We start from the raw sequence: 57,671 nt of genomic DNA, 5'->3' as shown, positions 1-57,671 counted from the left end.
GTGAGGAATACGACCATCAATGATATGCGCTGCACGGACTCCTTGAGCAAGCGATCGCACACAACAACTCACTTTCGGAATCATCCCACCACTGACTATACCACTAGCAATCAACTCGCGGGCTTCACGGATATCTACTTTTGGAATCAAAGTAGATTGGTCTTTGTAATCTTTTAAAATTCCACTGGTATCGGTCAGTAAAATTAACTTTTCTGCACCTAATGCAGCAGCAATTTCTCCAGCTACAGTATCGGCATTAATGTTATAAGCTTGCCCTGTCTCGTCTGCGGCGACGCTGGACACCACCGGAATATAGCCATTGCTAGCAAGGGTGTCCAAAATCTTGATATTCACATTGCTGACTTCCCCCACAAAACCGATGCCTTCTTGACCTTGGGGACGGGCTGTAAATAGATTACCGTCTTTACCGCAAAGTCCGACAGCCAATCCACCAGCTTGGTTAATTAGCGCGACAATTTCTTTGTTAACTCGACCAACTAAAACCATTTCCACCACATCCATTGTGGCGGCATCAGTGACTCGCAGACCATTCTTAAATTGTGGTTCGATGCCCAGCTTATCTAACCAACTGTTAATTTCTGGGCCACCGCCGTGGACTACAATCGGACGCAAACCGACGCAGGATAAGAATACAATGTCGCGGATAACTTTATCTTTGAGTGCGCTATCTTTCATTGCTGCGCCGCCATATTTGACAACAACAGTGCGACCGGCGAATTGTTGAATATAAGGTAGTGCTTCGCTTAGTACACGTACACGAGTGGCTTCAGTTTGCCTGATGTATTCAGAATCGTTGTCCGTCATGAGGAGCCGCCGTTAAGAGTTAAAACCTATTTCAGTCAGTGTAGAAGACTTTGTAACCTGTAACAATGTCTCATCGCTGTCAAAAGCAGAATAAGCTTTTTCTATAAGTATCACTTACAAGAACTTATTTTTAAGGGACTTCCAAGAAATAAATTATTCAAGGAAACGTAGATGCGGAGCGGCTTGCCGCAGGCTACCACAGAGACAAGGTAACGCGGTCTTCTTCCAAAGGCAGAGGCTAGCGCCTTTCCTTCGGAACGCTCCGCGAACGCGGAGCGTCTCGTAGAGAAGGGGGTTTCCCCCATGAGCAACTGGCGCGCAAATTCCATTCGCTAGCGCAAACGTGTTTTTACAAAAGTGAATACTCCCTTCTCATTCCTATCTTCAGACAGGATATTATTAAATATTATAGATTCCCAAAAATCAAGTATTTATGTCAGACATAATATCAGAATTGTGGACTAATCTTTTTAGATCAGAATCATTTATTCCACACGGACACTGCTATCTATGGCAAACAAATTTAGTTTGGTTACACATATTATCTGACTCGCTTATTGCACTAGCTTATTACTCGATTCCAGCTACACTATTCTACTTTGTCCGTAAGCGAGAGGATTTGCCCTTCGATTGGATTTTTCTGCTATTTATTGCATTTATTGTAGCTTGTGGCACTACTCATTTAATAGAGATTTGGACACTTTGGCATCCCATCTATTGGGTGTCGGGGTTTGTCAAAGCAGTAACAGCCACAATATCTTTTATTACAGCAATAAATCTTGTGTATCTAGTTCCCCAAGCATTGGCATTTCCTAGCCCGGCTCAACTAGAACAAGCAAATCAAGAACTTCAAACCCAAATAGCCGAACGCTTACGGGTAGAGAAGGAACTACGAAAATACCAGAATCATCTAGAAGAAATGGTTGCTGTTCGCACAAATGAAATTACTAAAACTAACGAGCAATTACAACAAGAAATTCTTGAACGTCAACGCATTTTAGAAATTCTCCGACAAAGCGAAGAACGCTACCGTTACTTAGCTGAGGCAATTCCTCAACTTGTATGGACAACTAAACCTAACGGTGAATGTGATTTTTTTAATCAAAATTGGTGCGATTACACAGGACTAACATTAGAGCAGTCCTTAGGTTCTGGTTGGTTAGCGGCACTGCATCCAGATGATGTCCAAAAGGCTGATAAGGTGTGGTCTGATGCTGTAAAAAGTAGGACTATATATAACCATGAATATCGCTTTAAACGGGCTTTGGATGGTTCCTATCGTTGGCAATTAGCGCGAGGTTTACCGCTCAAAGATGAGCAAGGTTTTGTAGTCAAGTGGTTTGGAACATGTACAGATATCCACGAACAAAAACAAATACTTGAAGAACGGGCGCACCTGCTGGAATTAGAACAAATAGCACGAGCGAAAGCAGAAACAGCCAATCGAATTAAAGATGAATTTTTAGCCGTCCTCTCTCATGAATTACGCACTCCACTAAACGCAATTCTCGGCTGGTCAAAGTTATTGCAAAGCCATAGGTTAGACCAAACAAAAACGTCGGAAGCACTAGCCACAATTGAGCGAAATGCCAACTTACAGGTGCAACTAATTGAGGATTTACTGGATATTTCCAGGATTTTGCAGGGCAAACTGACGCTGAATATTACGAAGATTAACCTAGAATCTACAATATTGTCGGCATTAGAGACAATGCGTTTAGCAGCAGAAACAAAGTTGATTGAGGTGAATACAACATTTGAACCAGGTGTGGGAAAAATTATGGGCGACTCGACTCGTTTGCAACAAGTCGTCTGGAATCTCCTTTCTAATGCGATCAAATTTACACCCAAGGGAGGAAAAGTAGAAGTGCGATTAGAGGAAGCTGATGGCTATGCTGAAATAATTTTTAGCGATACAGGTAAAGGAATTAGCGCTGATTTTTTGCCTTATGTGTTTGATTACTTCCGCCAAGCAGATAGCACCTCTACAAGAAATTTTGGGGGATTGGGATTAGGATTGGCAATTGTGCGTAATATTATCGAAATGCATGGCGGCATCGTCAAAGCAGATAGTCACGGTGAGGGTAAAGGGGCAATATTTACTGTTAGTTTGCCACTTTTGTCAGATGTAATACCAAAGCTAACTGATGAACAAAATGACTCTATATTATTAGCTCCTAACTCTTTACCCCTCAGTGGTATCCGGGTTTTAGTTGTCGATGATGATACTGATTCACGAGATTTTGTTGCTTTTGTATTAGAGCAAGATGGAGCTTTTGTCATTGCAGTATCTTCGGCTGATGAAGCATTACAAACCTTAGCAGAGATCAAGCCAGATGTGTTAGTCAGCGATATTAGTATGCCCGATATGGATGGCTATATGTTAATAAATGAAGTGAGAACTTTGACCCCAGAACAAGGTGGGCAAATTCCAGCAATTGCCTTGACTGCCTTTGCAAGAAATGATGACCAGCAGAAAGCGCTAAACGCTGGGTTTCAGATGCATGTACCTAAGCCTCTTAATCCAGAAGAATTAATTGCAGCCATTATTAAACTTATGGGATTGAAGAAGAATAGACATCTCCAGAAATTAAATATGCGTTACCCAGAACCCTTGTAGAGACGTAGCAGTGCTACGTCTCTACGTTATTTTTCGGAGATGTCTAATTCAGAAGTCAGAATCAAGACGCTCGCGGACTCGCTAACGCTGCGCTATCCGCCAGTCGCACAAAATTCATTCTGTTAGCGGTAGCGGGGCGTTTAGCCCATTCTGGCTCCTGAATTCTGTCCGATAAATAATGAGTAATGAGTATTACTTATTACTCATTATTTATTACTCATTACTCATTTATTTATTCCCTGGCGGGCATGGAAGCCAACAGATCAGCTATTTAAGTTGACACTAATGGGCAGTGCCGTGCCCTTACGGGTGTACCTTACGCTTGTCGGGAAATGCTATAGGTATTTCGTAAAACCAAGGGTATTGAGTTCTAAGGCACCTCAATAGGAATCAAAGCATTTTCTGGCAAGTAATTGGAAAAACGCCCTTCATCTGCAAGTACCACAATCAGGCGCAGAGAATAATCTGGCGGAACTTGCAAGTCTGCCCACGGTACTGCCAACTCTAAACAACTATTTATTGCTACTTGAGCGCGACTAAAACGGGGCTGCCATTGATAATTGTCTCCAGCTTCCCGAAACTGAATCGATTGCGTCAGCAAGTTAATTTCTAAAAGGTGGTGGAAAAGATAATTTAGTGGGGCTGCATCTGGTACATCTGCTAAGGGGACTGGGCTATTGACCATTGTTTTTTCTGGATAGAACCACAGTAAATTCAACTCTGTTGGCAAATCCTGCCCTGTTGTAGCGCCACTTTTAAAGTCCAGCCGCAAATAGAAATTTAAGTGATCGGCCCCATACCAAAGTCGCTGGATGACGCTGCTATTGTGCATCGTTCCCCGCGCCCCGCCGATTTCTATACGTCCAGCTTTATCCCAATCTTGCTCATCACCTTTACCATCGATCACAGGATGAATAAACCCTTGTGGTGTGTGGTTTCCCTGTGCTTCGTGGCTTTCCACTGGTTGCTTGAGATAGGGCGGTACAGGTTCATTTAATGCTTTGTAAATGCCAAACAAATGTTCTCGAAACAACTGGTCAAAGATGGCATCTTGATTTGACGAGTGTCCTGCACCAAACCACCAAAACCAGTCTGAACCCTCGGCGGCATACAATGCTTCCCACGCTTCGGGGTTGTTTTCTTCCGTCGCTTCGGGATGACTTGCCAGCATTTTTCTTGCTTCTGTCAAATAATCCCAAGCACGATTTTTGGCAGGATCGCCGATCCAGGTGGTAAAGCTGCCATCCACCCAAGAACCACTATGTAGTTGTCCTCCGGGGATGGTGGCTGTGGCTGGAAATTCTTCGAGAAATTCGGAGACGGTAACGAGTTTGAGGTGGGGTTCATCACTCAAACTTTGATATAAAGCTTCTAGGAAGGGTTTGCCATCTTGGGGATAAAATTCCCAGCAATTCTCCCCATCCAAAGCAATGGTAACTAGCCAAGGTTGTTCGCTTTGACTATCTCTTTGCATTTTAGCGATCGCTTGCAAATGTCCCACTAAATCCGCTGCTGCCTTTTTTGCTGGCATTGTACTATAAGTAAAGCCAATCAAATCTGATAATCTGTGGTCACGAAACACAATTGATAAGTCACCCTCAGCAGTTTGTAGGCGATAGGGTCGGTACAACAATTCTGGTTGCTGCACATTCCCCGCCCCATCCCGATGAAAAAAGTGTTTCAGCGTCCACCCTAAGACGGCTTCATCTGAGCATATCCACTTAAAGCCTTGGTTAATAATATGCGGAAGTATTGCCGGACTTACTGACTGTTCCGAAGGCCACAAACCACGAGGAATCTGTCCAAAGCGGTCTTTATAAAAGTTCCAAGCTTTCTGCAAGTGGCGGGGGATATCTTCTGCCCACTCAAAGCGTTGCTTTGGTAATGTCATATTGGGCACAGCCACTCGCCCAGAGTTAGTATCAGCTAGTAAGGGTAAAATCGGGTGAGTATAAGGCGTGGTAGTAACTTCTAGCTGCCCCGCCTCCTGCATTTTCCGATGTTGGGGGATAATCCGGCTGAGAATTTCTCGCTGCTTGGAATAAATGCGCTGGCGATCGCTTAAAGTAAAATTCCGTCCCTGTTTTAACCAAGCAGCAATTTCTGGATCATCCCAAAATAGCGGATCGATCCAAGCCAAATTGTGCCAAGCTAGCAAATCGCCATAATCTGGCAATTCCCAATTTGCTAAACACCAAGCTTGCCCTTTTTCCTGCCTTTGGTAGTACAACTCGGCATAGCGGGGATGCGGATCAATTAAGGTATGGTGATTGGCATCGAAAAAGTGTTGGATGATGAATTCCCTCTGTTGCTGGGTGAGTTGTTCATCTGGTGTCAAACTGGCTGTAAGGTAAGGGTCAAAAGCAGTGCCAGCAATATAATCTTCTAGTTGCAATATTAGCGATGGAACTAAATTCACCGTTTGGTGTAACTTAGGATACTGTTCTAAGAGCAATACCAAATCTAAATAATCTTTAGTTCCATGTAAACGTACCCAAGGTAGACGGTAGTGCTGACTCGAGGATAGCGAAACGCCGCTGCCAGGAGATTTGTACAGCGGCTGATGTTGATGCCAGATAAAAGCAATGTAGAGAGGATGGGACATAGCGAGTAATTAGGAGTTAGGGATTGGGGATTACAAATTAGGGATTAGGTATTAATGATAAATTATGAATGAAAAAATCCATTCTTCCCTAGTCCCCAGTCCCCAGTCCCCAATCCCTAGACTACTTGCTCAATTTCTGCAATTTCGGGAATCATTTCCTTAAGACGGCGCTCAATACCCATTCTTAGGGTCATTGCAGAACTGGGACAAGAACCACAAGCACCTTGCAGCCGTAGTTTTACAACAGGCCCATCGAGTTCTACGAGTTCCACATTGCCGCCATCAGACATAAGATAAGGGCGCATTTCATCTAAAACTGTTTCAACGTTGTCAATTGTGAGTTCCATAGTTTAGACCTGGTAAGTTAATGATGGGCATTGGGCATTGGGAATGGGGCATGGGGCATGGGGCATTGGGGATTGAATAATAATGATCCCTGTGCCAGATGCGCCGTTACTCATTAACCATTATCCAAAATTTTATTTTCTAGCTTTCTTAAATCGATCCTAGACGCAATTGCAGCTAGTTTGTCAGTTGTTTAATTCACATTTGGCATTTGTCTTCACACGCGCAGCGCTTTTATTACACACTTATCTAGAAGCTTAATATTAGAGTAACTGAACTCAGTAGTGCTGCGATTCCCATCGTAATCACTTTGACTTCACTGTTATTCAGTTTAGTCCAATTTTCCTCAAGGGTAGACTTCACTGCTTGCTTGGGAGCAAGCTATGTTTTGGGTATTACTGGTTTATTTGCGATCGCATCGCAACCTTTAGGGGCGATCGCTAGAACGTAAAATAAAATGTATCGCAGATTTGAGAAATAAGTTCATGCGGCGAGACTCAATTTTTTACAAACTTTTCCAACAATCCCCCACTTTGCTATTTGAACTATTGACAAATTCCCCAATAAATGTACAAGGTTATCGATTTGATTCGGTAGCCGTTAAAGAACCTAAATTTGAAATAGATGGAGTATTTCTACCGCCAGAAAACGTAGGCGCTGGAATTGTATATTTCTGTGAGGTACAGTTTCAAAAGGATGAACAGCTTTACGAAAGGGTATTTGCTGAATCTTCTTTATATTTCTATCGCAACCGTGACAGATTTAGCGATTGGCAAGCGGTTATAATTTATCCGTCGCGCGGTATCGAACAAACCGATATTCACCCTCATCGAACCCTGCTTAACGGAAACCAAGTGCATCGCGTGTATCTGGATGAATTAGGGGATATTCGCCAATTACCTTTATGGATAGCACTGATGGTGTTAACTACTGTAGCAGAAGAACAAGCATTACAAGAAGCTAGATATTTACTTGAGCGTTCTTCTGTTGAACAGTCCGAAACTGCAAGTCGCGTCATAATAGAGATGATCACGACAATAATGGTGTACAAATTTGAACAATTAAGCCAAAGGGATATAGAACAAATGTTAGGTATAACACTACAGCAAACGCGAGTTTATCGAGAAATCAAGGAAGAAGGACGCTCCGAAGGACGCTCCGAAGGGCGCTCTGAAGGACGACAAGAAGAGGCAGCTAATCTTGTAATTCGTCAGTTGACTAAACGATTTAGGCAGGAATTCTCTGAGGAAATACGCTCCTCAGTTTCTAGTTTACCTTTGCCTGTTCTAGAAGATTTGAGCGAAGCACTGTTAGATTTTACCAGCGTGGCTGATTTACAGGCTTGGTTAGAAGTGCGATCATAACTCCCCTAGACCAAGCAAATTACAAATTACGAATTACGAATTATTTTAATTTGTCTGATTTCATTATCTGTAAAAGGATTTACGAAACCTGGTTATCAAAGAGCCTCTAACCTATACATTCTGAGTCGCTATCATTAGACGAAACCATAACTGGTTGTTGATATAGTGGCACGGTGAATGTGACTGTTGAGCCAAGTCCTTCACCCAAACTATAAAAATGTACCTCGCCGCCCATTGCCTCTACTAGCTTCTGGGATATTGCCAGTCCTAAACCTGTGCCGCCGTACTGGCGAGTGCGAGAGCCATCCACTTGAGAGAATAATTGAAATAGTTTATCTTGTTTGTCTAAAGAAACACCGATACCGGTGTCTGCTACGCGTACTCTCACCATACCAGGAAATTGCTGATCTTGAAAATTCGCCTTTTTGAGTACTAAATCGGCGCTGACGGTGACACCACCCTCATGGGTAAATTTGATCGCATTACCTACCAAATTGAGCATCACTTGTAGTAACCTTTGGTAGTTGCTTTGGACAATGATTTCATCGGAAGTAGCAGGCATTTGCATCCGAAAGCTGAGTTTTCTCATTTCTGCTTGAGGACGCATGAAACTTTCGACATCACTGAATAGCTCATCTAGTTTGACTGGAGCATAAGCTAGCTCCATTTTGCCGGCTTCGATTTTGGCAATGTCCAAAATGTCGTTGATGATATTCAGCAAATGTATCGATAAGTGATGAGCTTCTGCTAAAAACTGGTTTTGTTCTTCTGGGTCATCTGCCATCCCTTCCAAAATCAGCTTTAAGAAGCCAATCATGCCATTGAGGGGGGTACGAATTTCATGGGATACATTGGCCAGAAACTCACTTTTGAGGCGGGAAGCTTCTTCGGCTTTTTGACGTGCTATTTCTAATTCTTCATATAAAGTAGCATGTGCGATCGCAGTTCCCAATTGATCTGCTGCTTCTTTGGCTAGTTCTAATTCTGATTCTGTTAATGTATAGCATTCATCCTGCCAATTCAAGGCAATCAATCCATTAGCTTGGTCTTGATAGCAAGTGGCAACCACCAAAGTTTTCTGCCTCCCAGACCCCATATATCCAGCCACTTCCATCACAACTGGTTCTAGAGTTGCCAAGGCTTGAGCAAAGGCAGCCTCAGAAGCTATATCTATGTCTGAGCCAAGCATTGATTTGAGGTCTGGCTGGCGATACTCAGCCTTCACTTGCACTTTTGAGCTTGAGGGCTGATAAGGACAAATAATGCAGCGTTCTAGTCGCAGTGCTTTCCCCAAACTGTCAACTGTTTGCTGCCAAATAATATTTAAATCTAATGTCCGGCGAATATTTCTGGTAATGCGATTTACCAGTTTTTGGTGTTGCTGTGAACGTAAAGCCAACTCTATCTGTGTGGGTGTTTTTGATGCCACACGCGCTTGTTTTTTGTTGAGTGTCGCTTGCACTAAGCGTCCCATCACTAAAACTGTAGTGGCAGTGGTTCCCAAACTCGGCATAATTGGACTAATCACTAAGTCCAACTCAAATAATTCCTGGTGGTAGCTAAACCAGCACTGAAACCTTTCTGGGACTAAATTTGTCAAAATTCGGTGCAATCGTTCCAAATAACTAACCTTATCCACCGGGGCAAAGGTTTGAGTCTGGTTCAGAGCCTCAACTATTTTTTCAGTATTTAACCCCAGAAGTTCGCTGTACTGCCAACAAAAGGTCAGATAGCGCCCTGCCCCATCTTGCGTATAAACCAACTCGGCTCCTAGAGTTGGTAATAAGCCGTCAGTCTTACTGGTAATAGATTCCAGATTTTGGGAAAATACATTCGGCAATTGGGAATTGGCAGTAATAGTCATTAATTGAGTTGGATAGACAAAGGGTGTCCGACCGTAATTTTACTAAAGCCGCTCAAATTTATACATAAATTTTTACAGCTTTTTTGTGTTTGGTTGGGTATTTTTTGGCCTTCTGGAAACCAAATTGGCAAACTTTACTTTTTTGACTTGCATTGACAGTTGACTAATGGCGTCAATCGTTCCATTCACCGCGAGGAGGAACAGGAGTACGCACAGGTGTGCGCGTTAGTTCATCATCTCTGAGGATTTCACCGCGCAACCATTGGCGAATCGCCACTTCAATCACCTTACTTGGGTCATTCGTAAGATGCTGAATTTGCTCTAGTAACTCTGAGTCCAAGCGGACAGCAATTTCTACCTTATCGGTTTGTGTGTTTCCCGCTTCGGTAGTTTTTTCTTGCATATTCATAGGTTTATATACTCTGAATTCTCTGAATTGGTTTTGTCTAAAGCTTTGTAAAGTAGTTATACTCATCATTTGGGCTAATTTACTGAAAAATCTTTAAGGGCACAGTTAAATAGTTCCCTGAAATAGCACCAAAGTAACAGCTTAAAGTTTCAAATCGCATTTTTCATATAACTGACTAGACAATTGACAATAGATGTTTTGCTGATAAATCAGTGATTCTGAGCAATTACAGGTTGCAATTGCTCGCGATCGCTACATGATCCCTACATGTACTTATTTACATTTATTGTACGCTCCTAGCTGTTGAATACTAGCAACGACAAATAGACTTTCATAATATTCTTAAAAGTCCACCTATTGAGATCGAAAGTTAAAGATGGGGTGAAGAGGGCAAGAGGGGCAGGGGAGGCAGGGGAGGCAGGGGAAGAATAATAACTCTTAACTTTTAACTCCTAACTCAGCACTCAGCACTCGGAACTCAGCACTAAAAGCGAAGCGTCTTGGCTAAGAAAGCATTAAAATACATTAAGTAAATTGCCCTTTTAACTTTGGTTGCTGCTAAGGCAAAGATAGTATATGACTGACGTTCCCGCAGTTCGCATTCGCAATTTTTGTATTATTGCTCACATCGACCACGGGAAATCAACCCTCGCCGATCGCTTGCTACAAGCTACTGGCACTGTTGAAGACCGACAGATGAAGGAACAGTTTCTCGATAACATGGATCTGGAACGGGAGCGCGGCATTACGATTAAGCTGCAAGCTGCCCGGATGAATTACACAGCTAAGGATGGTCAGCAGTATGTACTGAATTTAATTGACACTCCGGGACATGTGGATTTCTCGTATGAAGTTTCTCGCTCTCTTGTTGCTTGTGAAGGAGCGCTATTGGTAGTAGATGCGTCCCAAGGTGTGGAAGCGCAAACTTTGGCGAATGTATATTTAGCGTTAGAGAGTAACCTGGAAATTATTCCGGTTTTGAATAAAATCGATTTGCCGGGGGCTGAACCAGAACGGGTAATTGGCGAAATTGAAGAAATTATCGGTCTAGATTGTAGTGGTGCAATTCTGGCTTCTGCTAAAGAAGGAATTGGGATTGATGAGATTTTAGAAGCAGTTGTTGAACGGATACCGCCACCGCCCAATACAATAAATGAACGCTTACGAGCGTTAATTTTTGATAGCTATTATGACAGTTATCGGGGAGTAATTGTCTATTTCCGGGTGATGGATGGCACAGTTAAAAAAGGCGATCGCATCCATTTAATGGCATCCGGTAAAGAATTTGAAATTGATGAGTTGGGTGTTCTTTCTCCCACTCAAAAGCAAGTTGATGAACTGCACGCCGGGGAAGTAGGCTATTTGGGAGCGGCAATTAAAGCTGTAGCTGATGCACGGGTAGGAGACACAATTACCCTCAGTAAGGCGAAAGCAGAGTCACCCTTACCAGGTTACGCAGAAGCGAACCCAATGGTTTTTTGCGGAATGTTCCCCATTGATGCCGATCAATTTGAAGATTTGCGGGAAGCCTTGGAAAAGCTGGAACTCAATGATGCAGCGCTGCACTACGAACCAGAAACTTCTAGTGCGATGGGTTTTGGCTTCCGTTGTGGGTTCTTGGGTTTGCTGCACATGGAAATCGTTCAGGAACGCTTAGAGCGAGAGTATAACCTAGATTTAATCATTACAGCCCCCTCGGTGGTTTATAAGGTGATTACCCTCAAAGGTGAGGAACTGTACATCGATAATCCTAGCCGCTTACCTTCTCCCAACGATCGCGAAAGAATTGAAGAACCCTACGTCCAAGTAGAGATGATTACGCCGGAAACTTATGTTGGCAGCTTGATGGAACTGTCACAAAATCGCCGTGGCATCTTCAAAGATATGAAATATCTCACCCAAGGACGAACCACACTTACTTATGAGTTACCTTTGGCGGAAGTTGTAACTGACTTTTTCGATCAGATGAAATCGCGATCGCGCGGTTATGCCAGTATGGAATATCACATCATCGGCTACCGTGAAAATCCTTTGGTGAAGCTGGATATCATGATTAACGGCGATCCCGTGGATTCCTTGGCGATGATTGTGCATCGAGATAAAGCTTACAACGTCGGGCGGGCAATGGCAGAAAAACTCAAGGAATTAATTCCCCGTCATCAATTCAAAGTGCCAATTCAGGCATCTATTGGTAGTAAAGTTATTGCCAGCGAACATATCCCGGCTTTGCGGAAAGATGTACTCGCCAAATGCTACGGTGGTGACATCAGTCGGAAGAAGAAACTTTTGCAGAAGCAAGCAAAAGGTAAAAAGCGGATGAAATCTGTAGGGACTGTAGATGTACCCCAGGAAGCCTTTATGGCAGTACTGCGGTTAGATCAAAACTAATAGGAGTCAGGAGTCAGAATTCAGAATGGGCTAAACGCCCCGCTACCGCTAACAGAATGAATTTGAGTCTGAGTGGCGGATATCGCTACCAAAGCGAGTCCGCGTACTCCTGCAAAGAAGCAAGCTAGTGGTCTATTGCATTAATTATGATAGATGAATCAAATTTCAATTTCTCTTCTTTCCTTCTTCCTTTGCGCTCTTTGCGTCCTTCTCTAACGAGACGCTGCGCGAATGCGGTTCGTTCTTTTATCCCTCAAATTTAATGCGATACACCACTAGTACCGCAAGGCGGAAGTCAAAAGAATTGTATTCCGAGCTTCTTACGCTATTTTAAATGGTCTGTTTATTTACGCCGTGCTGTACTAGCAAGAGCGTCTAAATCTACTATTTTCAGTCCCCCACCAAATTTTGTTATTCTGAATTCTGAATTCTGAATTCTGAATTCTGTATTCTTCTTCAACATTCATCAATTGGAGAAGCAATCCGCGACTTAGCCATTCCCCATGCTCAGTCTCGCGTGTGCGATCGCCTTACCGTTGATAACCTTTAATGAAATCACTGTTAAAAAATCTGAAAATTTTAGTAAAAGTACTCACTGCATTCACTAGACCTGTATTTTTAGGTAAATGTAGTTGTTTAGATATTAGATATTTGTAAAGCGTCGGGGAGTCTAGTAGATGAAGATACTGGTATTGAGTTGGGAGTTTCCACCAAGGATTATTGGGGGAATTGCGCGGCATGTAGCGGAATTGTACCCGGAGTTGGTAAAGCTAGGACATGAAATCCACCTGATTACAACAGAGTTTGGTCAGGCATCGATGTATGAGGTAGTTGAGGGAGTAAAAGTACATCGAGTGCCAGTAGCACATAGTAACGACTTTTTCCACTGGGTAGTCAATCTCAACCTGAGTATGGGAGATCATGGTGGTAAGTTAATTTTGGAGGAAGGGCCCTTTGACTTAATTCATGCCCATGATTGGTTAGTCGGAGACGCTGCGATCGCTCTGAAGCATAATTTTAAAATACCACTAATTGCCACAATTCATGCTACAGAATACGGACGCTATAACGGTATTCACACAGACATCCAAGGCTATATAAATGGCAAAGAAACCTTGTTGGCTTACAACGCTTGGCGAATTATTGTTTGTAGCAACTATATGCGCCAAGAAGTAGAACGAGCGCTACATAGTCCTTGGGACAAAATTGATGTCATTTATAACGGTATCCGAGCCGAAAAGAAACAGCATCACATAGATTTTCACGCTCTAGATTTTCGCCGCCAATTTGCCACAGACAATGAGAAAATCGTTTACTACCTCGGTCGCATGACCTACGAAAAAGGTGTGCCTATATTGCTCAATGCCGCACCTAAGATACTTTCAGAAATGGTAGGTAATGTTAAATTTGTGATCGTTGGTGGCGGCAATACTGACCATCTCAAACGTCAAGCCTGGGATTTAGGAATTTGGCATCATTGCTATTTTACCGGTTTTCTCTCCGATGAATACTTAGATAAATTTCAAACTGTCGCTGACTGCGCGGTTTTTCCAAGTCTTTACGAACCCTTTGGAATTGTGGCTTTAGAAAGCTTTGCTTCTCGTGTTCCTGTAGTAGTTTCTGATACTGGTGGTTTTCCAGAAGTAGTGCAACATACCAAAACAGGCATTGTAACTTGGGTGAACAATCCCGATTCTTTAGCTTGGGGAATTTTGGAAGTGTTGAAAAATCCAGGTTATCGCCAATGGCTGGTAGATAACGCTTATGAAGATTTAGAACGGCGCTTTAGCTGGCCAAAGTTAGCCAAGCAAACCGATCGAGTTTATCAGCAAGTTGTGCAAGAGCGATCGCAAATAGCTTGGTAATCAATCAAGTACAGCAGTTTTCTTTTGCATGGAGTACAAAAGCTACTGATTTTGAGACAGGAGATAGAAACTGTTTATATCTGAATCTGGAGTCCAGCATTTTGTACCTCATTTACTTGCAAACTACTGTAAGTGAAGAAATGTAAACTTTGTTAAAGCCTGCATAAATTCCTAATCAGCTTTTGATAATTCCACAAGAGGCACTGCTGTAATTTGTTCAGCAGTAGAAATTTCACCTGGTTTTGACGTTGCTCAATTGCAGTATGAATCCACATATAGAAATTTGATTTTTGAACAAGACTCACTACGTATGTACCCCTGTTCCCTGTCCACGCAAGTAAATTCTCCGAATCAAACCAGATTCCTATAATTCACTTCTATACAACTGTTTTGCGATCGCTTTGAGTTAGAAACTTCCAAGAAATAAATTATCCATCTTGTGGGATGGGTGTCCCCACCCGTCCCAGATTTAGGGCACTCATGTTGCCCACCCCACAAGAAAATTTGGGATGTTTTTTATTTGGAATTCCCTCAGCAACTTCATCACTATTGAGTCATCTTCTGGAGATAAATTTAATTATGACGCTTTCAACCGAAGTAAGTGTTACTTTAGGTACACCTGCGCTCAAAGCCTCTACCCGTACTGGAATGGGATCTATTCCCTACGAAGGAGGAACAGCCTTTCGAGTTTGGGCGCCATTTGCTTCAGCAGTTTATGTGGCTGGAGATTTTAATAATAAGTCTACAACCACAAATCCCCTCGCCTCTGAAAATAATGGATACTGGTCTGTAGATGTTCCTGAAGCTAAAGAAGGCCAAAAGTACCGCTATTTGATTCAAGGATCTTTCATACCAGCTGATTCTCTATGGTGGCGCACCGATCCCTACTGCAAACATGTCCTCGACAATGATGGCGCTGATGAATCATCAGACTGACGCAAAATTATGAAAAACGTAGATGCGCTCGCGTAGCGTCTCCGAACGAGAAAGCTACCGTAAAAGGCGCATATATACAAAAAAATCAGAGTTTCAGAGAGTTCTTGTGTAAGTGAGTAGTACACTCATAAAAGCGATCTTCATAGATGAAAGAGGGGGTGTAAAAGTACTGCACTACAAAACTTTTCTGACGCCAAAACCCATTGATAAATATCTACGACGAAAAAATAATGGCTATTGAAATTCTACAAACAGACGACCAGTACGTACTTAACCACTGCACTAAATTTATCGCCAGAGATAATAAAGATTCCCGTCATAACTTTGGACAATTGACTGACGATGATCCCCGTTCTCGCATTGCGGAATCTTGGCGATTTCCGATTATCGATAGTTACAGCGATGGTAAAGATTTTGTTAAAAGTTATTCTTCCAACGTAGTAACTTTCGTATATCAACAACCAGGAGCAACGCCGCCAACAGATGTTGCTATAATTGGGACTTTTGCTAACCTTTATGAGCCAATTCCACTTCAGCCTGTTAACTTTGCTGGGGAAGCCACAGGATATTATGCTTTATCGATTGTCGTACCGAAAGCACAATTTCACACCTATAAATTTATCGTCGATGGGAAGGCGATTATAGACCCAATCAATCCCTAACGCGCCCAGCTTGATAACGGCCAATTATGGTCACGCTTTTTTACCCAATTATGCACTGAACCATTGAACTTTGAAGATTGGGAATTTGACATTGTAACTCGATTAGTAGATCATATTTTGCCTTTCCGAACCAAGGAAGGGGAGAACTTTTTGAATCGTTATTACAATTTTTTGGGTAAACAAGATAAACAAGTGCAATATGCCTATGCTTATCGTCTAGATGAATCTGTAGGAGCAGCAAACTTTATTGACAACATTTTAGCTAGAGAAGAAAATCATCATTTAATTGATTACAAAATTTGCTTAGGTCAAATTAACCAAATATTGAGACAGCGCAATCCCTACGTTGAACCAAAAGATGTCTCTAAAGAGTTGTACATCGACCTGTATAACGAAATGGCTACTAACCAAGTCAACGGTTGGAATTATCAGCAATACCAAGAACCCCGTTTCTTCCTGCAATTACTGCGTCGTCACACATTTACAGGTGCATTTTCTCATCCGAAATATGGTGGCAACGTGGGAGGAACAGGTTGGGCTTATCTCTCAGAAAGGTATACAGATCAGAACGGCAAAACCCTATTTGATTGGCGCAGAGCGATAGAAGCACCCCTTGGACTTAACAGCGATTATCGGGGCTAATTGATAACAGGCAGGGGGCAAGTGTAAAGGTACAAACCTTGCCCCTTGTGGGCAAAAGCCCCGCATCTCCTTTTCTCCCTTGGTTGAAGGATCGCAATTTACCCACTGGCTACCAAATTAGTGATGCTGATGCCTGTTGGGATAATGACTATTCGCGATCGCACCAAGAACCCCGCACCCCAGAACCCAGTTCACCGCAAAATACGATCTCGGATCAAAATTACCTGATCAATTTCCAACGCGGTTGGTTTTTGCAAGCACCAAACATTCAGCCTGTGCGCTATCGCAATGCCATGATGGATAGCGACAATCCAGATCGAGGAGACGACAACATTATTGATATGCGCTGGATTGTTCAACGAGAACTAGGCGGTTCCAACATCTTTTTCCACGAAGTAACAATTCCTCCCGGCAAAGTCGAAGGCACTCACCAACATATTGGCACGGAAGAATTGTACTACATCACCGAGGGAGAGGGAATTGCTTATATGCGTGTCGGTGATGATCCAGCAACTGACAAATACCCGACTGTCGAACGTCAAGTGATGGGACTGGGGAAACGCGAATTTAAAGAACTCCCGGTGAAATCAGGTAGCATTATTTTCACCAAGAGTGGTGGGATGCATGGCATTCGTAACCCTGGTACACAACCTCTAAAATTCGTTGCTTTCTTGTATCACACAATCTAAACCGAATTTTAGATTTGGGATTTGTTATTTTTAAATTTTGAATTTCCAATCCAAAATTTAAAATCTAAAATCTAAAATTCTTCATGTCCCTACTTTCAAGTATGGGGTCAATCTAAAATCCAAAATCCAAAATCCAAAATTCTTTGACCCACCTCTGCCATGTTTATCCTTCATTCTGACAGTGTTTTTAAAGTTGATCCCAATACCCCGCCTGAGTATAGTCGGGGTAATCCGCTGCTGAAGTTGTTAAACTTTCTGGAACGTTCCCAACTAGCCGCTGAACGTGATTTTTATTTAACTGGGGAGTTCCAGTATTTATTTCCCTATGAATCCCTAGTTTTATATGGGCCTCAGGGGAATGATGCTAATATTCTCGATCCAACTCAGCAGGACAATAAAACAGATTTCCAAAAACAAAATGTCAAGGATTTCGTTAGTACCGACACCTTTTTAATTCGGGGGTTGGTAACTATGGGAGAGTGGACAGGGCCATTTTTGCGAGTTTCTTACCGTGGCGGCCCTGATACAAAGTTATCCGTTGCTGCCAACCATAAACTAGGAGAAAAAATTAAACTCTGGATTAAAGTGGCAGGTGTAGCAACTCCGACTCCGCTTTTAGTGCCGTATAATCCACTGAGCGATCGCTATGAAATTGAGTTTTGGGGTTATCCAGGCAACGATCTGCGAAGTCAGCTAGACGACAAGGGACGCAATGCCTTTGATCGCGGTGAACTCCAAGTACGGACTGACTTAGTACATGGCAGTGTATCAGATTTTAATCGGGAAGTATTAAGCGATCGCTATATACTGGACGTTGCCCCCACAAACACAATGCATCCTGTGTTACCCCTCCACGTGGAACTTGCTTGGGCAGATTTTAGCGAAAAAATTTGGGACTCCCAAAATGGGGCAAACTACCACTACGAATTCAACATGATCCTCCGGGGATGGGATCACTTTTTGGGAACAGGTATCAGTCCTAACCCTCACGGTGGTGTTGGCTTTTTGGAATATCGCAATTTGATGTCTAATTATGGGCGCTACTCCAGTAAACCCGAATTAGGACGCCAGTTAGAATCATGGAACTTCAACGCCTTTGGTACTAAAAATCATGGCAACGGTTTTGAACGATTCTTTGCCGTAGATTACATAGATTTACACGTCCTCAATCCTAGCTGTGGCATTGGTTTACATCGCCATCGTGATAATCAGGAAGTTTTTCTGATGATGGATGGCCAAGGCTTTATGGTAGTAGGTGATTGGTGCAAAATGCCAGAGCGAGAACGCTGCTTTGAAATCCGTACACTACAACCTGGACACTTTGCCATGCTCAAAGGTGGTAATCTCCACGCTTTAATGAATGCTACTGATGAACAAGTTTCTCTGTTTATGTTTGGGGGTTATGATTAATGCAAGTTTGGTAGCATGACTAGTGGTCTATTTTAGATTTCATTCATCTGGCTGGAATTAAACGCTACAAGCAATGTAAATATTTTCACACAGTAGCGCAGAGAATTAATGATTACTCTGCGCTATTTTGCGTTAAAAAACAGTACAAGACCTGTACGCTGGAAATTTTACCCTCACTAGTGCGACAGTTAAGCTAAGGCACATCTAGATTGCACATTTTTCGTCAAGACTGTCATTTGTTATTGATTATTTACAAAAGGTGACTGATAAATGACTAATAACAAAGGACGAATTTCACGAATAAATAAGCCATCAAAATGCGTCACAGCCTAGCAATAATTGCAGTTTGCTCTAGAAGCTTAGTATGACAAAGGCATTCCCAAGCATAGCAAGGCGCTTGAAAAATATAGGAATCAAGTTGTTGAAGATGGGAACCTTCCTAATAACCCGTTTTATCGAAAACTGGAAACGCTACTTCCTGGGTGACACTGTTGATGTCCGCCCCTCTCCCTCCAATGATATCCGTCCTTCCTTAGGGGGGCCAGTTCTGAGTTTGGGTGGGGGTGGCCCCGATGTCGATGATGCTATTCAGTGGATGATTAACCAAGTTCGGGGAAGTAGTAACTCCAACAGCAAAGTTAATGTTGTAGTTATCCGCACGAGTGGTAATCACGATTACAATCGGCTAATTTATGCCATGAAGGGCGTAAACTTTGTAGAAACTCTTGTGGTTAGCAGTAGAGAAGAAGCAAACAAATCCGAGATTTTTGAAAAAGTCCGAAATGCTGATGTAGTTTTCTTTGCTGGCGGCGACCAATGTCAGTATATCCGCAGCTGGAAAGATACCAAGCTTGAAACCGCCGTTAAGTCAGTTTACCTGAAGGGAGGTGGTGTCGGTGGCACTAGTGCGGGTGCAATGATCCAAAGTGATTGTATCTATGATGCTTGCGCTTCTTCCGAAAAAGGCATTGAAACTAGAGACGCACTCGAAGATCCTTACCGAGACATTACTTTTACTTACAACTTTTTTAATTGGAGTAATTTGAAGGGAACTATTGTAGACACACACTTTGACAGGCGAGAAAGAATGGGTCGAATTATGACTTTTATTGCCCGTCAAATTAAGGATGGTGTATCTAGCAGTGTTTTAGGCATAGCAGTTAGTGAAAGTACATCGGTTCTTGTGGATAAAAACGGTTTGGTGAAAGTTATGGGTAGGGGTGCGGCATATTTTGTACTTGGCAATCATCAGCCGGAAGTATGCGAACCCCGAAAGCCTTTGACCTTTTCCAATTACAAAATTTGGAAAGTTCGCAGTGGCGACACCTTTAACTTGAGAAACAGACCAACCTCTGGGTACTATCTCAGGAGTGTTAAAAGGGGACGGATTGATTCAAATCCTTATTAGACATCTCCGGAAAAGATTTAGATACCACAAATTTGCACCCAGACCTAACCCCCCTTCCCCCCTTCCCTACGTTCGCGCAGCGTGCCGAAGACAGGGAAGGGGGGTTTTAAAGCCTATCGACCTTTCGGGGAGAGGTTTGGAGAGGGGATATTCTAAAATTTCCTGGTGAGTTATGATGCTGCTAGTTAGCTTAATGTACAAAAGATACCAATTTTTCTAACCATCTCGATGCTTCCTTGTAGGATTTGAACTGGCTTTCACTAACACGAAATTCTTTAGTGTGAACCATTCTTTTTCCCTGAACCCACTTTGTACCGTGGTACTTGTGCAGCAATTCGTGATACAACACAAACTCAACTACAAACCCAGGTACTTTAGGATCATCAAGGGTTAAACTCATCACTACTCTATCTCTTGCTGATTCGTAGTGTCCGAATTTACGGTAAGTGTTAATTCGGCTCCATGCTAGGCGTGGTTTGGCAAGACTTGCCGCGAAATATTCACGATTTACTTTATCAAATAACTCATTTAGGTTATAAAATTTGCCTTGGGGGTTTTCTGCCACTACCTCGGCAATCAAATCAAGCTCTAACAAAATATTGGTGTATTCTCCTGTACTGGCAAATGACCTGATAAGTTGTGTATTATCTTGACTTTTGCCAACAAGAGCAGATTCTACTAACGCTTGTAAAACTGCTTTTGGTGCATTTATAAATCCCTCATTAATCATGATATTTGCTGCACTCGCAGACCTTTTACCCTGATATAGTCCAGCTAAATTAGTTATTTCAATCATTAGCTGGAGTGAGTTTTGACGATGTATATTCAGAAGTTGTTTAGCACTTTCTAACATACAGACAGTAGCTTTCAGGTGAAGTTGTAGATACTGTTCATCTGTCAAAAACTTAATCCATGAGTAGATTTTACGGGATGAAGGAGTTAGATTTGCTGGCGTTGCTTGTTGATTAGAACATATTGTTTCAATTGTTGTTGCTGTGTTAATTAAAGTTTGATTTAAATGTCGTATTTGGGTAGAATCATAATTAGAATTTGAGGCTAAATGAAAAATTCTTTGTAGTATACTATTTTGTTGTATTTTGATGTTTTTTAGACGAATACTTTCAACATTCATTTACAGCAGTTTTCTCTTGCATGAAGTACAAAGTTACAGGTTTTGAGGCACGAGGTAGAAACTCTTTATATATGGTTTTTGGCTTAACTAAACTGTATTGCGATCGCTCCATCGCTCCTCCATACCAATATTACCTTGTAAACCTCCTGTATGTACTAGCAGTAAGCGAATGCCTCTGCAAAAAAATCCCTGCTTTAGTAAATCCATCACTCCGTAAAACATTTTAGCGGTATATACATAATCAAGGGGTACGCCATGCTCCTGCGTAAACTGCTGGCTGAACAGTCGCAACTCGTTGTTAACCTTTGCATAGCCGCCAAAATGGTAATCACACACCAATTCCCAGGAAGCTGGAGAACTATATGGTGCGGGTAAACCAGAGGCGAGGTAATTTGTCAATAGACTTTCGATTTCTTGTGCAAGAAAAGCCCCATTTTTCAGAACGGGAAAAGCGATCGCTCTTTGTTTTTGATGTAAGGAAAGGGCAATCCCAGCCAGTGTAGTAGCTGTGCCGCAGGCGACGCATATATAATCAAAGGCGTGGGCGTAGCCAGCCGTAGGCATCGCTTCATTAACAATCTCTGTGCAACCGCGCACACCATTTAAATTACTACCACCTTCGGGAATGATAAACACCTCACCGAAACGTTGTTGTAGATATTCATGTAGCGCTGGTGTATTGCGCTGTCGATACGTCTCCCGATTTAGGTATACAAGCTGCATACCCTGCTGTACAGCAAAATTCAGCGTCGGATTCAGTGGTAGCCTCTCCTCTCCACGAATTACGCCAATGGTACGGAATCCGAACAGATTACCAGCCGCCGCAGTTGCATAGATGTGATTAGAATAAGCGCCGCCAAAAGTCAGCAGCGTTGTGAAATTTTTCTCCTTAGCCTCCAAAAGGTTGTATTTCAGTTTGAACCACTTATTGCCGTTAACCCACGGGTGCATCAGATCGAGGCGCAGCACATACAACTCAACACCGGTATCAAGGGCAATTTCGCTGTTGATTTGTTGTAGAGGAGGAGGAATAAAGGTTAACGACATTTGTCAGCATTTTAACTTAGATTTTAGGCGTTGCTGATTGCGGTATGAAAAATAATTTTGCGTTATTTCAAAATCCTTGTAGAGACGTTGCATTGCAACGTCTCTACATCCAAATTCCTACCTCGATTCAGCAACACCAGATTTTACATTCTCTCACGTTTTTTATTGAATATAAAAATAATGATAAACATTGAGAAATTCAATGGTAGATAAATCAAATAAAGAATAAATCTTTCTGATGATTAGCTTTAGAAATTAGCATTTTACTAATTGAGTATTTCAGGTAAATATAAGAAACATAACACTCGCTCCAGACAATATTCTTTTGGGGAAAAATTATGGTTGCACTTACACAGCTTACTCAAGTTATTCCCAATTCAGGACGTTTGACGATTCAAACTGTTGAAATTGCTCCTCAAACCACAGCTATTCGTTGTCTTGACTGGGATAGAGAACGTTTTGATATCGAGTTTGGTTTACGGAATGGGACGACTTATAATTCTTTCTTAATCCAGGGAGAAAAGATTGCCTTAGTTGATACATCTCACCGCAAGTTTGAGCAGCAATATCTTGAGATACTGCTGGGATTAATAGATCCGGCTAAAATAGATTATTTAATTATTAGCCATACAGAACCCGACCACAGTGGCTTAGTGAAAAATATTTTACAATTAGCTCCTGCGATTACTGTTGTTGGTGCTAAGGTAGCTATTCAGTTTCTAGAAAATATGGTTCACCAGCCTTTTAAATCAATGCAGGTGAAAAGTGGAGAGCGATTAGATTTAGGCAACGGACACGAATTAGAATTTATCTCTGCACCTAACTTACACTGGCCTGATACAATCTTGACTTATGACCACAAAACTTGCATTCTCTACACTTGTGATGTGTTTGGGATGCACTACTGTGATGACCACACCTATGATGAAAATATTAGCTTAATAGAGGAAGATTTTCACTACTACTATGAATGTCTCATGGGCCCCAATGCCCGGTCTGTCTTGGCAGCTTTAAAGCGGATTGAAAAGTTAGAAATAGTCACAGTTGCGACAGGACACGGCCCTTTATTACAAAACTATATTTCCGAATGGCTTGGACGGTATCAAAACTGGAGTTTAGAACAAGCCAAAACAGAGACATTAGTGGCTCTATTTTATGTTGAAGATTACGGGTATAGCGAGCATTTAATCCGTACTATAGCTCATGGATGTGCAAAAACAGGCGTAGCAGTAGAATTAGTAGACCTCAATAGTGCTGAACCTCAAGAAGTTCGAGAATTAGTTGCACAAGCTTCTGGTTTAGTAATTGGAATGCCAAATCAATCTTCGGGAGTGGCTCAAGCTGCTTTAAGTACCATTTTAGTTGCTGTTCATAAGAAACAGGCAATTGGTTTATTAGAGTCGGGAGGGGGAGAAGATGAACCGGTTTATCCCTTACGCAATAAGTTTCAAGAACTGGGATTAATTGAAGCTTTTCCACCGATTTTAGTTAAGGAAATTCCTACCCAAGCAACGGAACAACTTTGTGATGAAGCGGGTACAGATATGGGTCAATGGTTGAATCGCGATCGCACCATTAAACAAATTAAATCCATCAATACCGAGCTAGAAAAAGCTTTAGGGCGTATTAGCACAGGATTATACATTATCACCGCTAAAAAAGGAGAAATTCAGAGTGCAATGCTGGCTTCGTGGGTGACACAAGCGAGTCTTGAGCCTTTAGGAGTAGCGATCGCAGTATCCAAAGATCGGGCAATTGAATCCTTGATGCACGTTGGCGATCGCTTTGTCTTAAATGTTTTAGAAGAAGGTAAATATCAAGGATTAATGAAACATTTCCTGAAGCGTTTTGCTCCTGGTGCAGATCGATTTGCTGGAGTGAAAACATATCCAGCAAACAACGAATCGCCAGTTTTAGCTGAAGCTTTAGCTTACATGGAATGTGAAATTACTAGCCGTATGGATTGTGGAGATCATTGGGTAATTTATAGCACAGTCAAAACTGGAAGAGTTGCCAAGTTAAATGCACTTACTGCCGCCCATCACCGCAAAATTGGCAATCATTACTAAATGGTCATTTATCATTGGTCATTTGTCTCCTGTACTCTCCATAGACGCGATGAATCGCGTCTCTACAATACACTCCTAAAAAACTATGTATAAATCTGTTGAAAATACCCCACTTAACATGTACGAAATCAATCGGGCACGCGTCGTCAGAACCTTAGAATTTATCCAAGATGTGATTGTGATTTGTTTGTGTATCGGTTTATTTAGCTTCATGGTGCTTCAGGTGAAAGATATGTTTCTTTCCTTACTTCCACCTCTAGATTTTCATGCTGTTACTGCCGATATTCTCTTTTTACTCATCTTAGTTGAGTTATTCCGACTGCTGATTATTTATCTGCAAGAGCATCGAGTATCTATTGGGGTAGCTGTTGAAGTCTCTATCGTTTCTGCCTTGCGAGAAGTCATAGTTAAAGGCGTTTTAGAAACAAGTTGGAGTCAAGTTTTAGCAACTTGTGCCTTTTTATTAGTACTAGGAGTACTACAGTTCCTTCGAGTTTGGCTACCCCCAACCTTTGAAGGTATCGATCCTGAACAAGAAGTATCTAAACGCTATAAAAAAATAGCCAAGTCTGAATTAATGCAAACCAATAGTCATTAAGAATAGGGAGTAAGAATTTTAGATTTTAGATTTTGGATTTTAGATTTAATCCAAAATCTAAAATCCAAAATCCAAAATTGAATTGCCCAATGCCCCATTACCAGAGGTTATTATGTCTGCAAATACTTTAACTACCAGCCATCCTAGAGATGTACAAGTTGCTGAAATTGGTAAAAATACTCTGATTTTGCGATCGCGGACTTGGGACAGACTAAAATTTGAGGTTGAGTATTCCCGCCAAAAAGGAACTACGGCGAATTCTTATCTGATTCAAGCTGATAAAAAGGCTTTAATTGACCCTCCTGGCGAATCTTTTACCGAAATTTACCTTGAGCAACTAGCACAACACCTAGACTTTATTACCCTAGATTACATTGTTCTCAGTCATGTCAACCCGAACCGCAGAGCAACCTTGCAAGTATTACTCTCTCTGGTTCCTCAAGCCACGATAATTTGTTCTCGCCCCGCCGCCAATGCTCTAAAAACTGCCTTTCCCGAATTTGAATCACCTATTCAAGCGATGCGATCGCAAGATACTTTAGATTTAGGACAAGGACACAATCTATCATTTATTACCGTACCAACTCCCCGTTGGGTGGATGGACTTTGTACTTACGATCCCGTCACCAAAATTCTCTACACAGACAAACTTTTTGGCGCTCATATTTGCGAAGATACCTTGTTTGATGAAGATTGGAAGGGATTAGATGCAGAACGCCGTTACTATTTTGAATGTCTCCATGCGCCCCAAGCTAAACAAGTCGAAGCAGCATTAGATAAATTGTCGGTTTTGGGAGCCAGATGTTACGCCCCAGCACACGGCCCGGTTGTTCGTTACAGCCTTAGTCGTTTTACCTATGATTACCGTCAATGGTGTCAAGGGCAAAAATCTCAAGAATTAAGTGTTGCTTTGCTTTATGCTTCTGCTTATGGAAATACGGCAATTTTGGCAAATGCGATCGCTCAAGGTTTGATTCAAAATGGAATTAATGTAGAATCAATCAACTGTGAACTAGCAGACTCGGCAGAAATTACCCGCATTGTCGAAACCTGTGATGGTTTGATTATCGGTTCACCCACTTTAGGCGGACATGCACCAACTCAAATTCAAACAGCTTTAGGAATAGTCCTCTCGGTGACAGCTAAAACTAAGTTAGCAGGGGTGTTTGGTTCTTACGGTTGGAGTGGAGAAGCAATTGATTTAATCGAAAGCAAGCTCAAAGATGCAAATTATCAACTAGGATTTGAAACAATTCGGGTGCGTTTTAGTCCTACTCCTGAGATTCTCCAGCAGTGTCAAGAAGCAGGCGCTTCCTTTGCCCAAAACTTGAAGAAAACCAAAAAGCTGCGTACTTCCCGCCAGATTGTCACAGAAACCCATGTAGATCGTACCGAACAAGCTGTGGGGCGAATTATTGGTTCTTTATGTGTTGTCACAACTCGTGATGAAGAAACTCACAAAGGAGTTTTAACTTCTTGGATATCTCAGGCAACTTTTAACCCACCAGGAATTATGATTGCGATCGCTAACAAGCAAAATGCAGATTTAATGCATCATCCTGGTGATAAATTTGTGCTGAATATCCTCAAAGAGGGAAAAAATCTGCGACGCTATTTTTCTCGTCATAGCACCTTAGGAGATAATCCCTTTGCAAATCTTGCCACACAAACTGCTCTTAATGGTTGTCTGATTCTAAATGAGGCATTAGCTTATTTAGAATGTACGGTGCAAAATCAGCTTGAATGTGGCGATCGATGGTTAATTTATGCTGTCATCAATCACGGTGAAGTATTGGAAAGTGATGGTATCACTGCTTTAGAGCATCGGAAATCTGGCAGTTATTATTAATTGACCACTTGTATGAAAGGGAGTGGGGAGTAGGGAGTGGGGAGTAGGGAAACTAAGAAAGCTTTTCCAAAAAGCGGGGTTTCAACCAATATGCGATACAAGGATTTTTTCTCTGACGAGACGCTGTTCGCGTTCGCGCCACTTGCAGGCGTTAGCGTGTAGCGGGACGTACCCCTACGGGGATCTTGCTACGCGGTAGCGTCTCTAAGAGTTGTACGGCTTTAAACCTAAATCGAGGGCTAATTTCTTCCCCTACTCCCTACTCCCTACTCCCTACTCCCTACTCCCTACTCCCTACTCCCGCCCCGAAGGGGTCATAAATCTACATACTTTTAAAAGTTATAACTTCTTTATACCTCGATTGGATTTTACAAACATCCTCTAATCTATAGGTTGAGTGAGACTTCTTGAATACTGTCAAAATTTGGCAATGATTCTTTCACTGCTTCTTCAGTAGCTTGGATGCGTAGTTTACCGCCGTAGGCATCGCACCTTTTAGCAAATTGACAATAATCACAGGTTTTGCTATCCGCCCCAACTTGCGGAAACTGCTGGTTATTTTGGTAATTTTCTAGCCAATTAGTTAACTGGCTTAATAGTTGATTAAGTTTCTTTCCTGTTTGTGTATGTTGAGCAGTACTGTAATTAAATTTAATATTTTGGGGTTTTCCTTCAGATTGAACAAACCAGTAAGTCATGGAAATCTTTTCTGGTAAATAATCGCTAGTTTCTGCCAATAGATATAGATAAAGCCGTGTTTGCCAGTTGGATTCTAACTTGCGTTTATTGGGTGGCTTTGGATAAGTTTTCCAGTCGAGAATTTGCGCTTGTTGGTTATCTGCAATCAATAAATCATAGACAACTGTCAGCAAATAATCTTGAAGTTGCAGAGTGCGATAGTGTTCACTTTCACGGAAAGTTTGATTATCAGATGCAGCCGTTAAGATTTCTGGGGCTGCATCGGCAAAACCTAGCATCCAGCTTTGCAATTGAGCATCTGCTTGCAGGAAACTATCAATAGGCAAACCCATTTCTCGCTGCTGCATTAGCAAGTGAAAGCGACTACCTAAAGTTAGCCGTTCTTCTTGTTCTGGATTTGAGGGCGAATTGAGTTTTTCTAAGTAGGTATGTTGAAATTTACGCGGACAAGTTTCTAGTAAGTTAAGTTGTCCTTGAGACAGTCGCAATATTTGAGTTGAAGTTGATAGCATTCTTCTATTTTAGAAGTAAATTATAATCTGCAACTCACCGAAATAGTGCTGAGTGCTGAGTAACGAGTGCTGAGTAAAAAAAGAATCGCACTGGTTAAACGCACCGCTACCGCTAACAGCACTCAGCACTCCTGAAAGATAGTTCTCACGTTTGCTATTTAAACTCGTCTTGATCTACCTCATCCTGGTGATTGGAATCTTTAGTTTTTCCTTGGGACTTGCTTGAGCCAAAGCTGTAGGCCATAGCTATTTTAACGATGTCAAAATATGCCGGGTGATTAGCTTTGTTAACGATCGCTAAAGAAATAGATCCTGCCACTAAGATAACTAAAAGTGGCGAAACTGGTTCTAACCCAGAGCCGTTGTTGTTGGGCATGATATAATCTCCAAATGGAAAGTTACGAAGCCTTTGGCTAAGTGGAAGTTAGTCAAAGGCTATTTATTGCCAAGATGGGCTTAACCCCAAGACTCAAATATCATTGCGATCGCAAATAGACACATTAGGAAAATTCCTATCCTCGCAACCCATAACCATAGACTTGCGGATAAAAGCATCCCAACTATCGCATTTGCCCCTAAAGCATGAGACACAACCAAGGCTATTACCAGCCCCAGCAGCCCCAGCAGAAAATATTTGAGTCCTATAAAAAACCACTTGAACAGCAGATTATCGTTATCTTTGAAACTGGGTTTCATATTTTTTTCCTGTTTTGAAAGTTGAATCTAGGCAGCAGTTAGCACTCCCCTGACACACTAAAGAAACAGCGAATATCCACAGTTTTGCTCCCACCAAGTCAAAATACACAACAGTCATACTCCTGAGTAGAGTGGGAATGCCAACGAAGGTGGTCTTAATATTTGCAGATCGTGAAAAATTAAGCTCTTTGATGAATTACCAGGGCAATCTGGTGAGATGTTCAATGCGCGTAGTGCGCTTACGCGCATTGAACCCTCGAAATTCCTACAGGCAATTTGTATACTTGCCTATTTCAGAATTTGCAGTTTTAGTCTTTGCCTTCATCTATTACTCACTAAGTTTCTTTTATTCACCCGTAAGCTTACTAAGTCACCGTTGTTTCAGCAACTAACCTCACTATAAGATAACTAAGTGAGCTAGGTCAAGGTAAACTATAGAGAAAATTATTTAAATAGCATAAGATACTACAAACTCGGCTGAAGTCTCCAAATTAATCCTGACTTTTGGGACTTCCAAAAAAAATACTCAGCTACTTCTTGTGGGGTGGGCATCTTGCCCGCCCATATACAAAGGCAGATGCCCCACCCTACAATATTTGGTAATTTATTTGTTGGAAGTCCCTTCGTGCCAAAGGGACTTTCAAATAAAAAATACTAACCTGTCTCACTCACTCGTAGGCAGTACACAGGTAACTTATGTGAGATCACAAGAAATTCTGACAACTGAACCTTAAGTACTTGGCTAAAAAGGCTCAATTTGATATGGTTGATCAACATATCAGATTGATATATCAAAATGCTGAAGTTGGCAGTATTAGGTCTATTACAGCGAGAGCCATTAAACGGTTATCGGCTCAAACAGCAACTAGAGATGTTTATGAGTAGCAGTATTTGTGTCAACTATGGTGCGATTTATCCTCTTCTGAAGCGTATGGAAGAACAAGGTGAAGTGAGCTTATGTGCAGAACAAATAGAAGAAGGTGGACATTGTGGAAAAGTATATGAGATTACACCCCTTGGCAAAAACACTTGGTATCGAGAGATGTTGGCATATCCTCATGAAAGCTGGGTAAATGCGCGATCGCGATTCATAATCAAATTTTTTTTCTTTGGTCATTTATTACCCGAAGAACGAGTGCGGTTAATTGAACATCGATTGATGTCATGTCAGTTACGCCTTGCAGAGAAAAAAGCACTGGAAGTCTCTGATGATTTATATCAAGGGAAAGTGCGAAGGCGGGCGATTGAAGTCATCAAATCGGAGATTGAGTGGCTAGTTGAGCAACTCCAAATAGAACAACTGCAATTAGCTCAAACGCAAACCTCAATCAAGAGTGCTGAGTAAAACAGTTTTAACACCAAAAACTTTTGAAGTATCCTAACTAACTATGTGGATCGTCAAACTTGCTTTACGTCTTCCGTATACATTCGTGATCGCCGCTTTGATGATTGTGATCCTTGGTGTAGTAACAATATTTAGTACACCAGTTGATATTTTTCCCGCAATTAACATTCCGGTTGTCAGCGTAGTTTGGACTTACACTGGTACGACATCTGAGGAAATGGCACAGCGAATCGTCACCATTAGCGAACGCGCCATGACCACAACCGTTGGTGACATCGAACATATTGAGTCTCAATCTTTAAGTGGTGTTAGCGTCGTCAAGGTTTTTTTCCAACCCAACGCTAATATTGCCTCAGCAGTCGCTCAAATTACCTCTGTCAGCCAAACAATTCTCCGCCCTTTGCCACCGGGGATCACACCGCCATTCATCATTCAATACAACGCTTCTTCGGTGCCGATTATCCAGATGAGTGTTAGTAGCAAAACCTTGCCAGAAGAAGCACTCTTCGACTATGCTACCAACTTCGTCCGCACCCAATTAGCAACAGTGCAAGGAGCGAGTGTACCTCTGCCCTATGGTGGTAAACCCCGGCAAATCATGGTTGATATCGATCCTCAAGCGATGTTGGCTAATGGCATTTCTGCCCAAGATGTGACGAATGCTGTCAGTGCCCAAAACCTGGTTTTACCGGCAGGGGATATGAAAATAGGCGATCGCGATTTCGCCGTACAAATAAACAATAGTCCAGATGTGGTGGCAGCCCTCAACGACTTGCCAATTAAGCAAGTTAATGGTACTGTCATTTCCATTCGTGATGTCGCCCAGGTAAGAGATGGCTTTGGTGTGCAAACGAATATTGTACGTCAGAATGGCAGGCGATCAAGCTTACTTAGTATCCTCAAGAGTGGCAATGCCTCGACAATTGATGTGATCGAGCGGGTCAAAAAAACTTTGCCTCGCATCCAATCCACCTTACCCCCAGAACTGAATCTAGCGTTTCTGTTCGATCAATCTATATTTGTGAAAGCTTCTATTCAAGGCGTTCTCAAAGAAGGATTGATTGCAGCCTGTCTTACCGCGCTGATGATTTTGATTTTTTTGGGAAGTTGGCGCAGCACCTTAATTGTAGCGGTATCGATTCCCCTCTCGATGCTAGTTTCGATTATTGTCATGAGTCGTTTGGGACAAACTTTCAACATCATGACCTTAGGTGGTTTATCCTTAGCTGTTGGGATTCTGGTAGATGATGCCACAGTAGAAATTGAAAATATCCACCGCAATCTCGGACAAGGTAAAGCAATCAAGCGAGCAATCTTAGATGGGGCGCAGCAAATTGCCACTCCAGCACTTGTAGCAACATTATGTATTTGTATTGTCTTTGTGCCGGTCGTGTTTCTCAGTGGAGTGGCAAAGTACCTATTTGTCCCCCTAGCGATGGCGGTAGTATTTGGGATGCTTGCTTCCTATGTGCTATCTCGGACTGTAGTCCCGACAATGGCAAGTTATCTTTTACCACATGAAGCTGACTGGCATAGAGAAAACGAGGAGCATCATGGTAACAATAACCATCATCAAAATTTGCCAGTTCAAAACAATAATGGTAACAACAGCCATCATCTAGATTCGCCAGTCCAAAACAATAATGGCCGCGACAATCACCACACCCATTCACCAGTCGAAATCCATGATCATCGCGACAACCACCAAACGGAAGAGGCAACAACTAATACTGTCCAACCTGTGAAGAAAGATTGGATATGGCGGCTACACGAAAAATTTAACCGACAATTTGAGAAATTTCGCAGTTGGTACTATGGTGTCCTGACCTCAGCATTAAATCACCGTAGCATAGTCTTTGTGCTATTTGGTGCATTTATCGTCAGTGCCGGAGTTTTATTGCCGTTCGTCGGTCAAGACTTTTTCCCGGAAGTCGATGGCGGTCAGTTTAGCCTTCATGTTCGAGCCTTACCTGGTACTCGTTTGGAAGAGACAGAAAGAATTGTCAGCCAAGTTGAAGGCGTTATCCGCCAGACTGTACCGAAAGAGAATCTTGCTCTGATTCTGGATAATATCGGCTTACCCACCAGTGGCATTAACCTTACTTATGGCTACAACGGTGCCACAATTGGGCCGGCTGATGCTGATATTCTTGTCTCCCTAAAAGAATCTGGTGCAACTTATTCTTACGTCAAGGAACTCCGCCAGAAATTGAAAGCGACATTTCCCAACTACACCTTCTTTTTTGAGCCGGCTGATATTGTGACTCAAATTCTCAATTTCGGTTTGCCGGCTGCTGTTGACGTGCAAATATCTGGCCCTCTGAAAAACTCAAAAGCCAACTTTGAAATTGCCCAACAAATCGCCGCGCGGATGACGCGTATTCCTGGGGCTGTAGATGTACATCTCCAGCAAGTTGTTGATGCTCCCAAATTACGTCTTGATGTCGATCGCACCGAGGCTCAACAATTGGGGATGACCCAGCGTGATGTTGCCAATAGCGTCCTCACTTCCTTAAGTTCAAGCGGTCAAGCTGCAATCAACCAATGGCTAGATCCCAAAAAAGGCGTGAGTTACACCTTGGCTGTACAAGTTCCCCAATATAAACTTGACTCCATTGACAGCCTAAAAAATACGCCAGTTGATAACGGTCAAAATGCACCCCAACTTTTGGGTAATTTGGCTACTGTCAAACGCGATACAGTGATGCAAGTTGTGAATCACTACAACATTCAGCCAGTTTTCGATATCTACGCTAACTCCTCTGGTCGTGACCTGGGGGGAGTTGCCAGCGATGTAAATCGAATCATCGCTGATTATCAGAAAAAATTGCCTAAGGGAAGTCAGATTAATATCCGAGGGCAAGTGCAAACGATGAACTCCTCGTTTTTAGGACTTGGTTTAGGACTTGTGTTTGCAATTGTGTTGGTTTACTGCTTAATGGTAGTGAACTTCCAATCTTGGCTCGATCCCCTGATTATTATGATGGCGCTGCCAAGTGCCTTAGCGGGGATCATTTGGATGCTGTTTGTCACCCGCACTACCCTAAGCGTCCCTTCGTTAATGGGTGCAATTATGAGTATCGGTGTGGCAACATCAAACAGTATTCTGATGATCACTTTTGCTAACGAGCAACGTGTAGAAGGAGAAAATGCTTATAAAGCATCCCTAGCGGCGGGTTATACAAGGTTACGTCCGGTGTTAATGACTGCCTTAGCCATGCTGATCGGCATGGTGCCAATGTCTCTTGGTCTTGGTGAAGGTGGTGAACAGAATGCGCCCTTGGGTCGCGCTGTAATTGGTGGCTTGTCTGCGGCAACAGTGGCAACTTTGATCTTTGTACCTGTTGTCTACAGCATTATGAGGCGTCAACCACCTCGTCCTATTGATGAAGAGGATGACGATTTAAATTTTTCAGATCCAAAGACAGCCTACTCGTTATCATCATCTCAAGGCAAGTCATGAGCAATTCAAAAGATCGCGCTCAGAATTGCCTAACTTCTCTACGAGACTTGGGCATTGGTCTTTGCATCGAATGGCACTAAGAAAAGGTGAAAGGCTTGTGTCACCTCGTTCCCAGTCTGAAGACTGGGAATGTATTCCAAGGGGCTGCTGCCTCTGGTCAGCCCTCTGGAGGCGGAGCCTCCAAGAATGGGTTCCCAGCCTGGAGGCTGGGAACCAGTTAGGGCAAAGCTTATAGCTTTTCTTAGTGCCATTCGTCTCTGCGTCCCCAATCCCCAGTCCCTATGCTAAATTTCTGCAAATTAGATAATACAGGACAGTTTACCTATGGATTCTCAACATCGTCCATCTCCTGATTCTGAAGAACAAAAGACTTCTAAAAAACAAAAACGCGGCATCGGTGGAATTGGTTGGGCTGTACTTGGTGCTGTTTTTTTTGGTAGCCTACTGGCCATAGGCATTCTACCCCGGTTGGGTCAAAAGTCAGAATTACAAGCAGCAGTCAAGGAAGCAAGCATAGTCCCCTCAGTCAACGTAATCACTCCCCGCCGCGCTACTGGTGCTACGAAAGTGGAACTACCTGGCAGTGTTGTAGCCCTGAATCAAACGACCATCTACGCTCGCAGTACTGGGTATTTACGGCGGTGGTACGCAGATATTGGCGATCGCGTCCGAGCCGGTCAGTTGTTGGCTGAGATTGACTCACCAGATACCAATCAGCAAGTTCTGCAAGCGAAGGCAGAGTTAGTGCAAGCACAAGCCAATGTGTCTCAAGCTCGTGCTAATTTGGCTAAAGGTATTTCTGATTTGAAGCAAGCCCGCGCTAATCTATTGATAGCGCGTCAGAGTTGGGAGCGCTGGCAGATTCTTGTCAAGAAAGGTGCTGTAGCTCAACAAGATGCAGATACAAAATATGCTACATATCAAGCTAATCTTGCTAGCGTTGAATCAGCACAAAACACGATTAACTCTGACTCTGCTAACCTCAATGCAGCACAAGCTAGCTTCTACGCCAGTCAAGCAAACTACCAGCGTAATATCCTCTTGCAGTCTTACACGAAAGTCACTGCTCCCTTCGCGGGAATAATCACCGCACGGAACGTCAATACAGGTGTTTTAATTTCATCAGGTACTAGCAACACTACTACTAGTAGTAGCATCAGCACCACCAGCACCAATACTAGCAACACTAGCCTTTACACTATTGCTGATTATAACAAGCTAGATGTAAATATCAATGTTCCACAAAGTTTATCAGGGTCACTGAAGATTGGTCAAACAACACAAGTTACAGTCAAGGAGTTACCACAACGAGTGTTTGCAGGTAAAGTAGTGCGTACTAGCAATGCTATAGATCCAACTACTCGCACTTTGCTCACACAATTAGAAGTACACAATTCCGACGCTACGTTGCGACCTGGGATGTATGCCAATGTCAAATTAGACATTAAGCGCACTGATCCTCCCTTTATTTTGCCAGATAGTGCCTTAGTCGTTAACGCCGGAGGTACGCAGGTTGCAACTGTAACCAAAGATAAAACAGTGCATTATCAAAAAGTTGCTGTTGGGCGAGATTATGGTACTGAAGTAGAAATTACATCAGGTCTGACAGGAAAAGAATCGCTCATTGCTACTCCTACGGTTGATGAGACAGAGGGTTTGCACGTGCAGCCAGTCGCACAAACAAAGTAGGTCGGCGTAAATAATTATCGTTGGGATAAGGCAGTTCTTGCAGGGGGCAGGGAGAGAATAATGAAACCAATTCGCAATTCGCAATTCGCAATTCGCAATTCGCAATTAAATAAATTTTTAACTCCTAACTCCTAACTTCTAAACTCAGCACTCGGAACTCGTAACTCAGCACTCTTTAAGTGAGGTACAATAAACTAATTGGCGCGATCGCGCACTCATCAAAAAAAGCCCAAGAAAGTATTCCCAGAGCAACAAATGTCTGTAATGTTATCTCACTATGTGAGGTAACATTGGTTTGTAGTGTGTCTTTGTGTGAGTATGAGTGTCATTCCCGAAAACGTTCTTTTGGCTTTCGCCGAAAAACGGTGCTTGTCTAGCAGCGAGATAGAAGTGTTTTTATATGCTGTTGAGGGACAATCGCCAAATGCGATCGCTAAAAAATTGGCAATCAGTGCCGAAGCAGTACGCAAAAGATTAAGTGAAGTTTACAAGAAATTTAATGTTATTGGTAGCGGTCCAGGAAAGCTCACTAAGTTACAGCAAGTTATTGAATCTGAATATCAAGCATCTTTACTAAATGAGAAATCCATTACCCAAAATCGCCAAGATTGGGGTGAAGCGCCTGGCGTTTGCTTTTTTCGGGGACGCATAGCAGAATTGTCTCAGCTACAGCAGTGGCTAATTGAAGATAATTGCCGGCTAGTGGCAATATTGGGAATGGGCGGAATTGGCAAAACTGCTTTATCGGTGAAACTGGCGAAGGAAGTTCAAGAAAACTTTGAGTATTTGATTTGGCGAAGTCTCCGCAATGCGCCACCCATAGCCGAAATGTTAGCGAACCTGATCGGATTTTTATCTGATGAGAGGGAAACAGATTTGCCAGAAAGCATAGATGGTAGAGTAACACTGCTGATTCATTATTTACGAGAGCATCGTTGTCTTGTGGTATTTGATAATACAGAGACAATTTTACAAGAAGGCGATCGTGCCGGACACTATAGACAAGAATATGAAGATTATGGTCAACTACTGCAACGGGTAGGAGAAGAACTACATCAAAGCTGTTTGGTGCTGACATCTCGCGAAAAACCAAAAGAATTTGCTCCTTTAGAGGGAGAAGAATCACCAGTTAGAACATTATCATTAGTCGGTTTAGAACAAACAGAAGGGCAAGAAATTCTCCAAGATAAAGGGTTATTTGGCTCACAACAAGAATGGGCCAAACTAGTTGAGAAATATTCTGGTAATCCTTTGGCGTTAAAGCTAGTTTCTCAACCAATTCGGGAGTTATTTGGTGGTGATATTGCTGCCTTTCTGGCTGAAGGCGAGATCATTTTTGGCGACACCCGAAATTTACTAGACCAGCAATTTGAGCGGTTATCAGAGATCGAAAAAGAAATAATTTATTGGCTAGCAATCAAGCGCGAGTTAGTTTCTCTAGACGAATTGCTCAATGATATTGTGCGTCCCTTGACCAAAAGGGAAGTGATGGAAGCACTAGAATCACTGCGGCGGCGATCGCTAATTGAACAAAGAACAGCAATTTTCACCCTCCAGTCTGTGGTGATGGAATACATGACCGACCGACTGGTTGAACAGGTTTGTCACGAAATTACCACTCGCGATCTGAGACTATTTATGAGCCATGCTTTAATGGAAGCAACGGCCAAAGATTATATTAGAAACACTCAAATTACCCTGATTATTAAACCAATCGTAGATAGATTATTAAATATTTTTAGATATGCTAAAAATATTGAACATCATCTATATCAAATTTTATTGTATCTGCGACAGGTTCCCCAAACAGCAGCTTATGCAGGTGGAAATCTGCTAAATATCCTTTGTCAATTACAAACTGATTTTAGCGGCTATGACTTTTCTAACTTGGTTATTTGGCAAGCATATTTACAAAGTGTGAATTTGCATCGGGTAAATTTTACCAATACTGATTTAGCTAAGTCCGTTTTTTCAGAAACATTAGTTAGTATTTCGTCAGTAGCATTTAGCCCCAATGGAAAACTTTTGGCTACAGGTGATGCTGATGGCAAAACTTACTTGTGGCAAGTTGACGAGGGCAAGCTACTTTTTACTTGTATTGGACATAGCAGTTGGGTAAAATCAGTAGCTTTTAGTCCCGATGGGCAAACTTTAGCTAGTGGCAGTGATGACCAAACAGTGAAGTTATGGGATGTTCATAATGGTAAATGCCTGAAAACTTTGCAGGGACATAGCAATTGGGTCAGGTCAGTTGCCTTTAGTCCCGATGGTCAAACCTTGGCTAGTGGCAGTGAAGACCAAACAGTGAAGTTATGGGATGTCCGCAATGGTAAGTGCCTGATAACTTTGCAGGGAAATACCAATCGAATTATGTCAGTTGCTTTTAGTCCCGACGGTCAAACTTTGGCTAGTTGTAGTGAAAAGCAAACAGTAAAGTTATGGGATGTTCGTGATGGTAAATGCCTGAAAACCTTGCAAGGACATAGCAGTTGGGTAAGGTCAGTTGCTTTTAGTCCCAATGGAGAAATTTTAGCTACTGGCAGTGATGACCAAACCGTGAAATTATGGGATGTTCATGATGGTAAATGCCTGAAAACTTTACAGGGACATACCAATCGAGTCTGGTCAGTTGCCTTTAGTCCCGATGGGCAAACTTTAGCTAGCGGTGGTGACGACCCAACAGTGAAGTTATGGGATATCCGTAATGGTAAGTGTCTAAAAACCTTCCAGGGACATACTAATCGGGTACGGTCAGTTGCTTTCAGTCCCGATGGGCAAACTTTAGCTAGTGGCAGTGAAAACCAAACAGTGAAGTTATGGAATGTCCAGAATGGTAAATCTTTGACAACTTTGCAAGGACATAGCAATCGGGTTAGGTCAGTAGCTTTTAGTCCCGACGGTCAAACTTTAGCTAGTGGCAGTGAAAAGCAAACAGTAAAATTATGGGATGTCCGCAACGATAAGTTCATCAAAATTCTGGAGGGGCATAACAGTTGGGTACGGTCAATTGCCTTCAGTCCTGATGGTCAAATTTTAGCTAGCGGTAGCGAAAAACAAACAATTAAATTATGGGATGTTCAGACGGGACAATGCCTCAGAAAATTGCAGCAACATACTAATCGAATTAGGTCAGTTGCTTTTAGTCCCGATGGTCAAATTTTAGCTAGCGGCAGTGACGACCAAACAGTGAAATTATGGGATGTCCACACCGGAAAATGTCTCCAAACCTTGAAAGGGCATACCAGTTGGGTAAGATCGGTTGCCTTTAGTCCCGATGGTCAAACTTTAGCTAGTGGCAGTGAAAACCAAAGAGTCAGGTTATGGGATATTTATACAGGAAAATGTATCCAAGTTTTAGAGGGACATAGCAATCGCATCAGGTCGGTTACTTTTAGCCCAGATGGTCAAACTTTAGCTAGTGGCAGTGATGACCAAACAGTGAAGTTATGGGATATTTATATGGGCAAGTGCTTGACAACCTTGCAAGAACATACAAATCGAGTCTGGTCAGTTGCCTTTAGTCCCGATGGACAAATTTTAGCTAGTGCTAGTGAAGACCAAACAGTAAAATTATGGGATGTCTACAATGGCAAGTGTCTAAAAACCTTGCCAGGGGCTAATTGGGTAAAGTCAGTGGCCTTTAGTCCCGATGGTCAAACCCTGATTTGTGGCAGCCAAGAGGAGACAATTAAGCTTTGGGATGTATCGACGGGTGAGTGTCTAAGAACACTGCGATCGCCACGACCCTACGAAGGAATGAATATCACTGGGGTTACAGGGCTAACCGCAGCGCAGTTAGTGACGCTAAAAGCTTTAGGGGCAGTGGAAGATGGAGAGCAAAAATAAAAGGTAAAAGAATGAACTTTGCCTTTTTCATTCATCCCTTTACCTTTTTTATGTACCTGATGCTTATTTCATGTTAGCCCTTGCGTCCTTAACTGCGGCAAAGAAAAATAATCCTGTGAGTGGAATGCTCAATACCAGGATAATCGCCGTGGCTGTGACACCAAAATCTGGTTGTCCATAAGCGAGTTCAAAAATCGAACCGACGGCGGCGATCGCACTTACACAAGAACCACCCAGAAATAAACTGCTTTTTGGAGTTAAATACACTACTAGCCCCCTATGCTATTGGTTTCACCGCTTGATACGAGAAGCCATTCTTAGATAGTTCCTGGGCTAAAGTCAAGGAGTTTTCCACACGGTCTACAAATACCACACCGTTGAGGTGATCCATCTCGTGCTGAATGCAGCGTCCCAAGAGGTCATTAGCCTTTAATGTCCGGGGACGACCGTATTCGTCTTTATAGGCGATTTCTACGACTTCGGGGCGCTTCACTGGTTGGAATACATTGGGAATGCTTAAGCATCCTTCTTCCGCAACACAGAGGTCGCGGCTGACTTGTTTAATGGTGGGGTTAATCAACACCAAAGGCTGATTAGCTGCGTTTTCTGGTTCCAGGTCGATGACAATTAGTTGTTTGTGAATTCCTACTTGGGGTGCAGCCAAACCAATGCCATCTTTGCTGTACATAGTTTGCAGCATTTCGCGCACTATTTGGCGAAGTTCGTCATCAACTTTAGAAATTCGCTTTGCAGCTTGACGTAACACGCGATCGCCTAAATAATGAAGTTCCAAAGGTGGATTTTTTAACTTTTTTTTCTCTACAGCAATTTCAGAGGGCATGAGTCTTGATGGCTAGATGGTGAAAATTCCTACTATTTTAATTCTATCAAGTTGAGGAGTGGGGAATTGGGAATTGGGAATTGGGCAAAACAGTTCCGAGTTCCGAGTAAAGAAATGAGATTCAGCACTCAGCACTCATTACGGGCTAAACGCCCCGCTACCGCTAACAGCACTCTTGAGTGGGCATTGGGAATTGGGAACTATATAAATTACGAATTACGAATTACGAATTACGAATTGTGTTTAAATCTCTCACGAAACTTGACTATCTACTGAAAGAAACTTTCCTCGGTTTACTGCGGGGGGGTTGGATGAATTGGGCAGCTGTCAGTACTGTAACGGTGTTACTGTTTTTATTTGGCTTGAGTCTGCAAACCTCTTGGCAAGTCGAAAAACTCCTCTATCAGTTTGGTAGCCAGCTAGAAGTATCAGTTTATCTCGAACCAGATACGCGAATGGAAAATATTGAGCCACTAATCGCCAAAATGCCAGAGGTGGTTGGGATACAAACCATTAGCAAAGAAGAAGCCTGGACGAAGTTAGTTAAGGAAATGAGAATTTCTGATATTGAAGGTGCTACCCAGCAACTAGGTGAAAATCCTCTGGTTGATGAGATGAAGGTAAAAGCCCGAAATTCTCAAGTTGTGCCAAACTTAGCAACCCAGTTGGCTAAGTTACGGGGAGTTGAGACGGTGCAGTATGTTGATGAAGCAGTCAAACGCATTGCCCAGTTACACCAAGGTTTGAACTGGATTACTTTCACAATTACGATTATTTTGACTTTAACAGCGATCGCAGTCACTACCACCACAATTCGGCTAATTGTCATGGCACGTCGCCAGGAAATTGAAATTATGCAGCTAGTGGGAGCAACTTCTGTTTGGATTTACCTGCCATTTATTTTACAAGGAATTGCCTTTGGTTTAGTTGGTGGTGCGATCGCTTGGAGTTTCATTTCTGTGATTCAACAGTTTCTCGGTAAGTTGCTAGTCAATCAACCTGAGTTTATCCAAGTCATCACCAACAGAGTGCAACTGACTCCAGCAGAAATTTTATTATTGCCCATAATTCTTTTAAGTTTCGGTGCAGCTGTAGGATTAATGGGGAGCTTATTTGCTGTCCGACGTTTTGCTAAAGGTTAGTCATTAGGACTTACGCAAAACTACACAGCGTAGGGGCAATTCATGAATTGCCCCTACGGTAAAATCAGGGTTTGGGCTATTGTTTGCGTAAGTCCTGGCCATGAACGAGTAAGCTTTTCCTACCTACCAGAAATTTTTAGACAACTTGTACATCTGATTCCACTTTCTGGAGCAAGGCAAAGCGATGGCTCAAGCGCCCGACGTAGGCGATCGCTCTCCGTGGCTATAAGTAAAAATGTCTGGATAATGCAAAAAATACCAATTTACTGGGTAAAGATGCACCTTTGATTACTTTTGGTCGCAAGAAACGCCCGGTAGCTAAACGGGCAATACCTTTAAAGCGTGCTTGTAAACGAACTAGAAAGAAAGTGATTGGACTTCTGCTTGCTGCATAAGCTGGTATAAATACTAACTTACCATACAGAACATCCGCGCGATGGGTTTTACTAAGTTTGTTTTGCCGATGTTCAGGATTTGGGGCACCGCCATGTTCACCATAATTACGCCAGGGAATATAATTCTTGAAGCTACGGGCACGTAAATAGTTATCTAACATTGAATCCCAACTTGAATAATTTGTTGATCCGTATTTTTGAGTGATTTCTTCGGCAAGTCCTAACAAGTAGTTTGCAGCTAGTGGAGTAGCAATATAAGCAACAGTAGAAACCGAAAAACCTTCGGCATAACCTTCAGATAAAATACTATACACCTGTGTTGCACAAGTGTATAGCCAACTTACCCCCACATCAGATTGATTGGGATTAAATGGTAGTGGCAATTGAGCGAAACCAATAACAGGTACAAAATCAGCTTCAATAATTAGTGTCGGCAATTGTTCTTTCTCAGCAATTCTCCACGCACGCTCATGATTCATCAAACAAAGATAACTGCGCGAATAATCTTTGTATTCAGGCTTGAATTCTTGCCTTAGAACCTGACACTCAAAACCTTCTTCGGTCAAAAATTGCTCTAATTGCTGTGTTGATTCTTTGCAAGCAATAATTAAAACTTTTTTGACATGATTTACAAGTTGACTGGTGGTATGTTTACTCATAGCTACTTATGAAATATAACGCATTGGCATAAAATCTTACCATCAAGAACTTTTCAAACATCCTCTTACATATTGATCAAGACCTAAAACATTGAGATACTTAGATGTAGCTTCTGAATAAGTAAATTGCTTGAGCCAACTAGAATCAACAGCAGGGTAGTGTCCGTATAGAACTTTTAAAATAGACGTTGCCATTGCTTGACTATCACCAACAGGCACTAAAGACCCATATTTACCACCTGCTAAAATTTCTGCCGGTCCGCTTTTACAATTAGTGGAAACAACAGGAGTACCCACAGCTAAAGCTTCAACTAGAACATTACCAAAACCTTCCCAAGCTGAGGATAGAACAAATATCGAGGCGCGCGCCATATAAGCATAAGGATTTTCTTGAAATCCTAGTATAGCAACATCGTTTTCTAAGTTCAGTTCTCGAATTAAGGTCGCTAAATGCGATTTTTCGCCTCCTACTCCTAAAATCATTAAGCGTACATGTTGTTTTTGTCGTACTAGAGCAAATGCACGAATTAATGTAGGAAAATCTTTTTGCTCAATTAACCGACCGACACCGAGAATAACTGGTGGTTCTCCTTCAGAGAACCAAGGATGAGCAACAGGTTCTTGACTTTTATCTAAAATATCAGGGGGTATAACAGGGTTGTAGATGACTCGAATTTGGTTACGAGGTATTTTAATAACTGCTGCCAAATCATCAGCAACACCTTGAGAAACTGCCACAATTGCATCAGCCCACGGATAAGATAACTTTGCCATCAATGGTGTCAGACGGGCGGTACGCTGCGGTAGATTTTTAGCTTCAACCGAAAGGGTATTATGTTCTGCGATCACAACTCGTGTTTTGACGCGCGCTGCATGTTTGGCAAAAACTGCAATTTCACTCGGATAGTGAAGTGCTGATAGCAATGACAGAGGGTGGGATTTATGTAGATAACGTATCAGCTTGGGTGGACTAGCAGCTAAGTTCGGTGATTTTAAATCAATTATTCGTACCTGTGGTGCCACTTGCGATAAGTAAGGACCACTTGCATGTGATAATACTAAATCTACTGTCAAGCCGCATTTTGTAAAACTATTCGCTAAATTAACCATGACTCGCTCTGTTCCACCACCAAAAAGACAGCGCAGAAAAATTGCGACATGAGTTTGAGAGTTAAGCATACTATTTATTGTTTGCTCTTGATATCAAGGCTACATTTTTAATGTACCCATAAATCTCTGTAAATATATAAACTTGGCAGGGCTAGTCAAAAGACAAATGACAAAAGACAAATCACAAAACCTATGAAATCGCAATGGGAATGTTTTTTGCAGAATCTCGGTGTTTGGGAAGGTTCATTTACCAATTTTTCTCCCCAAGGAATACTTTTGAACGATACTCCTAGTCGTCTTTCCCTAGAACATTTAAACAATAGCCAGAAAGTGCGTCTAACTCTGAGTCGTTCAGGACAAGATGTAATTAGAGATTTTAGTTCTGTGGGAGGGGGTCTGCTATTTTTTGAAAATGGCTCATTTTCTGAAGGTTTAATTCAGCTAGGGCCATTTTCCGAATTTGGTGGAGAACTCGCCTTTGTTCATGAAAATCGCCGCTTGCATCTGGTGCAACTGTTTGATAGTACCGGTCAGCTAAAGGAACTCATCTTAATTCGAGAACATCTCGCCAGAACGCCAGCAGTAGAACGTCCACCCTTGCAGATAAATGATTTGTTGGGAGAATGGCAAGGCGAAGCAATTACAATATATCCAGATTGGCGTTCGCCTAATACTTACTCTACAACCTTTAAATTACAACTTAATGATACTGGGCGATTAATTCAAAGTACCTCGTTTGCAGAACGCACAATTACCTCAACTGCTAGCATCAAAGGTCCCATTGTTCTCTTTGACCAAGACCCAGAAAAGCAGGTGCAAGTGTTATTTTTACCAGATGGCGCTTCTGCTACTTCTCCTCTTAAAGTGCAGTTACGCCAACCATTTTTTCTGGAAGTGGGTTGGTTAATCCAGCCAAATCTTCGCCAGCGAATGATTCGCAGTTATAACGATAAAGGCCAATGGGTTAGTCTAACGTTAGTTACTGAAGAAAAAAAGCTTTGATTAGGGACTGAAAAATAAAAAATATCTAATTAACTCTTGTGGGGTGGGCATCTTGCCCGCCCAGTCCATAAGGCGGGTAAGATGCCATTGGTGTCAAGTTATGCTGAAACTCCTTTAAAACCTCGTTTCCAGCCGGAGGCTGGAAATGCTGTTCCTGGTGGCTCTGCCGCCAGTAAGGGAGGCGGAGCCTCAACGACGAGCATTCCCAGTCGGAGACTGGGAACGAGGCAATCTAAAAGCTAGTTCTAGACTTGCTTTCCCGTTAAGTTGACACCAATGGCAAGATGCCCACCCCACAATATTGGATAATTCATTTTGCATCGTTATTACATGTTCCCAGCCTCTAGCTATTAGTGACGATAGTCCTGTCCTAATGGGACAATTTAACTGTTCCCGAAATGCGGGTAATGATAAAACAGGAGTCAGAATTCAGAATTGGTGAATACTCTACCCATAAAGGGATAGAGTTTTAAGGCGAGAATATTTTAATTTTTTTCGCCCACCATTCTACTCGCTTTTAACCAATATTCATTACCCACTCGTACAGAATTCATACGCTCATTCTGACTCCTGAGTTCTGAATTCTTCTTATAAAACTTTATTTATGCGTATTCAAATAGCTATTGCGATCGCAGTAATGTTAGTAGGTGGGCAAAATCTCGAAGCCATTGCAAACTCGCAATTTTCTACCGATGATGGCGTAAAACCTACGTTACAGATAGAAGGAGGATATGCAAAATATGGTGATTATATCGGTTCAATTCCAGTAGATACTCAGTCTGTGGAGTTTTCTCAGAGAATTGTCAAAGATATTCAGATTCGTTTTGTGAATAACAAAGATCAGTTACTCGATGAAAAAGGTCAGCCGATTAAAGGACGCACTCAAAAAGATTTTATCATTGGTCTGCTGAAACTCAAACCTGGTCAGGTATTCCGTGAAGATTTACTAGAAGCAGACTTGCAACGGTTGAGAAGATTAGAGTCATTTAATGAAGTCAATGTTTATCGACAAGAAGATACCACAAGCGTTAATCTCATCTATGAAATCAAAGAGCGTAAATTCCCTGCTCTAATTTTCGGAGGCGGTAATAACGACGATGTTGGTCTATACGGTCAAGTGGGTTATAGAGATGCAAATATTAGTGGTATTAACGATAAATTAGATACAACCTTGCAAATCAGTGGTAAAGATGTCCAATTTCATGGTCAATTCACTAGTCGTTATCGTCCTGAAGAACCAAACCGCTTAGGCTACACCATCAGCGGCTTTCGTAGTCGTAATATATCGGGAACCTTCAACGAAGATATCAGATTGTCTAATGGTGACAGAGTGCGCGAGGGCAGGTTTGGCGGTTCTGTAGGAGTTTTAAAATCTTTTGATGAGTGGGATACAGCTATAAGTCTTAATTATACGAGGATTAGCCTACGCGATCGCGAATATAACGTTGTACAGGTTGATAGATTAGGGAGTCCTTTATCTGTGAGCGGTACTGGCATTGATGACTTATTTACCGTATCATTTGCTGTATCCAGAGATCAACGCGATCGCCGAAACAATCCGACTCAAGGCTCAATCCTCACCCTCAGCACAGAACAAGCGATTCCCATTGGACTGGGCAATATTTCCAGCAATCGCCTAAAGGGAAATTATATTCAGTATTTACCAGTCAGTTGGATTGGTAACGGCAAACCAACCGACAATCCCGAGATGTTAGCGATTAATTTCCAAATTGGCACGATTATTGGAGACTTTCCACCAGCTGATGCTTTTAATATTGGTGGACTAGATTCTGTCAGGGGTTACGGTTATGGAAAAGTCGCCAGTGGTCGGAGTTACGGTTTAGCTTCGGTGGAATATCGTTTCCCAATCTTTCAGTCAATTGGAGGAGTTTTGTTTACTGACCTCGCTTCCGATTTCGGGTCTAGCGACACCGTACTAGGTGAACCAGGAGTACTGCGAAACAAACCTGGAAGTGGCTTTGGTTACGGCTTAGGATTGCGAGTTAATTCATCCTTTGGGTTGATTCGAGGCGACTTAGGAATTAGCGACCAAGGAGAAGTTAGATTTGAAGTTACTACAGGTCAGCGATTTTAACAGTAAGCTGTTCTATATTTAATCTCTGTTTTTCTCTCTGCGCTGCGCCAGTTGCTTCTCCCAAGGGGAGACGCTACGCGAACAAGTCGGGAAACCCGCCCAACGCACTGGCTTCTCCGTGCCTCTGCGGTTTAAAAGTATTTTATTTCACCACAGAGACGCAGAGAACACAGAGTTAAGAGATTAAAAAGGAATTTTTTGAGCAAAATTTTTACTCACCTTGAAAGGGCTAGTCCTAAGTATGACTAATTTACAAGTTGCTGATAAAGAATTTTCACACGTCCCGATTATTGATATTAGCACCTTGGTTTTTGGAAAAGGCGATCGCTATTCCCTAGCATCACAAATCAACCAAGCATGTCAAGAATCAGGTTTTTTCTATATTATCGGGCATGGCGTAGACGAAAATTTGCAGCAGCGACTCGAAGAAATCAGCCGCCAGTTTTTCGCCGAGGATTTAGAAACTAAACTGAAAATCCGCATGGCTTTAGCAGGTATTGCCTGGCGAGGTTATTTCCCCGTTGGTGGCGAACTGACATCCGGTAAACCCGACTTGAAGGAAGGTATTTACTTTGGTGCAGAACAGGGAAAAGAACACCCACTGGTGCAAGCTGGTACTCAGATGTATGGTTCCAATCTCTTCCCCGCCAACATCCCCCAATTTGGCGAAACAGTGCTTGAATATATGGAAGCAATGACAAACTTGGGACATATTCTAATGACTGGTATTGCCCTAAGTTTGGGATTGGAAGCATCCTACTTTGCTGACCGTTACACCTCAGATCCCTTAGTGTTGTTTCGCATTTTCAATTATCCTCCAAACTTGTCACCGTCAGATGGTGAGCCAATATGGGGCGTTGGCGAACATACTGATTATGGCGTTCTGACTATTCTCAAGCAAGACAACTCAGGCGGATTACAAGTTAAATCCAAGTCACATTGGGTTGCTGCGCCTCCCGTTCCCGGTTCCTTTGTGTGCAACATCGGCGATATGCTAGAGAAAATGACAGCAGGTTTATATCGTTCTACGCCTCATCGCGTACAAAACCAGTCGGGAAATCATCGCCTTTCGTTCCCTTTCTTTTTCGATCCCAATTTTGATGTCGAAGTGAAGCCGATTGAATTAGATCATATCGTGGCGAATGATCATAGCGATCGCTGGGATCAAACTAACATTCATGATTTTCGCGGAACCTATGGTGATTACGTTTTGAGTAAGGTGTCTAAAGTTTTTCCAGAATTGCAGCGATCGCTATTATAGGGTTTCAAGCTATTTCTGTACGTCCAATGCGCGGAAGGGTAGGTGTACAAATTCCACAGCCCTAAAAAAGTGCTTCTATCTCAACCCCAGCAAGCATTTCACCCCATTAATTGCCCAAATATCATCCGCGCAATGTCTGAAACGCTTACAAAAAGTAGGTTTCAGTCTTCAATCTTTCCCGAACTCTTCCCAAAGGAATTTTCTAATGCTATGATTACCCTAAATTCGCGCAACCAGCACCTTGAAAACTAAATATAGCTTGGCTTTCAGCCTGCCGCGATTGCAATTCAACAAAATCCCTATTAGGGATTGAAACAAGCGTCACGTAGACCTCGCTAAATCCATTGGGTTATTGCAATTCAACAAAATCCCTATTAGGGATTGAAACGGCAGATTCGCAGATGATTGGCTGATTAAAGCTTACATTGCAATTCAACAAAATCCCTATTAGGGATTGAAACCCACTAGTAGTAGAAGCTGTTGCATCATTAACAATTAATTGCAATTCAACAAAATCCCTATTAGGGATTGAAACTTCAAGAAGGCACTTATCAAATAGAGCAATGGAATATTGCAATTCAACAAAATCCCTATTAGGGATTGAAACGCTGTTATTGCTTTTATTGCCGCTTTTCATTCGTATTGCAATTCAACAAAATCCCTATTAGGGATTGAAACTTGCGAGTAGCCCTTTGGGTGTGTCTTGGGTAAGCGGGATTGCAATTCAACAAAATCCCTATTAGGGATTGAAACCCATCAGGATAAAAGAGCTTAGTGACATTTGAAGATTGCAATTCAACAAAATCCCTATTAGGGATTGAAACACTGATGATGAGCCTCAGATAGTTAAACTTAAGGGGATTGCAATTCAACAAAATCCCTATTAGGGATTGAAACCACGTCTATGCCATTCCTTCCCGGTATTCCCGGAATTGCAATTCAACAAAATCCCTATTAGGGATTGAAACAACTAATTGCTGCTCTAACTCTTTAAAGTCTAAGGTTATTGCAATTCAACAAAATCCCTATTAGGGATTGAAACAGTTACGCCGGGGCGGTTGGAGGAACCTTAACAATTGCAATTCAACAAAATCCCTATTAGGGATTGAAACCTTTAACAACGGCTGCATAACGATGACATACGACGAATTGCAATTCAACAAAATCCCTATTAGGGATTGAAACAAAGCACTTAACACTTATTTCTGAAAATTCCACTTTCGATTGCAATTCAACAAAATCCCTATTAGGGATTGAAACTGATTCAACAATTAGAACAAGAAATTGACAAGCTTATTGCAATTCAACAAAATCCCTATTAGGGATTGAAACTGATGAATGCGCTCTTTATGTTCCCAGTCGTGGCAGATTGCAATTCAACAAAATCCCTATTAGGGATTGAAACATCTTGCCTGGGATTAATTTGTAGAATTTGACAAATTGCAATTCAACAAAATCCCTATTAGGGATTGAAACATAAGGCGATCGCCCTCCTATCTCCTATCAAGATTGCAATTCAACAAAATCCCTATTAGGGATTGAAACGGGGAAGTTCACCAAGTCAGGGGCAGAAGGATTAAATTGCAATTCAACAAAATCCCTATTAGGGATTGAAACTCTGATGCCAATGATACCGATTTCCCTGAAGAAATAGAGATTGCAATTCAACAAAATCCCTATTAGGGATTGAAACACCCGCAATTTCATTAACAGGAACTTAGGGGAATTATTGCAATTCAACAAAATCCCTATTAGGGATTGAAACGGAATCGTCGGATCTAATTCTGGCGGCATAAATTGCAATTCAACAAAATCCCTATTAGGGATTGAAACAAGCAAAATTCCATAGTATATAGGAATTTATTTCTCATTGCAATTCAACAAAATCCCTATTAGGGATTGAAACCTGAAAATAAATTCGAGTGCAATACCGAGAGATAAAATTGCAATTCAACAAAATCCCTATTAGGGATTGAAACAAGCTATTTTTATGATACTTACCTGGGTATAGACCATTGCAATTCAACAAAATCCCTATTAGGGATTGAAACGAAACTAACGAGGATTTTTACAAAGACTTATTTCATTGCAATTCAACAAAATCCCTATTAGGGATTGAAACTTCGATCCATAATCTAGACTCGATCGCACCAAAGTATTGCAATTCAACAAAATCCCTATTAGGGATTGAAACAGCGAAAACTGATTAGCGCCTTCAGCGCTATATCATTGCAATTCAACAAAATCCCTATTAGGGATTGAAACTTGAATCCAATTTTATTGAATTTGATTCTGCTGTATTGCAATTCAACAAAATCCCTATTAGGGATTGAAACCTGGATGCAAAGTTGATACCGCTTTGATATTGGTAGGAGATTGCAATTCAACAAAATCCCTATTAGGGATTGAAATTAAATCAATAATTGCATGAGTGGCCGAATTTTATATTTTAAATTTGGGATGTTCAATTCAAAACTGTTTGGTTAAGACAAGAGACGCTATGAATCGCCGTCTTTACAATAATCAATCTTTTGTAGAGACGGCGATTTATCGCGTCTTTCTAATGATTTATCACATCTTTGCGATCTATAATTTTCATCAAAAAACCTTAACTGAACCGTATTGCGAGTGCCCAGATTTTTAAATTTCTACTCAAATTTTGGTTAAAAATCCTTCAAACACTGGCTGTGAAAATATCTTATAAATAGACTACTTTCCAATACAAAATTTACTGAAAATTATCTCTAAAACTGACTCCGTTACTTCTTCTCCGGTAATTTCTCCTAAAGCTTGAATTGCACCTCTTAAGTCAATTGTCCAAAAGTCAAGAGGGAAATGCTGGGCAATTGTTGCTTGTACCTGTTCCAAAGAAATTTTTGCTTGAGTTAAAGCTGCTGCCTGCCTTTGGTTAATGGCTAAATCCATATCAGCCGCTTGTACTTTTCCAGATTGAACTATCTCTAAAATTGCTATTTCTAAAGCATCAATACCTTGATTTTGGGCTGCGGCTGTGACAATTGTGGATTTCGCAACTTGGATTTTAGATTGAATATTTTTTCTATCCTCTTCTTGTAATAAATCGATTTTGTTAATCACTACGATCAATGGACGGTGTTGCACCTTTTCGTAAATTTCTTGATCGCCTTCCGTCCAACCTGTGGAAGCATCAATGGTCAGCAAGACTAAATCAGCTGCATTGGCGGCACGATGCGATCGCTCCACGCCAATTTTTTCCACTTGGTCTGTTGTTTCCCGAATCCCCGCAGTATCTAGCACTTGTACAGGAATTCCCCCGACAACTAGCTGAGATTCAACCACATCGCGGGTTGTACCGGGTAAATCAGTCACAATGGCGCGATCGCTACGACTCCAAGCGTTCAATAAACTCGACTTACCCACATTCGGACGCCCAACAATTGCCACTTTTAAACCAGTGCGTAGCAACTCACCTTTGTCTTTGGTTTCCAATAATCTAGTTATTTCTGCGGCAATTTTATCAATTTCTGATATGATGAACTTATGATCCAACGGAGGTAAGTCTTCCTCAAAATCAATCCTAGCTTCAATTTCTGCTAAAATATCCAAACAGTTAGCGCGTAACTGCCGAATCGGATGAGCTAATTTTCCTTGTAAACCAGCTAAGGCACTTTGAGCAGCTTGGGGCGATTTAGCTCCCACTAAATCAGCAATACCTTCAGCTTGGGTTAAATCCAATCTTCCATTCAAAAAGGCGCGGAGAGTAAATTCCCCAGGTTGCGCCAGTCTGGCCCCATTTTCCAAACACAGTTGTAATACCTGCTGCACCGCCATAATTCCCCCGTGACAATGGAATTCTACGACATCTTCACGGGTGTAAGAACGAGGCGCTTTCATAATCAGCAGCAGGGCTTCATCCACTAATTGTTGCGTCTGGGGATGGCGAATGTAACCGTAGAGAATCCGGTGACTTTCCCAAACTTGTCGCCCTGGTGCATGAAAGAGACTTTGGGCTAGAGCCATTGCTTGAGAACCGGATACCCGCACAATACCAACACTACCCTGTTGGGGGACAACAGCAGTAGCGATCGCGGCTATAGTTCCAGTAGTAGCAAAGAGTTCTGACATGAGCGCCCTTGATAAGAGTTAGGAGTAAAAATCATAACTCATAACTTTCTAAATGATAGGTATTTAGACTAATGAGATGACAACTTGACAAGGTAAAATTTACCTAGAGGGTTATACCTGATAGTGAAGAGTTAGAGACGTAAATTATAACTCATAACTTTTAGAGAGAGGAATTGACTGTGGAGCAAAAGATTAACTGCGCCCAAGCCTGTGTTAACGGATGTGTTTTAGGGGATAAATGCCCCAATGTCGAGTTTAGAGAGGCAGCCGCAAAATTTATTGAAGAGACTCCTTTAGACAAAATGCTGGAGTTGGCACAAGAACGTCTGCGGAAAAAAATGACAGAACCGCCAAAATGGGTTTTTCCTGAAGATCCATAGCATTCGGGCGGGGTGTAAAATAATTCCGATGAAACAAAATACAAAATTTTTGCTTCGTCGGTGCGGTGTCGTACTCTCAACGATAAGCTAAAAAATATCTAATTTGCATAATCTAATTAAACATAACTCTTGTGGGGTGGACATCTTGCCATTGGTGTCAACTTAAGCTGAAACTCCTTTAAAACCTCGTTTCCAGCCGGAGGCTGGAAATGTTGCTCCTGGTGGCTCTGCCGCCAGCAAGAGAGGCGGAGCCTCTAGGACGGCATTCCCAGTCGGAGACTGGGAACGAGACATAATCTAATTAAACATAACTCTTGTGGGGTGGGCAACATGAGCCCCCATCTGATGTAATTTAAATATGAAAGAGCTTAACACACTCTACAAAAGTTACTCTTAATTAAAAAACCGTGTTCTTAAGTAGCGTTTATTCTTTGTAAACCAGTGTAAATATTGAACCGTTCTCCGCGCAGAAATCCAATTAAGGTAATCCCGAATTCCTTGGCGACAGACACCGCCAAACTACTAGGAGCGGAAACAGAACAGACAATGGGAATTCCAGCAGTTGTAGACTTTTGCAAAATCTCAAAACTAGAGCGTCCGCTAACCAGGACAATACAATTATTTAAAGGCAACTCGTCACTGAGCAAAGCTGTACCAATCAATTTATCTAAAGCATTGTGTCGCCCAACATCCTCCCACAGGTTTAACAGTTCTCCTTGAGCATCGAAGAGAGCCGCAGCGTGTAAACCCCCTGTAGCAGTGAAGATACTTTGAGCAGCCCGGAGCTTGTCTGGTAAGCTATAGATGATCTCAGGTGTTACCGTTGGGCCAGAAGGAATCACCGGACATCCCCGCAGACGCAAAGCCTCAAGGCTAGCTTTGCCACACACCCCACAGGCACTACTAGTGTAAAAATGACGCTCCAAAGGCTGTAAGTCTGGAATTAACCCATCCCGCAGTTCTACATTGACGATATTATGGCGCTGCTCACCATCTACCGATTCATCTACGCAGTAGCTAATACGCCGAATATCTTCCCTGCGGCTAACAACTCCTTCGCTGTAGAGGAAACCAGCAGCTAGTTCAAAATCTGCTCCTGGTGTCCGCATAGTAACAGCTACCGTCTTCTGGAAAGGAACAAGACGGATTTCCAAAGGTTCTTCTGTAGTGAGATGATCTAAACGAGGATGTACTTGACCTTTTTCCATTACCCAAACAGTAGCTTTGGTTTTGCTTTTAGTTGGCATTGACATATTTTTGGGAGTTGGTGAATTTAAATTTTGATACTAATCTGGAAACAGAGTAATGCTATTTGTATATCAGATGTCAAACAACAGGGAGTAGGGAAGACGGGGCTTGTATCCCACTGGTTGTTGGAAGCGTCTTTTTCCCCTACTTCCTACTCCCTACTCCCGCCCCAACGGGGCTTGGTCAGTTTAATGCTCACCAACTACTTTGTGCTGTTGAGTTAGATCGGCTAGATTGCTGTTTAGGAAGTAAAATGAACCTAAGATTTTTGGCTTTCAGTAAAATTTTATTTGCAATAGTCTTTGTAATTTCCCTTGGTTTTGCAGGATATTTAGTGGGTAATAACATTAGTCAGAGAGTAATGGGAAAGTCTCTTGCTAAACAAGTTATGCCTACCTCCACCGTCGGAAAAAGTTCGCGACTACAGACCCTTTTAAATGACATAGTTGCAGAACAGCGAATTCCTGGCGCAGTAATGTATATTATTACACCTAAAGGCTCTTGGCTAGGAGCATCTGGTGTGGATGACTTGTCAACTAAAACTCGGATGAAACCCACAGATGGCTTTTCTATTGCCAGCATGAGTAAAACTTTTGTGGCGGTGGTTGTGCTGAAATTAGTGGAGCAAGGGAAGATAGAATTAGATGGGGCGATCGCAACCTACTTACCAAGAGACATCAGTCCTCATATTGTCAACAGCGACAAAATTACAGTTCGTCAACTGCTCAATCATACTAGTGGTGTTGCTGAATACCTAGAAACAAAAGAGTTTATTCAAGCTACTGCGAAAAGAAGTCGCTCACAGCCTTGGACAGCCAGAGAAGCTATTCAGTATATGTACCAGGAAGAACCGCAGGCAAATCCTGGAGAAAAATTTATTTATACTGATTGCAACTATATTCTTTTGGAACTGATTGTTGAAAATATCACAAAAGGAACTCTCGCCCAAGCAATCCGCAGTCAGATTTTAAAACCATTAGGATTAAAACATACCTTCACAGAACTGCGCGAACCGGCAATTGGAGAAGTAGCTACAGGTTATGGCGATCGCAATAAGAATGGTAAGCTAGATAGCTACGCCCAAGTCAATGATGGCAATGGTTTAGGAGATGGGGGATTAGTTTCAACAGCAGAGGATTTAGCCAAATTCGCCAAAGCATTATTTGTCAAAAAAACCTTGCTTTCGTCGAAGATGATGAAAGAAATGCTGAAATTTCGAGATAATGGCGAAGGCTATAGCTATGGGTTGGGTGTCGAAAGGTTTTCATCTCCTTTAGCAAAAGCAATTGGGCATAGTGGTACAGCTTATGGCTTCGTAACATTGCTTGCATATTTACCCAATCAAAATACCACCATAATAGTGCTGCTAAACAATCAGAATGTTGATATTAAATCAGTAGCTAGGACAGGTCTGGAAGTTGTCGAGAATAAATAATAGTAATTTGTAATTATGCTTGTAGGCTGGATATTCTCATCATTAGTGTCAACTTAAGCTAAAACCCTTTTCAAATCTCGTTTCCAGCCTCCGGCTGGAAATGCTGCTCCTGGTGGCTCTGCCGCCAGTAAAAGAGGCAGAGCCTCAACGACGAGCATTCCCAGTCGGAGACTGGGAACGAGGGAATCTAAAAGCTAGTTCTAGACTTGCTTTCACGTTAAGTTGACACCAATGTATTCTCATATTCCCCTACTGGCCTGATAAAATTTATGGGTCAATATTCAGTTCTCAATAATTGGTGTTCCTAATAAAATAGTAGGTACACATTTATCACGATGGAAAATGAACTTTTATGAGTAAGGCTTTTAGCTTAACTTAACTGTTACCGCCAAATTTAACCCTAATGCATCCAGCAAAGCACTCAGACAATAAAATTCTATTTCTTCTTTCTCGGATAATATATGTTCGAGTTTGTCATAAACTTGCTTAAATTGCACAGAAAATTGCTCAATTCCCCCTTTTGCCTCAATCACATTTTTCAGCGCCTTACTTAACATTTTCGGGTCGCCTTCTTCTAAAACAACTTCGATATAAGCTGCTGCTTCTAATGGGTCTTTGAGGTCTTCAATCAGTTTTTCGTGATAGCTTGCACTTTTAGGCATTATCTCTACTCCTATAATCTTCCCAATATTCTTTTGCTTTATCAATATCTTTTTCTTGAGTACTTTTATCACCACCGCACAAAAGAATAATAATTGCTGACCCTTCTTGCCCAAAGTAAACGCGATAACCAGAACTGTAGTCTATTCTCAGTTCAAAAACCCCATCCCCACTGATTTACAATCACCTAAATTACCTGCTTCTACTTGGTCAAGCCTTGCTCTGATTTTAGCCTTTGCTTTTCTATCTCGCAAAGAGTCAAACCACTCAAAAAAAGGATTTATACCGTTATGTGTTAAATAATTCCTAACCTCCTTTGGTTGAACTTCCATAATTTTTAGAGTAAGTCTACATACTTTAAATCGTATCTGGGTCAACACCCAATTCTCGCAGTTTTGCTGCTAGGCGTTCAGCACGTTGCTTTTCTTGTTCAGCGCGTTGTCTTTCTTGTTCGGCGTGTTCTGCTTCCCACTGGGCAATTTCTTCAGGTGTAGGAATTACCTGTCCTTCGGCATTGAAATAGCGTAATTGATTTTCATGAACGCCCAAGTACAAACTTAGCTGCTGACTCCACAACAATCCTTGTGGGTTGGGTTCTATAGGTTGATACGTACCACCCACCAAAATAAACCCAGCAAATTCTAGATTCTTGGGGTCAAACCAGAAATATTCAGGAGTGCGAAAGATATCTTGGTAAATTTGTTTTTTTAAGCCCTTGTCAATCGCTGCGGTTGACTTTGAAAGCAGTTCTATAATCAAATTCGGATATTTGCCGTCCTCTTCCCAAACAACCCAACTATCACGGAGTTTACGTTCAGTATTTAAAACCACAAAGAAATCTGGCCCCCGAAAGTCTTCGGATTTACGCTGCCGTGGACTGTAATGAATGCTAATATTGCCGGCAGCAAAGTAGTTATTAATACTATTGAGGTCTCGCCACCACCAATCAAGACATTTTATCAATAGCAGCATTTGCTGCAAATGTAGGTATGTTTCCAATGGTGGCTCATTACTTTCTAAATCCCCTGGTGGAAATATAACATCTTCTGGGGTTTCAAAATCTTTGGCGACAGACATGGCTGCAAGTTTTGGAGTAATATTAAGTCGAGCGTAGCAGTGTGAAAGCGTTAATATTAGGTTTGCTTTTCTAAGCGTACTACTGCATTATAATCAGGTACACCTTCGAGCGATCGCTTACTTTTATCTAGTAGCACATTCCCTTCTGGCCAATGTACTTGCAAGTTTCCTGACTGAATTGGGGCAATGTAGACTTGACAGAACAACTCGCCTAAATCATTCTTAAGAATAACGCGATCGCGATCTTTTAAACCCAACTTTGCTGCATCATCAGCATTCATTAGCACCGCCTCTCGCATCGCCCCAGTAATGGCATCCTTGCGTTCCTGCACCATACTATTAAATTGTTTACCTCGGCGCGTTGCTAATAAAAAATAACCTTCCGGTAATTCTCTTTGACGTGGCAATAATACGCCAAAGTGGGCTTTACCATCTGCTGTCGGGAAATTCCAACCAAAGCATAAATGTGAGCCACCATATTGAAACTGATCGCCAGCTTGCTGTAAATGTTGAATACCAGCATATTGAGGGACAACTTGAGCAATTTCTTGACGGATAGCAGCTGTGTCAGCAAAAGCCAGCTTATGTGCCAAATCTGGCTTTACCCGCCTTGCCAATTCTAAAAACACTTCCCACTCAGGACGTGCTTCTCCAATGCGCGGCCCCGGAATTTCTGGACTGAAAATTACCCGACGTTCGGTGTTAGTTTCTGTAACTCCCCCTGGTATTTCGTAGCGAGTCGTCGCAGGTAAAAGCACCACAGTATCAGCAGGTTCCACTAACATTTGGCTGGAGAGAACAATATCGATATGTACCCGCAATGGTATTTGCTTCAGCGCTGCTTCTACATAATCTGGTTCTGGCAATACTTCTAAAAAATTCCCGCCCACAGAAACCAACACATCCAAATCCCCCTGATGTGCGGCGCTAATCATTTCTGGGGCAATTAAACCTTTACTTGCTGGCACTTCAAAGCCCCAATGTTGACTCAATTGGGCAGCATTTTCTGAAGTGATAGGTTTACCACCAGGAAATACTGTCGCGTAACATCCCATCTCTGCACCACCCTGCACCCCAGAATGACCGCGAATTGGCATTAAACCGCAGCCTTCCCGACCGACAAAACCTTTGGTGAGAGCTAAGTTAATGATACTTCGCACATTATCTTCACCGCATTCATGCTGGGTAATAGACATCTCCAAAATAGTATATTTTGTGGTAAAAGAACATCATGAGAACTTTTTTAACACGAAAATATGAGTGATATACTGAATCACATTGAGGA

44 protein-coding genes, 2 pseudogenes and 1 CRISPR repeat array (1 of these 47 running past the window's edge) are annotated in these 57,671 nt (G+C 42.1%); of the genes and pseudogenes, 24 read left to right on the top strand and 22 right to left on the bottom strand.

Annotated elements, in window-relative coordinates:
* Window positions 1–825: the 5' portion of an acetylglutamate kinase gene (argB, locus tag V7K76_RS03730; protein ID WP_334774426.1), read on the bottom strand. The gene continues 72 nt to the left of window position 1, outside the view; the window shows 825 of its 897 coding nt (coding positions 1–825); the start codon lies at window positions 823–825; its stop codon lies beyond the left edge, outside the window.
* A 433-nt stretch (window positions 826–1,258) separates the two neighbouring features.
* Here argB and V7K76_RS03725 point away from each other — a divergent pair, with 433 nt between their 5' ends.
* Window positions 1,259–3,445, top strand: a complete 2,187-nt coding sequence (locus V7K76_RS03725) for a hybrid sensor histidine kinase/response regulator (RefSeq protein WP_334774425.1) — start codon at window positions 1,259–1,261, stop codon at window positions 3,443–3,445.
* Window positions 3,446–3,815: 370 nt separating this feature from the next.
* Here V7K76_RS03725 and V7K76_RS03720 read toward each other — a convergent pair whose 3' ends face one another.
* Both V7K76_RS03720 and V7K76_RS03715 read right to left on the bottom strand, forming a co-directional pair.
* Window positions 3,816–6,050, bottom strand: a complete 2,235-nt coding sequence (locus tag V7K76_RS03720; RefSeq protein ID WP_334774424.1) for a glycoside hydrolase — start codon at window positions 6,048–6,050, stop codon at window positions 3,816–3,818.
* A gap of 116 nt (window positions 6,051–6,166) precedes the next feature.
* Window positions 6,167–6,397: a NifU family protein gene (locus tag V7K76_RS03715; protein ID WP_012408256.1), complete on the bottom strand. Its 231-nt coding sequence runs from the start codon at window positions 6,395–6,397 to the stop codon at window positions 6,167–6,169.
* A gap of 308 nt (window positions 6,398–6,705) precedes the next feature.
* On the opposite strand from V7K76_RS03715, the gene V7K76_RS03710 reads away from it, so the two are divergent.
* On the top strand, window positions 6,706–6,846 hold the full coding sequence (locus V7K76_RS03710; protein WP_334774423.1) for a hypothetical protein: 141 nt from the start codon (window positions 6,706–6,708) through the stop codon (window positions 6,844–6,846).
* Between the two features lie 34 nt (window positions 6,847–6,880).
* Window positions 6,881–7,759, top strand: a complete 879-nt coding sequence (locus V7K76_RS03705) for an Rpn family recombination-promoting nuclease/putative transposase (protein ID WP_334774422.1) — start codon at window positions 6,881–6,883, stop codon at window positions 7,757–7,759.
* A 106-nt stretch (window positions 7,760–7,865) separates the two neighbouring features.
* Here V7K76_RS03705 and V7K76_RS03700 read toward each other — a convergent pair whose 3' ends face one another.
* Both V7K76_RS03700 and V7K76_RS03695 read right to left on the bottom strand, forming a co-directional pair.
* Window positions 7,866–9,623, bottom strand: a complete 1,758-nt coding sequence (locus tag V7K76_RS03700) for a sensor histidine kinase (RefSeq protein ID WP_334774421.1) — start codon at window positions 9,621–9,623, stop codon at window positions 7,866–7,868.
* Window positions 9,624–9,795: 172 nt separating this feature from the next.
* A complete protein-coding gene (locus tag V7K76_RS03695) occupies window positions 9,796–10,032 on the bottom strand; it encodes a hypothetical protein (protein ID WP_179068670.1) in 237 nt (78 codons plus the stop codon).
* Window positions 10,033–10,608: 576 nt separating this feature from the next.
* On the opposite strand from V7K76_RS03695, the gene lepA reads away from it, so the two are divergent.
* The 8 genes from lepA (at window position 10,609) to V7K76_RS03655 (ending at window position 20,032) form a co-directional block, all read left to right on the top strand.
* On the top strand, window positions 10,609–12,420 hold the full coding sequence (lepA, locus tag V7K76_RS03690) for a translation elongation factor 4 (RefSeq protein WP_179068671.1): 1,812 nt from the start codon (window positions 10,609–10,611) through the stop codon (window positions 12,418–12,420).
* A gap of 677 nt (window positions 12,421–13,097) precedes the next feature.
* Window positions 13,098–14,285 carry a glycosyltransferase family 4 protein gene (locus V7K76_RS03685; RefSeq protein ID WP_334774420.1) on the top strand — a complete coding sequence of 396 codons (1,188 nt, stop codon included), beginning with the start codon at window positions 13,098–13,100 and terminating at the stop codon, window positions 14,283–14,285.
* Window positions 14,286–14,864: 579 nt separating this feature from the next.
* Window positions 14,865–15,221: a hypothetical protein gene (locus V7K76_RS03680; protein ID WP_334774419.1), complete on the top strand. Its 357-nt coding sequence runs from the start codon at window positions 14,865–14,867 to the stop codon at window positions 15,219–15,221.
* A 230-nt stretch (window positions 15,222–15,451) separates the two neighbouring features.
* Window positions 15,452–15,883 carry a glycogen-binding domain-containing protein gene (locus V7K76_RS03675; protein ID WP_334774418.1) on the top strand — a complete coding sequence of 144 codons (432 nt, stop codon included), beginning with the start codon at window positions 15,452–15,454 and terminating at the stop codon, window positions 15,881–15,883.
* Window positions 15,884–15,946: 63 nt separating this feature from the next.
* Window positions 15,947–16,525 (top strand): gluconate 2-dehydrogenase subunit 3 family protein, encoded by a 579-nt coding sequence (locus tag V7K76_RS03670; protein WP_334774417.1) that lies wholly within the window; start codon window positions 15,947–15,949, stop codon window positions 16,523–16,525.
* A 47-nt stretch (window positions 16,526–16,572) separates the two neighbouring features.
* Complete coding sequence (locus V7K76_RS03665) at window positions 16,573–17,214, top strand: hypothetical protein (protein WP_334774416.1); 642 nt, start codon at window positions 16,573–16,575, stop codon at window positions 17,212–17,214.
* Window positions 17,215–17,373: 159 nt separating this feature from the next.
* Window positions 17,374–18,624, top strand: a complete 1,251-nt coding sequence (locus V7K76_RS03660; RefSeq protein WP_334774415.1) for a cupin domain-containing protein — start codon at window positions 17,374–17,376, stop codon at window positions 18,622–18,624.
* Window positions 18,625–18,988: 364 nt separating this feature from the next.
* Window positions 18,989–20,032: a cyanophycinase gene (locus V7K76_RS03655; RefSeq protein WP_334774414.1), complete on the top strand. Its 1,044-nt coding sequence runs from the start codon at window positions 18,989–18,991 to the stop codon at window positions 20,030–20,032.
* 190 nt (window positions 20,033–20,222) lie between these two features.
* Here V7K76_RS03655 and V7K76_RS03650 read toward each other — a convergent pair whose 3' ends face one another.
* A complete protein-coding gene (locus V7K76_RS03650) occupies window positions 20,223–21,164 on the bottom strand; it encodes a M48 family peptidase (RefSeq protein WP_334774413.1) in 942 nt (313 codons plus the stop codon).
* Between the two features lie 87 nt (window positions 21,165–21,251).
* Window positions 21,252–22,211 (bottom strand): 1-aminocyclopropane-1-carboxylate deaminase/D-cysteine desulfhydrase, encoded by a 960-nt coding sequence (locus V7K76_RS03645; RefSeq protein ID WP_334774412.1) that lies wholly within the window; start codon window positions 22,209–22,211, stop codon window positions 21,252–21,254.
* A 338-nt stretch (window positions 22,212–22,549) separates the two neighbouring features.
* Here V7K76_RS03645 and V7K76_RS03640 point away from each other — a divergent pair, with 338 nt between their 5' ends.
* The 3 genes from V7K76_RS03640 (at window position 22,550) to V7K76_RS03630 (ending at window position 26,727) form a co-directional block, all read left to right on the top strand.
* A complete protein-coding gene (locus V7K76_RS03640; protein ID WP_334774411.1) occupies window positions 22,550–24,280 on the top strand; it encodes a diflavin flavoprotein in 1,731 nt (576 codons plus the stop codon).
* An 85-nt stretch (window positions 24,281–24,365) separates the two neighbouring features.
* The gene (locus V7K76_RS03635; protein ID WP_334774410.1) at window positions 24,366–24,878 is read left to right on the top strand and encodes a phosphate-starvation-inducible PsiE family protein; all 513 of its coding nucleotides are present in this window, start codon (window positions 24,366–24,368) and stop codon (window positions 24,876–24,878) included.
* A 112-nt stretch (window positions 24,879–24,990) separates the two neighbouring features.
* A complete protein-coding gene (locus V7K76_RS03630; protein ID WP_334774409.1) occupies window positions 24,991–26,727 on the top strand; it encodes a diflavin flavoprotein in 1,737 nt (578 codons plus the stop codon).
* Window positions 26,728–27,113: 386 nt separating this feature from the next.
* Here the strand turns inward: V7K76_RS03630 and V7K76_RS03625 are convergent, their stop codons facing one another.
* The 3 genes from V7K76_RS03625 to V7K76_RS03615 form a co-directional block, all read right to left on the bottom strand.
* Entirely contained in the window at window positions 27,114–27,938 is an 825-nt protein-coding gene (locus V7K76_RS03625) for a PD-(D/E)XK nuclease family protein (RefSeq protein ID WP_334774408.1), read from the bottom strand.
* A gap of 154 nt (window positions 27,939–28,092) precedes the next feature.
* Window positions 28,093–28,314 (bottom strand): hypothetical protein, encoded by a 222-nt coding sequence (locus V7K76_RS03620; protein WP_334774407.1) that lies wholly within the window; start codon window positions 28,312–28,314, stop codon window positions 28,093–28,095.
* Window positions 28,315–28,394: 80 nt separating this feature from the next.
* Window positions 28,395–28,634: a hypothetical protein gene (locus tag V7K76_RS03615; RefSeq protein WP_334774406.1), complete on the bottom strand. Its 240-nt coding sequence runs from the start codon at window positions 28,632–28,634 to the stop codon at window positions 28,395–28,397.
* A 796-nt stretch (window positions 28,635–29,430) separates the two neighbouring features.
* On the opposite strand from V7K76_RS03615, the gene V7K76_RS03610 reads away from it, so the two are divergent.
* Complete coding sequence (locus tag V7K76_RS03610) at window positions 29,431–29,979, top strand: helix-turn-helix transcriptional regulator (RefSeq protein WP_334774405.1); 549 nt, start codon at window positions 29,431–29,433, stop codon at window positions 29,977–29,979.
* 43 nt (window positions 29,980–30,022) lie between these two features.
* The gene (locus V7K76_RS03605; RefSeq protein ID WP_334774404.1) at window positions 30,023–33,442 is read left to right on the top strand and encodes an efflux RND transporter permease subunit; all 3,420 of its coding nucleotides are present in this window, start codon (window positions 30,023–30,025) and stop codon (window positions 33,440–33,442) included.
* Between the two features lie 38 nt (window positions 33,443–33,480).
* Here V7K76_RS03605 and V7K76_RS03600 read toward each other — a convergent pair whose 3' ends face one another.
* Complete coding sequence (locus tag V7K76_RS03600; RefSeq protein WP_334774403.1) at window positions 33,481–33,693, bottom strand: hypothetical protein; 213 nt, start codon at window positions 33,691–33,693, stop codon at window positions 33,481–33,483.
* A 73-nt stretch (window positions 33,694–33,766) separates the two neighbouring features.
* Here V7K76_RS03600 and V7K76_RS03595 point away from each other — a divergent pair, with 73 nt between their 5' ends.
* Window positions 33,767–35,131 (top strand): efflux RND transporter periplasmic adaptor subunit, encoded by a 1,365-nt coding sequence (locus tag V7K76_RS03595; RefSeq protein WP_334774402.1) that lies wholly within the window; start codon window positions 33,767–33,769, stop codon window positions 35,129–35,131.
* A 318-nt stretch (window positions 35,132–35,449) separates the two neighbouring features.
* Window positions 35,450–38,977, top strand: a complete 3,528-nt coding sequence (locus tag V7K76_RS03590) for an NB-ARC domain-containing protein (protein ID WP_335029685.1) — start codon at window positions 35,450–35,452, stop codon at window positions 38,975–38,977.
* A gap of 63 nt (window positions 38,978–39,040) precedes the next feature.
* Here V7K76_RS03590 and V7K76_RS03585 read toward each other — a convergent pair whose 3' ends face one another.
* Window positions 39,041–39,244, bottom strand: a complete 204-nt coding sequence (locus V7K76_RS03585) for a hypothetical protein (RefSeq protein ID WP_292849232.1) — start codon at window positions 39,242–39,244, stop codon at window positions 39,041–39,043.
* 10 nt (window positions 39,245–39,254) lie between these two features.
* Complete coding sequence (gene def / locus V7K76_RS03580) at window positions 39,255–39,818, bottom strand: peptide deformylase (RefSeq protein ID WP_334774401.1); 564 nt, start codon at window positions 39,816–39,818, stop codon at window positions 39,255–39,257.
* 239 nt (window positions 39,819–40,057) lie between these two features.
* Between def and V7K76_RS03575 the strand changes: the two genes are divergently transcribed.
* Window positions 40,058–40,960 (top strand): cell division protein FtsX, encoded by a 903-nt coding sequence (locus V7K76_RS03575; protein ID WP_334774400.1) that lies wholly within the window; start codon window positions 40,058–40,060, stop codon window positions 40,958–40,960.
* Between the two features lie 223 nt (window positions 40,961–41,183).
* Here the strand turns inward: V7K76_RS03575 and V7K76_RS03570 are convergent, their stop codons facing one another.
* On the bottom strand, window positions 41,184–42,014 hold the full coding sequence (locus tag V7K76_RS03570; RefSeq protein ID WP_334774399.1) for an LPS biosynthesis glycosyltransferase: 831 nt from the start codon (window positions 42,012–42,014) through the stop codon (window positions 41,184–41,186).
* 42 nt (window positions 42,015–42,056) lie between these two features.
* Window positions 42,057–43,193: a glycosyltransferase gene (locus V7K76_RS03565; RefSeq protein ID WP_334774398.1), complete on the bottom strand. Its 1,137-nt coding sequence runs from the start codon at window positions 43,191–43,193 to the stop codon at window positions 42,057–42,059.
* Window positions 43,194–43,316: 123 nt separating this feature from the next.
* Here V7K76_RS03565 and V7K76_RS03560 point away from each other — a divergent pair, with 123 nt between their 5' ends.
* The 3 genes from V7K76_RS03560 (at window position 43,317) to V7K76_RS03550 (ending at window position 47,482) form a co-directional block, all read left to right on the top strand.
* Window positions 43,317–44,126 (top strand): DUF3598 family protein, encoded by an 810-nt coding sequence (locus V7K76_RS03560; protein ID WP_335029670.1) that lies wholly within the window; start codon window positions 43,317–43,319, stop codon window positions 44,124–44,126.
* A 604-nt stretch (window positions 44,127–44,730) separates the two neighbouring features.
* Window positions 44,731–46,221 (top strand): BamA/TamA family outer membrane protein, encoded by a 1,491-nt coding sequence (locus tag V7K76_RS03555; protein ID WP_334774396.1) that lies wholly within the window; start codon window positions 44,731–44,733, stop codon window positions 46,219–46,221.
* A 241-nt stretch (window positions 46,222–46,462) separates the two neighbouring features.
* A complete protein-coding gene (locus V7K76_RS03550; RefSeq protein ID WP_334774395.1) occupies window positions 46,463–47,482 on the top strand; it encodes an isopenicillin N synthase family dioxygenase in 1,020 nt (339 codons plus the stop codon).
* Between the two features lie 279 nt (window positions 47,483–47,761).
* A CRISPR array of direct repeats spans window positions 47,762–49,894; the repeat unit is 37 nt; unit sequence ATTGCAATTCAACAAAATCCCTATTAGGGATTGAAAC.
* A gap of 297 nt (window positions 49,895–50,191) precedes the next feature.
* On the opposite strand, the gene mnmE is transcribed toward V7K76_RS03550, so the two are convergent.
* Complete coding sequence (gene mnmE / locus V7K76_RS03545) at window positions 50,192–51,586, bottom strand: tRNA uridine-5-carboxymethylaminomethyl(34) synthesis GTPase MnmE (RefSeq protein WP_334774394.1); 1,395 nt, start codon at window positions 51,584–51,586, stop codon at window positions 50,192–50,194.
* A 179-nt stretch (window positions 51,587–51,765) separates the two neighbouring features.
* Between mnmE and V7K76_RS03540 the strand changes: the two genes are divergently transcribed.
* Complete coding sequence (locus V7K76_RS03540; protein WP_334774393.1) at window positions 51,766–51,966, top strand: hypothetical protein; 201 nt, start codon at window positions 51,766–51,768, stop codon at window positions 51,964–51,966.
* 162 nt (window positions 51,967–52,128) lie between these two features.
* Here V7K76_RS03540 and V7K76_RS03535 read toward each other — a convergent pair whose 3' ends face one another.
* On the bottom strand, window positions 52,129–52,260 hold the full coding sequence (locus V7K76_RS03535; protein WP_334774392.1) for a hypothetical protein: 132 nt from the start codon (window positions 52,258–52,260) through the stop codon (window positions 52,129–52,131).
* Window positions 52,261–52,379: 119 nt separating this feature from the next.
* Complete coding sequence (fdhD, locus tag V7K76_RS03530; protein WP_334774391.1) at window positions 52,380–53,219, bottom strand: formate dehydrogenase accessory sulfurtransferase FdhD; 840 nt, start codon at window positions 53,217–53,219, stop codon at window positions 52,380–52,382.
* Between the two features lie 248 nt (window positions 53,220–53,467).
* Between fdhD and V7K76_RS03525 the strand changes: the two genes are divergently transcribed.
* Complete coding sequence (locus tag V7K76_RS03525) at window positions 53,468–54,649, top strand: serine hydrolase domain-containing protein (RefSeq protein WP_334774390.1); 1,182 nt, start codon at window positions 53,468–53,470, stop codon at window positions 54,647–54,649.
* 365 nt (window positions 54,650–55,014) lie between these two features.
* On the opposite strand, the gene V7K76_RS03520 is transcribed toward V7K76_RS03525, so the two are convergent.
* The 4 genes and pseudogenes from V7K76_RS03520 to V7K76_RS03505 all read right to left on the bottom strand — a co-directional run.
* A complete protein-coding gene (locus V7K76_RS03520; protein ID WP_334774389.1) occupies window positions 55,015–55,311 on the bottom strand; it encodes a helix-turn-helix domain-containing transcriptional regulator in 297 nt (98 codons plus the stop codon).
* Window positions 55,304–55,641, bottom strand: a pseudogene (locus V7K76_RS03515) (type II toxin-antitoxin system RelE/ParE family toxin). Before V7K76_RS03515 ends, V7K76_RS03520 begins: the two are co-directional and overlap by 8 nt.
* 25 nt (window positions 55,642–55,666) lie before the next feature.
* Window positions 55,667–56,386, bottom strand: a complete 720-nt coding sequence (locus tag V7K76_RS03510; protein WP_334774388.1) for a Uma2 family endonuclease — start codon at window positions 56,384–56,386, stop codon at window positions 55,667–55,669.
* 56 nt (window positions 56,387–56,442) lie between these two features.
* Window positions 56,443–57,591: pseudogene (locus tag V7K76_RS03505) on the bottom strand (molybdopterin dinucleotide binding domain-containing protein); the annotation flags it as partial.
* Window positions 57,592–57,671 lie beyond the last annotated feature (80 nt).

Source organism: Nostoc sp., from assembly GCF_036917975.1.
Classification (GTDB): Bacteria; Cyanobacteriota; Cyanobacteriia; order Cyanobacteriales; family Nostocaceae; genus Nostoc.
This window is presented reverse-complemented; position numbering and strand designations above follow the sequence as displayed.

Excerpts from the sequence above, each read along its gene's own strand:
- V7K76_RS03725 (WP_334774425.1), top strand. The coding sequence starts at position 1,259 with ATGTCAGACATAATATCAGAATTGTGGACTAATCTTTTTAGATCAGAA.
- V7K76_RS03720 (WP_334774424.1), bottom strand. The coding sequence starts at position 6,050 with ATGTCCCATCCTCTCTACATTGCTTTTATCTGGCATCAACATCAGCCG.
- V7K76_RS03715 (WP_012408256.1), bottom strand. The coding sequence starts at position 6,397 with ATGGAACTCACAATTGACAACGTTGAAACAGTTTTAGATGAAATGCGC.
- V7K76_RS03705 (WP_334774422.1), top strand. The coding sequence starts at position 6,881 with ATGCGGCGAGACTCAATTTTTTACAAACTTTTCCAACAATCCCCCACT.
- V7K76_RS03700 (WP_334774421.1), bottom strand. The coding sequence starts at position 9,623 with ATGACTATTACTGCCAATTCCCAATTGCCGAATGTATTTTCCCAAAAT.
- V7K76_RS03695 (WP_179068670.1), bottom strand. The coding sequence starts at position 10,032 with ATGAATATGCAAGAAAAAACTACCGAAGCGGGAAACACACAAACCGAT.
- lepA (WP_179068671.1), top strand. The coding sequence starts at position 10,609 with ATGACTGACGTTCCCGCAGTTCGCATTCGCAATTTTTGTATTATTGCT.
- V7K76_RS03685 (WP_334774420.1), top strand. The coding sequence starts at position 13,098 with ATGAAGATACTGGTATTGAGTTGGGAGTTTCCACCAAGGATTATTGGG.
- V7K76_RS03680 (WP_334774419.1), top strand. The coding sequence starts at position 14,865 with ATGACGCTTTCAACCGAAGTAAGTGTTACTTTAGGTACACCTGCGCTC.
- V7K76_RS03675 (WP_334774418.1), top strand. The coding sequence starts at position 15,452 with ATGGCTATTGAAATTCTACAAACAGACGACCAGTACGTACTTAACCAC.
- V7K76_RS03660 (WP_334774415.1), top strand. The coding sequence starts at position 17,374 with ATGTTTATCCTTCATTCTGACAGTGTTTTTAAAGTTGATCCCAATACC.
- V7K76_RS03655 (WP_334774414.1), top strand. The coding sequence starts at position 18,989 with ATGACAAAGGCATTCCCAAGCATAGCAAGGCGCTTGAAAAATATAGGA.
- V7K76_RS03650 (WP_334774413.1), bottom strand. The coding sequence starts at position 21,164 with ATGAATGTTGAAAGTATTCGTCTAAAAAACATCAAAATACAACAAAAT.
- V7K76_RS03645 (WP_334774412.1), bottom strand. The coding sequence starts at position 22,211 with ATGTCGTTAACCTTTATTCCTCCTCCTCTACAACAAATCAACAGCGAA.
- V7K76_RS03640 (WP_334774411.1), top strand. The coding sequence starts at position 22,550 with ATGGTTGCACTTACACAGCTTACTCAAGTTATTCCCAATTCAGGACGT.
- V7K76_RS03635 (WP_334774410.1), top strand. The coding sequence starts at position 24,366 with ATGTATAAATCTGTTGAAAATACCCCACTTAACATGTACGAAATCAAT.
- V7K76_RS03630 (WP_334774409.1), top strand. The coding sequence starts at position 24,991 with ATGTCTGCAAATACTTTAACTACCAGCCATCCTAGAGATGTACAAGTT.
- V7K76_RS03625 (WP_334774408.1), bottom strand. The coding sequence starts at position 27,938 with ATGCTATCAACTTCAACTCAAATATTGCGACTGTCTCAAGGACAACTT.
- V7K76_RS03620 (WP_334774407.1), bottom strand. The coding sequence starts at position 28,314 with ATGCCCAACAACAACGGCTCTGGGTTAGAACCAGTTTCGCCACTTTTA.
- V7K76_RS03615 (WP_334774406.1), bottom strand. The coding sequence starts at position 28,634 with ATGAAACCCAGTTTCAAAGATAACGATAATCTGCTGTTCAAGTGGTTT.
- V7K76_RS03610 (WP_334774405.1), top strand. The coding sequence starts at position 29,431 with ATGCTGAAGTTGGCAGTATTAGGTCTATTACAGCGAGAGCCATTAAAC.
- V7K76_RS03605 (WP_334774404.1), top strand. The coding sequence starts at position 30,023 with ATGTGGATCGTCAAACTTGCTTTACGTCTTCCGTATACATTCGTGATC.
- V7K76_RS03600 (WP_334774403.1), bottom strand. The coding sequence starts at position 33,693 with ATGGCACTAAGAAAAGCTATAAGCTTTGCCCTAACTGGTTCCCAGCCT.
- V7K76_RS03595 (WP_334774402.1), top strand. The coding sequence starts at position 33,767 with ATGGATTCTCAACATCGTCCATCTCCTGATTCTGAAGAACAAAAGACT.
- V7K76_RS03590 (WP_335029685.1), top strand. The coding sequence starts at position 35,450 with ATGAGTGTCATTCCCGAAAACGTTCTTTTGGCTTTCGCCGAAAAACGG.
- def (WP_334774401.1), bottom strand. The coding sequence starts at position 39,818 with ATGCCCTCTGAAATTGCTGTAGAGAAAAAAAAGTTAAAAAATCCACCT.
- V7K76_RS03570 (WP_334774399.1), bottom strand. The coding sequence starts at position 42,014 with ATGAGTAAACATACCACCAGTCAACTTGTAAATCATGTCAAAAAAGTT.
- V7K76_RS03565 (WP_334774398.1), bottom strand. The coding sequence starts at position 43,193 with ATGCTTAACTCTCAAACTCATGTCGCAATTTTTCTGCGCTGTCTTTTT.
- V7K76_RS03560 (WP_335029670.1), top strand. The coding sequence starts at position 43,317 with ATGAAATCGCAATGGGAATGTTTTTTGCAGAATCTCGGTGTTTGGGAA.
- V7K76_RS03555 (WP_334774396.1), top strand. The coding sequence starts at position 44,731 with ATGCGTATTCAAATAGCTATTGCGATCGCAGTAATGTTAGTAGGTGGG.
- V7K76_RS03550 (WP_334774395.1), top strand. The coding sequence starts at position 46,463 with ATGACTAATTTACAAGTTGCTGATAAAGAATTTTCACACGTCCCGATT.
- mnmE (WP_334774394.1), bottom strand. The coding sequence starts at position 51,586 with ATGTCAGAACTCTTTGCTACTACTGGAACTATAGCCGCGATCGCTACT.
- V7K76_RS03535 (WP_334774392.1), bottom strand. The coding sequence starts at position 52,260 with ATGTCTCGTTCCCAGTCTCCGACTGGGAATGCCGTCCTAGAGGCTCCG.
- fdhD (WP_334774391.1), bottom strand. The coding sequence starts at position 53,219 with ATGTCAATGCCAACTAAAAGCAAAACCAAAGCTACTGTTTGGGTAATG.
- V7K76_RS03525 (WP_334774390.1), top strand. The coding sequence starts at position 53,468 with ATGAACCTAAGATTTTTGGCTTTCAGTAAAATTTTATTTGCAATAGTC.
- V7K76_RS03520 (WP_334774389.1), bottom strand. The coding sequence starts at position 55,311 with ATGCCTAAAAGTGCAAGCTATCACGAAAAACTGATTGAAGACCTCAAA.
- V7K76_RS03510 (WP_334774388.1), bottom strand. The coding sequence starts at position 56,386 with ATGTCTGTCGCCAAAGATTTTGAAACCCCAGAAGATGTTATATTTCCA.